Genomic DNA, 57,671 nt, shown 5'->3' with positions numbered 1-57,671 from the left:
TCCCGCCTGGGTCGGAATATCGTAAAGCCGGGTTTCTTTCAGCGCGGGAGCGGTTTGGGCCACCGGCGACGCAAGCACGGGCGTTGGCGTTTCTTCGACCCCGTAGAACGGGTTGGGATTCGGACCGGACGCTTCGTTCAATACCAGTCCGTTGCCGCCCTTCAGGGTCTGGGGAACCCGCACGCGGAGGTTACCCCCCAGGTTCGAGCGAATTTCGACCTTCGTTAGTTTGCCGTCTTTCCACTGCATACTGACCACCTCAAAACCGCCGATGGCCCGCAATCCGCTGATACGCCCCGCAGGCCATACGTCCGGCAGAGCGGGCAGCAAATGAAGGGCACCGTCGGCACTTTGCATCAGCATTTCCGTGATGCCCGACGTACAGCCAAAATTGCCATCGATCTGAAACGGCGGGTGCGCATCGAAGAGGTTGTTGTAGGTACCTCCGCCCTCCGGGTTGGCTCCCAGGGGCGAAAGTTGATTCTGGATCAGCGAATACGCGTGATTGCCGTCCTGCAACCGCGCCCACCAGTTGACTTTCCAGCCCATGCTCCAGCCGGTCGACACGTCTCCGCGATGCATCAGAGTGGTGCGGGAGGCCCGGAACAGTTCGGGGGTCCGATACGCCGAAATCTGCGTAGACGGAAATAACCCGTAGAGGTGCGACACGTGCCGGTGGTGGTCGTTGGGGTCGTCTACGTCGTCCAGCCATTCCTGCAACTGACCGAATTTCCCGACGTGCATGGGCGCCAGCCGGCTCCGTTTCTGTTTCAGCGTATCCACAAAAGCCGCATCTTTTTTCAGCAGTTCGGCGGCCCGAATGGCCGTGCTGAAGGCGTCGAAAACAATCTGATTATCCATCGTGGTGCCCGCATCCAGCGAAGAACCGGCGTGGGCTTTCGGTGCGTTTTCGGGCGAACTGCCCGGATTGACCACCAGCCAGTGATACGTCGGATGCTCGATCAGGAAATCAGCGTAAAACTGCGCGGCTCCTTTCAGGACGGGATAAATCGAGGCCAGATACGTTTGATCGCCACTGTACAGATAATGCTCCCAGAGGTGCTGGCTGAGCCAGCCGCCCCCGCCCGTCCACATGCCCCAGAAGGCCCCGTCGATGGCCCCGGTAGCCCGCCAGATGTCGGTGTTGTGGTGGGCCATCCAGCCCCGGGCGCCGTACATGACCCGGGCGGTTTCCTGCCCGGTTTCCGACAACTCCCGCACCATGTTCAGGAAAGGCTCGTGCAGTTCGGCCAGGTTGGTTTTTTCGGCCGGCCAGTAATTCATCTGGGCGTTGATGTTGATGGTGTATTTGCTGTCCCAGGGTGGCCGCATTTTATGGTTCCAGATGCCCTGCAAGTTCGCCGGTTGCCCCGCTATCGCACCGGCGAACCGGCCGTCGCGGCCGGGTTGGGAAGACGAAATCAGCAAATAGCGTCCGAACTGGTAATACAGTACGACAAACTGAGGGTCGTTGGCCGTCCGAAAGTTTTTAAGCCGCTCATCGGTCGGGAGCTGGGTGGCTTCGGTTGCCCCCAGATCGAACGTTACCCGGTTGAAATACTTTTGGTAAGCTGCGATGTGCGCGTTCAGAATGGCCGCATACGATTTGGCATACGCTTTGGTCAGGTAGGCCGACGCGCGGGCGTTTTCGTCCCCGCTCAGGTCTTTGTAGCTATTGAAATTGGTGGCGATGGAAACGTAAATCGTTGCGGTCGTGGCCCCTTTTACGGTGAGGGTGCTGTCGTTGGCGGAAAGACTGCCGCCCTGGGTTTTAAGGCGCACCACCCCTTTGAATTTCACCATTCCTTTCACGCCTTCGTGGTCGGAGGTGGTTCCGGCCAGGGTCAGGTCTTTCGCTGCGGTGGTTTTGATGGTCGATTGGGTCTGGGGCGTCGAGAAGGAGGCCGTAAAGGAAAGCCGCCCCGGTTTGCTCGCGGTCAGGTGCATGACGATCACCCGATCCGGGAAGGAAGCGATGATTTCGCGGGTATACCGCACGCCATCCACGTGGTAAGTCGTTTTGGCAACGGCCTTTTCAATATCCAGCTCCCGGTAGTAATCGGTGTAATTTTGGTGCCCCTGGAATGTAAGGTGGAGGTTGCCCACGGGTTGAAACATCTGCCCGTGCGACTTTTTGGTGATGATGGTTTTGTTGGCCAGTCGCTCGGCGTCTTTTTGCTTTCCCCCGAAGATGAGCTGCCGGATTTCGGGCAGCGAAGCCAGGGCTTCCGGGTTGTCGTTCCGGTTGGGGCCACCCGACCAAACCGTATGCTCATTGAGCTGAACGGTTTCCTTTTCCACATTGCCGTACACCATCGCTCCCAATTGGCCATTTCCAATCGGCAGGGCATTTTCCCAGGTTTGGTCGGCGGGTTTGGTATACCAAAGTTTTAATACCGGCTTTTGCTGCGAAAAGCCGGGGATTGAACTAGCCATAAAAACCAGAAAGAGAAATCGTCGCATCCGTTGTGGGTATTTAAATCAAAAAAATGTAAGGGGACCATGGTCTATGCCCCTTACATTTTGCACTACTATTTCACCTATTAATAACCCGGATTCTGCGGAAACTTCGGCCCTTCCACCACCCGGTCGATTTGCGACTGGGGAATGGGCCGCAGCATGTGAAAATCCTGAATATTGGCAGCCGCTTCCGGATTCCAGGCTTTCACGCGTCGCACCAGCGAACGGGTCCGGACCAGATCATGCCACCGTTGCCACTCGCCAAAGAGTTCGCGGGTGCGTTCGTCCAGAATAAAATCAACCGTTACCTCAGCCGGTGCAATGGTCATGGCCGTTACGGCAGACGCATTTTGAGCCGCCGTATTGGTTTTCCGGAAAGCCGCCCGTTGCCGAACCGTATTCAGCATTGCAGCCGCCTTTGTGGCATCGCCCGCTTTCAGGTAGGCTTCAGCGCCTGTTAGATACACATCGGCAAAGCGGTACAGCACACAGGGGCGGGTCGACGGGTCGTTGAAGTTGGCCCCCCGGCTGGGGTCCATGAATTTCTTCAACGCCGGAAAAATGCCGTTGTCCCACAAGCTCGGTGGTACAACCAGCCCTTTGAAAGGCCGTGTTCCGACGAACTGGGGAGCACCTTCCACCTCGAAGTCGGGCAGCCAAACGGCCGTATCCGCTCCCACGACGGTGGTGTAGCCAATGCCCCGTTTGTTGTTGGCGGCTGTTGCGGTGTTCGTAACGGCGGTATTGGAAATGTACACCGTATAGAACGAATTGATAAACCGTGAATCGACCGTCCGGTTCGTAAACGCCTGATCCAGAAAGTAGTTCTTCCCGGCATTGGGGCCTGAAGGCCATTTGTAGCTATTGGGGCGCATCCGGGTATACGGACGTCCATACTGCGAATCCCGGATCATCAGCGAGGTCCCGCTGTTGACGTAGGCGCCCGCAGCACTTTTGAAGGAGTTGATACCGCTGTTGTTGGGGTAATTCCAGTTGGTAAACCAGGGCGTCAGGTTTTGAGCAGCCCCACCACCGGCCGCACCACCCACCTGATAATAGCCGTATTTTGGGTCGAGCATGTGATCGCTGACAAACATGGTTTCTTTGCCGTAGTCGTTGGCCGGCACAAACGCATCGCCGTAATCCTGCCACAGATCCAGACCGTACGTTGCTTTATTGGCAACAATGTCGGCACAGAGGGTGGCTGCCTGTGTGAAATCGGCGGTCGTATTGTTGAGCCAGCCCCGGGTCAGATATGCCTTCGCCAGCAGCAGTTGCGCCACCGGTTTGGTTGCGGCTTTTCCCAGAAACGGGGCGGTCGGCTGGTTGGGCAAATCGGCGGCTGCTTCGGTCAGGTCCTTGATAATCAATTCATACACCTGAGCGACCGGCTGGCGGGAGGCTGCCTGGGAGGGCACGGTAATAAATTCGGTGCTGAGCGGAACATCGCCCCAGGTCTGTACCAGATAAAAGTACCAGAATGCCCGCAAAAACTTCGCCTGGGCCAGATACTGCTTCCGGGTTGCCTCCGGCAAATCGGTCGTCTGACCGTATTTGAGAACGCCGTTCAGCGTGTTGATGTCCTGAAAAGCGACGCCCCAAGCTGAGCCGAAGTTGCTGCTGTTCAGGCCATTGTAGGTATAGGGTGGGACGCCCCCGCTGCTGGCTCCCTGCAAAAACTCATCGGTTCCGGCCTGCATTTCGACCGTAAACCCTTCGGTGCCCCACTGGCCCCGGATGTCGTTGTAGACCCCGGCAATACCGCCCAATACGCCGGACGGACTATTGAAATAGGAAGGGACAATCTGGGATTGGGGGTTCTCCTCCAGTATTTTTTCGCAGCCCGTGTTGAGCAACGCGGTCAGGCCAATGATGGACCAGATTTTTAGTGTTTTCATGGTTCGATCCAGGATTAGAATTTAAAATTTACCCCCAGCGTGAATTGCCGTACGGGCGGGTTGTTCAGATTGACAGAGATCTGACGTTCCGGCGTTCCGCGTTCGCTGGCTCCCTGCGGGTTCAGGGTCGACTGACCACTGGCGTAGCTGTTTCCTTCCGGATCGACGGCCAGGTTGTCTCTCACCAGGGGCGAATACAGGATCAGCGGGTTAGTGGCGTTGAAGTAAATCCGGGCGGAGTTCATCCCGATTTTCCGGATCAACTGACTGGAAAAGGTATAGCCCAGGTTGATGCTTCGAACTTTAATGAACGAACCGTCGTAGTAGCCCAGCGTAGAGCCAAAATAGGCGACGGCACTACCGGCATCCGGTGCCGGAAACGCATTCGTCGGGTTGGTTTCGGTCCAGTAATCGGTTTTTACCTGATTGACCCGGCCCTGGTTGAAGAACGCAAACCCGCCCGACCCCGTGGAATTACCCGTCAGATAGGGCACGATCACCTTCATGCCCATCCGGGCGTAGGTCACAACCGACAAATCAAAGTTTTTGAAGCTGAACCGGTTGGTGATGCCGCCTTCCCAGGTGGGCTGAAAATTGCCCAGAATCTGCCGGTCAGCCGCATCAATCTTCCCATCGCCATTCAAATCTTCCACCCGGATCTGGCCCGGAAACTGCGTGGGGGAGGTCTGTTTGGCGAGCGTGCCGTTTTCTTTATCCGCTGTTTGCCAGATACCGATTTTTTTGTAGTCGAATATGACCGAAAGCGGTTGGCCTACAAACCACCCTGCTCCTAAATTGGCGAGTTCGGTCGGCGTCGTCAGCTGCGTGATTTTCTCCCGGTTGAAGAAATACGTCACATCGGCGCTCCAGTTGAAGCCTTTCGGGTTCCTGAAAATCTCGAACGTCAGTGCGGTTTCCAATCCCTTCCCTTCCGTGCGTCCCAGGTTTTTCAGGGTCGACCCGGCTCCGTTGCTCGGTGGCAGCGGAACGGACAGTAGAATATTTTTCGTTTGCTGGTGATACCAATCCACCGAACCCGTGATGCGGTTATTCAGGAAGCCAAAATCAATCCCGAGATCCACCTGCGAGGTCGATTGCCAACCCAGACCCGTTGCCGGCAGACTGGTAACCGTGTAGGCCAACTGCTGCCCCGCCGTGCCCGTTCCGAAATTGTAATACCCCGCCGACAAAGCCCCCAGGGTTGCATAGGCTCCCACGTTTCGATTTCCGGACAAACCCCAGCTTCCCCGCAGTTTCAGGTTCGAAATGAATGGGGCGCCTTTCATAAAGCCTTCCTCGATGATATTCCAGCCAGCGCCAATGGCCGGGTAATTAAAGTACTGGTTTCCCGGCGACAACGTGGACGAACCGTCGCGTCTCAGCGTCAGGGTCAACAGATAGCGATCGTTGTAGCTGTAATTGACCCGACCCATGTAGGAAAGCAGACCCGTTTCGGAAAACGAGTTGCCAAAGTCCGAGTTGGCAACGGGCGTGCCGGACGCCAGCGAGAAATTAGACGTCTTGATGTAATCGGCCGGAACGCCGGTGATCGTGAACCGACTGCCCAGCGAATGGTTTTTCGTAATTTCATACAGCCCGGTAACGCCGATTTTATGCTTGCCAAACGTCTTGTCATAATACAGCAGGTGCTGGAGGTTGATGTCCCAGTACTCGGTATTGCTGATTTCGGCATTGGACGACGACTGAACCGTGGCACTGTTAAAATAGGTCAGTGGGCCATTGTAGCCGTTGTAGTTCGACTGGCTGAAGTTCAACCCGGCATTCATCCGGTACCGCAGGCCGGGTAAAATAGCCACCTCCGCGTATAGGCTATTAAACGTTCGCAAGGCCCGCGTGCGGCCCAGGTACGAATCTTTTTTGGTCAGAATCGTTAACGGGCTAACCCCGGCGGCATCGATGGAGCCTTCGGCCGGGAACAGGTTGACCGAACCGTCGGCATTGTACGGCGCGGCCAGGGGCGTTTGCCGCACCAAACCGCCGGGAATACCGCCACCACCCGGTGTGTTGGTGTAGGTCAGCGTATTCAGGGTGTTCAACCCAATCTTGATCCGCTTGCCAATGCGCTGGTCGACCGTCGCCCGGATGGTGTAGCGTTCAAACTTTTGGCTGGGAATAATCCCGGTTTCATTGAAATAACCCAGACCCAGCGAATACTGCGTGTTTTCAACCCCGCCGACCATGCTCAACTGGTGGTTGGTGTTGAAACCGGGCTTATAAATTAAATCCTGCCAGTCGGTAGACACACCGGCCGCCAGGGCATCTTTTTCCTTCTGGGTAAGCGGATAAGCGGTTGTGCCGGGGCTGGTGCGGTTGTATTTGGTCGCATCGTCTTTAAACCGGGCATATTCCGTTCCATTCATGACGTTGAACTTGCCCATGATGTTGGTCACCCCATGATAGCCATCGTAGCTGAATACCGGTTTTCCGACCTTACCCCGTTTGGTGGTAATCAGAATGACACCCCCTGATCCTCTTGAACCGTAAATGGCCGTTGCCGAAGCATCTTTCAGAATTTCGAGACTGGCGATGTCATCGGGGTTGATGTCATTGAGTCCGCCAAAGGGGATTCCATCGACCACCACCAGCGGGCCATCGAGCCCGTCGCTCGACCCCGAACTCGTCGTCAGGGTCCGGTTGCCCCGAATCCGGATTTGCCCCTGAGCACCCGGCGTAGAACCGTTGCTAATGATGGAAACCCCGGCAGCCCGGCCTTTCAACTGGTTCACCAGGTTGGGAGCCGGAACCTCTTTCAGCGTGGTTTCATTGACCGAAACCACCGAACCGGTCACGTCGCGTTTCCGCTGAACCCCATAGCCCACCACCACCACCTCATCCAGCGTTTTATTATCCGTCGCCAAAACAACATTCACAACCGTCTGACTCCCCACAGTTACCTCCCTGGTAGTATAGCCGATATAGGAAAAAACAAGCACAGTTCCTGTGGCCGATGGCACCGAAAGCCGGTAATCGCCATTGCCGTCGGTGGTGGTTCCCCGGGTCGCCGACTTGATCTGAATCGTTACGCCCGGCAGCCCTTCCCCGTTTTCGGCCGTGACCTTCCCCGTGATCTGCACATCCTGTGATTGTTCCGTCATCACCTCGCCGGACAGCTTATTCGGGAGAAGGGTAGCCGCATTTCGTTTGATGACAATCTGCTGATTGACCACTTCATAGTTTAAATTCAGTGGCGTTAAGATCTGCTCCAGAACGGTTTGAAGCGGCTCGTTCTTCGCCTGATAAGTAACTTTTCGCTTGGATTGAATAATTTCCCGGCTGAACAAAAACTGAACTTTAGCCTGTTCTTCAATCTGTTTGATCGTGGTCTCCACGTCCTGATTTTGAATCGAAAGACTGATGCGCCGGTTCAGAAGCTCCTGGGCTTTGCTATCAACAGCAAAACTGATGTTGATCAGGGTGAGCGCCAGCAAGATCTGCAGGCTTGAGATTTTCATCATCCTGATCCAAACGCTGCGATTGGTTAAAAAGTAAGGCATCGATGTATGCGTTTTTAACGTGTTTAAAAAATAAGGGCAAAATGATTCCTGAACCCTCCTGTTGAGGGAGAATGGGTGGCTTGACACAAAGGGTCGTAAAAACGTGAAGCGGGGGTAATCCCCTTTTAGGGTAGGAGAGAGCGAGTTGTTTTGATCATAAGAATAGGGTGGTTAAGAATAGAAACGCGATTAATCACAGCTTCGACTATGGATGATTACCTGATTATCAACCAGTTCGTAGGTAGACTCGATGGTTAGGCAGATCAACCGGACTTTTTCAAGAAAAGGGACGTCGTTCAGTTGACCGGTGAACGTGCAATTCTTAAGTAGGTTCCGTTCATACTGGATCGGCATATGATAGCCCGCTTCCAATTGATCAAAAATTTCGGTTACCGGTTTATAATTGAAAACATAGTGCTGCGTGACGGGAGCGAATGGCTGTTCGTCTACCAGCAGGCTTTTCTGCTTCACCAATGGACTGGACGGGGCACCGACCTGAAGTTCTTCATTCACCGTCAGCACAACCGATTTCTCCGGCGATTGAACGGTCGAAACCGTTACTTTGCCCGTTTTTACTTTAACAAACGCCGTGGTTTCCTGGTCGAAAGAACGGATTTGGAAGCTGGTTCCCAGTACTTTCGTGGTCAGGTTGTGGGTGTAGACGATGAAAGGCCGGGTCGGATTTTTGGTTACCTCAAAAAAGCCTTCGCCCTCCAGATAAACCTCCCGGGATCCAGCCTTCATCTGTTTCCGAAACCGCACCTGGCTACCCGACGACAGCAACACCGACGAATGATCCGGCAGGAGCACGACCCGACTCTGGTTGGTGGTGTTCTTTACCAATTTCCAGCTTTCTGCACGAACTGCCTGCTCTTCGGAATTTCTGGTAACGTTTGCGGATTGCAAAACGGGTTTGCCGAGTTGCCACCAGACCAGCAGACCAACGACGGCTGCGGCCGACAGCCATTGCGCCCACTGCCTGCGAAACAGGAACGGATGCCCTGAAGCATCGGGCAACTGATCCAGAATGGCTTCGGATTTTTCTTTTACCGCTTCCTTCGTAATCGTTGCGGTTTTTCCCTGGAGAACCAGAAAGGTAGCCACAGCCTCCTCATAGAGTTCTCTTTTTTCGGGATGCAGCGCCAGCCAGGTCTGCCACAGCGCTTGATCCTCCGGCCGTTTTTCGGTAATCCAGGTCCGGAAAGCGTCATTTCCTAAGAAATCTTCAACGCTCGAAAGATCGTCATGTGGCAGGCCCATTGGTACTTTTCGCTTATTTTCATTGATAGTATGAAGATAGAGCCGAACGATACCCTTCTGAAAGGAAATTTTTTTAAAAAATAATACAAATCAGGTAGGAGAGGGGAGCCAGCCACCGACTGCGCAATTTACTGAGCGCTTTTTGCAGGAAATTAGAAACGGATTGCCGGTTGACGTGCATTGTCTCGGCAATCTCCGGAATGGATAAATTCTCGTAATAGCGGAGGTATAAGGCTTCCCGTTCACGAGCGGGCAGAGAAGCCAACTGGGCCTGTATGGCTTTGGTCAGGCTGGCGAAGGATTCCTGATGAATCAGTAGCGTTTCAGAATCAGCTTCGTCCGGGATGGACGTGTCCCAATCCAGTTCCTCAAAGGCCAGCCGTTTCTGTAGCCGTACCGATTGCAGAATGTGGTGCCGCAGGGCTTTTAATAAATAATGTTTAACCGATTCGGTTTCATTGATCTGCAGGCGGTTTTGCCAGAGTTGCAGGAACAACTCCTGAATGGCGTCTTCCACCACGGCTTCATCCACCCTAAATTTTAATCCATAGTGCTTCAGCACGCGGTAGTAGCGCTCAACCAATTGACCTAATGCCTTTTTTTCGCCTTCACGAAAGGATCGCCATAACGCCTGGTCCTGGAAAGTCATAGAGCTTGCTGGATGGAATATGGATAAAAGCACGATACAAATTGTGGTACGGTTCACCTCCTGATTAAGCCAACCAGGAGGTGAGCCGGAACCCGCTAACCGATCAGATGTACTGATTGATGAGACTCTCCAACCATTCCTGCTTTCCGCTCCGGGCTTGCGGCTCACCCTTCTCGACGGTGTAGCTGCGCAAGTCTTCCAGCGTCAGTTTTCCTTCCCGGAAGGCTTTGCCCTGCCCTTCGTCAAAGGAAGCATACCGCTCCGTCCGGAATTTGAGGTAGTCGGAATCGCGCAGCAGGTTATCGGCTACGATGAAAGCCCGTGCAAAAGCGTCCATGCCGCTGATGTGGGCAATGAACAGATCGTCCAGGTCCGTGGAAGGCCGGCGAACTTTGGCGTCAAAATTGATACCGCCCGGTTTGATGCCACCGGCCTGCTGAATGACCAAAGCCGCTTCCACCAATTCATAGAGATTGATCGGGAACTGGTCGGTATCCCAGCCGTTCTGGTTATCACCGCGGTTGGCATCGATGCTGCCCAGCATACCGGCATCGGCTGCGACCTGCAATTCGTGGTCGAACGTGTGACCCGCCAACGTGGCGTGGTTCACTTCGATGTTTAACTGAAAATCCTTGTCCAAACCGTATTGCCGCAGAAAACCGATCACCGTTGCCGCATCAAAGTCGTATTGGTGTTTGGTCGGTTCCATCGGTTTCGGTTCGATGAAGAACGTCCCTTTGAAGCCCTGCTTCCGGGCGTAGTCCCGCGCCATGGTCAGGAATTGCGCCAGGTTTTCGATTTCCCGCTTCATGTTGGTGTTCAGCAGGGACATATAGCCTTCCCGACCACCCCAGAAGACGTAATTTTCACCACCCAGCGTAATGGTGGCATCGATGGCATTTTTGACCTGCGTTCCGGCGTAGGCAAGCACCGCGAAATCCGGATTCGTAGCCGCTCCGTTCATGTAGCGCGGGTTCGAGAAAACGTTCGCCGTGCCCCAGAGGAGTTTCACGCCGGTTTCGTTCTGTTTCTGTTGGGCGTATTCGACAATGTTCTGCAAGCGTTTTTCGTATTCCTGCACGCTGGAACCTTCATCGACCAGATCAATATCGTGAAAGCAGTAGTAGGGAACGCCCAGCTTGGTGATGAATTCAAATGCCGCATCCATCCGCATCCGGGCCCGTACGTTGGCATCGGCGTGTTGATCCCAGGCAAAAACGCGCGTTCCGGGGCCGAAGGGGTCACCGCCCGCTCCGGTGAAAGTGTGCCAGTAGCTAACCGCATAGCGTAGCTGTTCCCGCAGGGTTTTGCCACCAATGAGCTGATCGGGATTATACCATTTGAACGACAGCGGATTCTTCGATTTGGGGCCTTCGTAGGCGATGGCTTCAATTCCTTTGAAATACGTCTTTTCTCCTAATGCAATGGTTGTCATGCGTTGTAGGTTGGTTAAATAATGGTCAATTCAGGGGTTCTAATGGAGGATTTTAGGCCGAACGGGTTAAAAAGCGTTTTCGCTGGATCGGGTTGAACGCCAAAGGGACCAAACGCCAGTCCGCAGCGTCAGCAAAACCGGCATCGTTTACTTGTGTCATTCTGACACTTTATAATAATTGTAAAGTTGACGCTTATTTTTTAATTGTCAATAAGACAACTAAAAAATTTTTCGACAAAATTTTCTTATCCTTGAGAAGAATAGGATTATGCCGGGAAGTGTTCGCGGAAATAGGTAATTAATTGGGGATAAAGTTCAAAAACGAATCGGAGACGAGGTGGTACTTCTCGGCGTCGACCGTGTAGTAGAAGGCACCACGTTTCGAGAATCCTTTCTGTTTTTCCGTCAATTTGATCAGCAAGTTGGTCGACAGAATTTTGCGGCTGAAATTTCGTTTGTCGAACTCAGTATTGTAGATGGCGTCGTAGAGTTTCTTGAGTTGGGGAATCGTAAATTTATCGTTCAGGAGTTCAAAACCGATCGGGTGCTGGGCGGCTTTGTAGCGCAGCCGCTTGATGGCCAGGTCGACCATATCGCCGTGGTCGAAGAGCAAGGGGGGCAAATCATAGATCGAAAACCACTGGGCCTGGAAGGCCCCCGAGATTTTCGACTCGTAATCAGTAATCTTAACGAGCGAAAAGTAGGCCACCGAAACCGTCCGAACGATCGGGTCACGATCCGGATTCCCAAAGGCGTGAAGTTGCTCCAGATACACGTTCGTGAGGCCCGTCAGGTCAAATAAAATCCGGCTAGCTGCCTGCTCCAGACTTTCTTCGGGTTGCAACCAGCCGCCCATCAGCGACCAGGTTTTTTCTTCCAGTCCCCGTTTTACCAGTAACACTTTCAGGCTTTCGCCATCGAACCCGAAAATAATGGAATCCAGCGCCACCAGGTACGGTTGCTGCTGTTTGTATTGATCTAACATAAACTAACGGGAAGGTACCCCAGGCCAATTCGGTTTCGCGAATGTACTAATAAAGCCCCATGATTGACCTGCCATGGCGTCACACAATTCGTGGAAGGGTGGTTTGGAGGTGGTGTGTAGGTTGTACTGACTTGTACTCTGTATCCTAAAGTCCCCGGTGGGAAGCAGGAAGTCGCCGGTTTTGCAAAACCGTACGGGTCGGTTTGTGGTTAAAGCAACATGACGCCGACGCTACTCAACATGGGCTATGCCTGTATTAATCTGACCCTTCAAGCCCGCCAGATCACGACCAATCGGGGCATGATCAAAAAGACCTTTGTCCAAAAAGGCCTGGCGTATGCTTCCGAACTGGCACTGAAAAACGTACAGGATTTGTTAGCGATCGTTGACTGGAATATCGAGCACGGTTTCAGGCTGTTTCGCATTTCGTCGGACCTGTTTCCGTGGGCGTCCGAGTACCGCATCGCCGATCTGCCGGACTTCACCGAAATTCGGGCCACCTTGGAAGAAATCGGCCGTCGGCCCATTCGCCTGACCACGCACCCGGGCCCCTTCAATCAGTTGGCCGGCCAGGGCAGCGTGCTGGCCAATACCCTCAAAGATCTGGAGTATCAGTCGGAGATGTTCGACCTCATGGGACTCAAACCCTCCCACTGGAACAAGATCAACATTCACGTGGGCGGGACATACGGTGATAAAACCGCCACGCTGGCGCGGTTTGCGCAGAATTTTAGCTTGCTTTCGGCCAACTTGCGCGCCCGGCTGACGGTAGAAAATGACGACCGGACCAGCCTGTATACGGTGGCTGATCTGGTGCCGATTTACGAAGCCATCGGCATTCCGGTTGTCTTCGATTATTTTCACCATTCGCTGAATCCCGGCTACCAGACCGAAGAAGAAGCATTCCTGACCGCATACGCCACCTGGGATGTCCGACCGGTTTTCCACTACTCAGATTCGCGTCAGGATCGGGAGGATTCCCACGCCCGACGTGAAGCCCATGCCGACTGGCTCTATTCGCCGGTTCATACATATGGGAAAGAAGTGGATATTGTCTTCGAATCGAAAATGAAGGAACTGGCCGTATTGCGGCTGCGGGGTGAAGACCCCGACCTGCCGCCCGCTATTCAAAAGTTGATGCAGCAGCAGAATGATGAACTGTCTACCTTTTAAACCTCGCTTAGGTGGCCCGATGAACAGATAGAAAATGCCTATAAAGCAAAAAAACGCCCCTTTCGAGGGCGGTTAACTAACTCTGAAAACATCAAGTGCTCCCGAAGCTGGGCTCGAACCAGCGACCCTCTGATTAACAGTCAGAAATTTTTGTTTTTCATTACTTCGTCCTCGTTTCGTAATAAGACTAATAAACAGGTAATTAAGTAATTATTAATGATATTTTTTCGTCTTCCCACTTGTTTTTATGAGCTATTTGTATGCAAATTTGTATGCAAATGGTTTAACCTTCTGATTATCGGTAACTCAGCCGATCTCAAGTTGACAAACCATCAAGAAGCTTTTATGAGTGGGATTGTCAGCCTATACCTAGATACCCGGCGCCAGAAGAATGACGGTACTTATCCGGTCAAATTACGGGTCACTTTCAAACGGAAGCAACAGTACTACACGACCAACATCAACTTAACGGAATCACAGTGGGAAAAAGTTGGCAAACCAAAACCTCGCGAAGATTTCATCAAGGATACTAAGGCTTTACTCGAAACTGCATGCAAGCGGGCCGAAAAGGTTATTCGCGATTTACCAGTATTTACGTTTGAAGAATTTGAGACTCGTTATGCAGGTACAGTAGAAGCTCCATCCAACAGTGTATTTGCAGGATTCGATCGTTACATTGAGCAGCTTACCAACGAAGGTCGAGCGGGAACGGGAAGTAGTTACAGATGTGCTCTAAACGCTATACAAAATTACCACCAAAGCAAAGCTCTGCTATCTTATCGTGATGTTACCCCTCAATGGTTACAAGGATTTGAAAAATGGATGTTAAGTATTGGCAATTCTATTACTACTGTTGGTATTTATTTGCGATCACTACGGACAATTTATAACAGAGCGATCGAAGACGGGGGCATTGACCGGGAAAATTATCCGTTTACAAAGCGCCGGTACCAAATCCCTACAGGTCGAAATGTAAAGAAGGCACTTACCCTTGCTGATATCGAGAAGATATTCCACTACCAGGCTGAGCCAATGAGTGCGGAAGATCGAGCTCGAGATCTATGGCTTTTCTCTTACCTCTGCAATGGGATGAACCCAAAGGATATGTGCCGATTGACATATCAGCAAATTGGATCAAAACAAATTCGATTTGTTCGGGCAAAAACTGAGCGGACCAAACGAGAAGTAAAGCCGATCGTGGTAGCTATTACGGACGATGTTTGGCGAATTATCACTAAATGGGGACAAAAACCTGCTACACCGCATAGGTACGTTTTTGGTATTCTAGAACCTGGTATGAGCGCCGAACGGGAATTAGCAGCCGTGCAGCAATTTGTCAAGACCATTAATAAATATATCGGCCGGATCGCTGAGGCCTTGGGTATCAACAAAGAAATAACGACTTACACCGCTCGACATTCGTTCAGTACGGTTTTAAAGCGATCCGGAGCGCCTATTGAATTCATCAGTGAGAGTTTGGGGCATCAGGATATTCGAACGACGGAAAATTATCTTGACAGCTTTGAGGATGAGGTGAAACTTCAGTATGCCAGTTTATTAACATCGTTTCTTGAACAGAAAAAATAATCTTCAATCTAATGGAGCAGCAACAAAAATTAAAAAAGGTTGAATTGGAAATTAATTTGCTAGAAAGAATAACTATTACCAAGGGTGAACGAATCAAAAAAATTGACTTCTCGATATCTGCGATCGAATTGATCGCAGATATCGAAATAGATAATTTGATTGCTTCTATTGAAGCAGAATTATCTATAATGCTCTATCCTGAAAAACAGGCAGTACCTTACCTTGAGAGTCGATACCACGATTACTGTGATATTTTTCGCAACTTCCGACGATGGCAAGAGGTAAGAACTCAAAGTCGTTCACAAATAATTGAAAATTTAGCTCAAAACTGGGCAAATTCTTTTAATGATAAAGGTGATATAATAAAGGATGACCGAGAAGAAAATGATAATTATTACAATGATTTTAAAGGCGATAGTGAGGTAGAGCCCAAAACCCTTATAGGGCAAATTAGCTGTTATGGCAATGCATTTGCCTGGTCTGGGTTTTTAAATTGGCTACAAAACAGAATTAGGTTTTATGGTGTGATAAATAAAAATGAAAATGTAGTGCTTACTGAAAATGACCATCCCATAGCATTAAATATCACTGAGAAAGCAATAGAAGGACTTTTGAAGGCTTTAACTGGAATTTGTGAGAATATTTCTGAAGAATTGGAAGCTCTTCTACGTGGTGAAGTAAGTGGGAGTCCTTCTTACTTCGCTGTTCGTGCCCAGCAAAATAGTCTTGGATATTTATTCAGGCAAGCACTGGAATTAGGTGAGATTAGAAATCAAGCAACTGAGGTACGCGATTGGCTTTGTTTCTGGTTTCGGCTTGTTGACAAGCGTGGGGTTGTCAAAGAACTAAACTCACGAACCGTGTATGAAGATTTAACTAAAAATCGCAAACCCGCAAAAAATAGCCAGCTTCCTTTTAAATTATAAAAAACAATACCTTATAAGTACCTCAAAGCGTACCCTAGGTATTGTCTTGAGGTATTTTTTTCTTTCTTCTTTACGTCGGTTTTAAAATTTACCGACGATGGTAGTAGACTTCCAAAAACTTCAAAATGATGTCTGCAACATTAAAGAGATGTTGCAGACCCTCCTAACTGATAAGACAAATCAAGAATTAAACAATCATGGTCTGATTGTCAATGAATTACTTACAGTTGGGGAGGCTGCTGATCTGTTGAGCCTTACTTCGCAGACAATCTATGGCCTAGTTTATGAGCGAAAAATACCTTTCAGCAAACAGGGTAAACGCCTTTATTTTATCCGCCAAGATCTTTTGGACTGGGTTAAATCTGGACGTCAAAAAACAGCAAACGAACTTGATGAACAAGCTCGGCAAATCATTGCTGTTCGGCAAAATCGACGACTAACGTCAAAAGAACGCAAGGGAGGGCGTAGAGCTGCATGAATGCTCTCTGGAACTTAAGCTTGCTTGAATGGGAGAAACTGAAGAAAGAACATCCAGACATATCTCCCGATCTCATTTCTTGGCCCGATTTTTCAGATTCCACTCCCATCAAACTTGCTGAATGTATTGCCGCCTGCGTAATAATACATGGTGGAGGTGCTGAATGCAGACACCGGCCAGCTGAAAAACTAAATTATTATACCGGCTATAGAAAGGCCCCTAAGGTAAGGCCTTATTTCGATTTGCGAATTCACTTCAAGGAGAAAGAATATACCGTCAAAGTAATGCAGGGAAATTATGTCGATCCCTGGCGAAAAGGGATCACAGAGACAATTATCAAAGTCAGCAATTTTGAGGAGTTCTGGAAATGGTTTCAGCCACTTCTAAAACAGTAGCCTGCCAATTTAAAGGATCCACATCAATTGCCATGAACGATAAAAAAACTAAGCCTCTGGTTCTGGAGGCTTTGATAAGCCAGTATGAAAGTCAGTACTTCCCCACCAAAGGGAGGCCAATGCCCGATATTACCGTTGAGGACTTCCTTTGGCATATCAGCCGGGATACGTTCAAAAAACAAACCGAGTTCGTTCAGCAGGGTAAAACTAAGGAGGAACGGAAAAAGCTGAAAAACAACGGGCCCAATAAAATCGGACTGTATGGTGTCACAGTTTCGGGAACATTCGCGCAAAAAACGAATGATGGTTTGAAGGCACCGTCCGGATTGATCGGCATTGACCTCGACGATCTAAACGACGAGCTGGAGGATGTCCGTCGGCAGATGATCATTGATCCGTACACCTTCGCCGTTTTTAAATCGATTTCCGGTACCGGGTTGTGTGTGCTGGTCAAAATTGATCCGGCCCGGTTTGCCGATGCGTTTTTAGCCCTGGAGAACTACTATCTGGAGAAATACGGTCGGAAGATCGACGCGGCCTGCAAAAACATTTCACGGCTGCGCTACGGCTCTCATGACCCGGGTGTCTTCTGTTTCCGAGATACGGATGAGGAACGAACGCCGATTCCTTATAATCCGAAGGCGCTGCTCTGGAAGAGCTACCTCAGCAAAGCGGAGCAGAAACGATCGACCATCGGTTCGTTCATTCATACGAAGGACGACCTCGATTTCGTGGTAAAACAGGTCATCGACGAGCGGGTCGATATTACGCCAGATTACCACCAGCGGCTGCGGGTTTGCTTCGCTTTGATATCGGAACTCGGGGAAAGTGCCAGGGCAATCTTTCACGAGATTTGTAAAAATCAGATTGCCTCCCCGTACGATTTTGAGAAGGTAGACAAGATGTTTACCTACGCCCTGGGGTATGGATCGCGTGAAATAAAAATTGCGACGTTCTACTACCTGGCCAAAGAAGCCGGTTTGCAGATCATGACGCCGAAAACGAAAGAGATCGTTTCGGTAGCATCGATGTACAAAAAGCAGCACGGCACGGTGGAGGGTGCGGTCGATCACCTAAAAAAGTTGGAGATCCCGGAAGAGGAAAGCCGGGATATCGTCAAACAGGTTTTCGCAACTCGGGAGGAAATCAAATCGGATGAGACGCTTTACGACCAACTGGAGCTATTCCTGCGAAGTAACCATCCAATGCGTTTTAATGAAATTACCCGCTATTATGAAGATGAGCAGGGTATTGTTCAAGATCAACGTCGGTTAAATAAAATCTTTGTGGCCGCCAATAAGCTGCTCCCCAAGGTCACCTATCCGATGTTCGATATTTTGATCAAGTCGGATTTCACACCTTCGTATAACCCACTACGTAATTTCTTCCGAGATAATGAGGATCGCAAGCCAACGGGAATTATAGCCGCACTTGCGGCTACGATCGAAACGGATACCGGTTTCGGACCTGGCCAATTCTTTCCGGACTATAAGGAGTTCTTTATTCGAAAATGGCTCATCGGAGTTATCTCATCTGTCTATGATCAGCCCTGCCCGATCGTTCTCGTTTTAACCGGCGCGGCCAACACTGGAAAAACCTCATGGTTCCGACGGCTATTTCCAGAAGAGTTACGGCCATATTTTGCAGAATCAAAATGGATTGATAACCGGGATAACGAAATGGCAATGTGCTCCAATTTGATATCGTTTAACGATGAGTTTGGAAAGAACGGACTTCGTGATCACGAACACTTTAAGAGTCTGGCTTCGAAGGATTTCTTCACGCTGAGGGAACCGTATGGCCGAGGCCTCATTAAACTTCGACGATTGGCCGTCATGTGTGGTACGAGCAACCCCAGAGAGGTAATTCCTGATCCGCACAATAATAGACGTGTAATTCCGATCAACGTCATATCTATTGATTTTAGGGGATATAATGCCATCAATAAAACTGATCTTTTACTCGAGGCTTATCATTTATTTAAAGCTGGAGAGCGTCACGATCTTACGCAAAATGACGTGCAGCGCCTTCAGGAAGTGACAGGAGGTTATTACGATGTTCCGACCGAACGCGACCTGATCGAAAAGTATTTCACGATTCCTAAGCTGGCAGATAAGAAAAACGCCATGCTATGGAGCCAAGGCGAAATTTTGGAATATCTGACTGGGGTTACAACCATTAAAAATCTGAAAGGGAAAATCATTTCCCAAGAAATGAAAGCGATGGGATTCCCTTATTCAGACAAGGAGTACTACGCTCCCGAAGGTAAAGGTAAACGGGGCTTTTACCTTTACCTTCGATCTGTTGGACCTAAACCTAACTCAGCGCTCAGTTTTTGAAGTGGGCGAAGTGGGTCATAAATGGGAGAGAAGTGGGATATTGATTAAAATATTGATTTACAATCATTAAGTCTTCTTATTATTCTATTCTATCCCACTTCTCCCAGATAAATAAGGAATAAAGATATGAGAGTGAAAAACAGTGACAATACATAAAGCAGTTGGAGGAGTGAAAAATAATTCCATATGTTATAGACAAAAGTTAATTAAAAGAGTGGGAGAAGTGGGATACTTTGTAAGCATTTAAAAGTCAATGCATTGTCGAAAAATCCTTAAAATAATTTTTCTCCCACTTTTCAATTTTAATCACACAATGGGGAAAAACAAACTACTCAATATTATCCACTGCACGGTTTATATAAAAGTTATTTTAGGCCACAATTCTATATCATTCGGTCATTGGAACAATATCAGTCGATTGTAAATGAAATTCGAGAACTTGCTGAAATTGATTCACCACTTTAAACTTTCAAAATCTTATGCCAAAGTCAGATCAAAAAGTTCTCAGCATTACTACAGTTCCAGTTTCTGGTCTGTGGTTAGTCGGCCGCTACACTGATAGCGAAGAAGGAGAGCAATTCAAAGAGAAGGTTCATCTTTTACATACTATCCTATGGGAGGGAGAAAACGGTGACCTTCCCCATGTCACTTATCGATTAGTAACTCTTTCTGACATTCAGGATGATGGTTATTCAGAACTTGACAGCTCTTATGATTCGTCGAGGTATATTGGGGTAATTGATGAAAATGAAAACTTCATTAATCTCGATAAGAGCGAAAATTTACCGGTTTCTTAAAATTTCAATCTATATCCACACCATGGAAAATCAATCACAACGAGGAACGCCCACTAAGTACAAACCGGAGTACGCTGCCATTGCTCGCCAATACTGCCTAATGGGAGCTACGGACATCGATTTAGGTAAACAATTTGGTGTTTCTGAAAAGACTATTAATAACTGGAAGAAACAGTATCCCGATTTTTTACAGTCAGTCAAGGAAGGAAAATTAATCGCTGATATGAATGTGGCGGAAGCTTTCTACAAACGCTGCATTGGCTTTGAACATCACGAAGTTACACGTGAAGGAAATGCGCCGTTCAATCCCAGTACTGGCGGTTACGATAAGGCGCTCCTCAGCGTGACCAAAGTCGTGACCAAATACATTCCTCCGGATGCCGGGGCCGCACTCAATTGGTTGAAAAACCGACAACCGGAACACTGGCGGGATAAGGTTCATATTGATCTGGCGGCTGAGATTGATTTAACAATGAATTTAGGGGATTCCGAAGGCTAGGAAGAGGAAAATTGATTTCTAAACACAATTCACACTAAAAAGGATCTGGCTCGGGAAGTTAAAATCTACCAATGGATCATGGCTGGTAGAAAAGCAACAAACGATCCGATCGATGCCTATAACCACGCCATCGATGCCGTCCGAGGTGCGGTGTTCACCAAATACAACAAACCGAAAATGGGGCCTGCCAAGGTTCGTCGTACTTGGATTCTGGGTCTTAAAATGATTTAAAAAATTACGAATCCACCCATTTTATCATGGCAACAGAAAAAGCAAATGAATCTCTCGTTGAGATGAAATTAACCAAGGCAGCTACTGAAAAGCGGATCTTCGATCTGAACCAGCTGATCAAAGATTTGGGAAACCAACGCGAAGTAATCTGGAATTCACTTATGCAAAACATGATTACTGGCGGGGAGCACAATGTCTACTATGTGGAGATCGAACAACAATGGCAACAACATCTTGCGGATATGGACCAACAAAAACAGAAACTGAGATCGATTCGTTGGGCCCTAAGTTTTACCGATCGCTCAAGATTATAGTTGCTTTAACGTACTATCAACAATTCATATAAGCTGTTTCATGGAAAATGGAATTTACTTTTTCGGGCAAGCGGGGTGGCAATGGGTCGCCGAGGTCGATTACGCAATCAATTACCAGGCGAATGATTTAACCTCTCCTGACTCGCTGGAATTGAGTTACACGAATCAATTCAATTTACCGAATACGCTGGCAATTCAGAAAATCCTGGAACATGCTGAACAATTGGACGCCGGTGGCCAGCATCCCTATAAACTCATTCCTGCCCGGATCATTGAAGATGAGGAGACTATCTTCGATGGCCGGGCGGAACTAAAAGGATTTCAAGGGATCTGGAAAGTCGTCATTTACGAAAATCACCGTGGGCTGTTCGATAGCCTGGGGGAAAAATCCATTCGGGATCTGGATCTTTCCCGGCTGGATCATCCCTGGACACTGGACGAGATCAACGCGCGCGCCGGGGCTACGGAAGGCGTCTGCTACCCAATTTTAGATTATGGAACCGTCAGCGAGGGTATTGTGCCCCAGGATGCCATATTTCCAAGCGTCTTTGTCCGCGACGTCGTCGCACAATCTTTGCAGGAAGAGGGCTATAAACCGGTGGGTGCCTGGCTGGAAGATCCGCTATTTAAGGCAATGGTGTTGCCCTTCTGCGAAGCCGAGCCGGTCAGCCGGGATCAAAACTGGGTAGATGCCCGACGGGCGCGGGTAACACTTGCTGATGCCTCAACGATTGATTTAGTCAATAGGGGGTTAAATCGGATACAGCCGTTCTCTATTGACAACCGCGACCCGTTCTTCTACGACGGCAAGACGGATAATTATAACCCGACACTTTTCCAGTATAAAGCCGATACAGCCATGAGGTTGCGGGTTGTTGCATTCCAGGAGTTTGTTGCCCACGTTCATTTAGGAGCTCCTGAGGTTATGCTAATCATTGAGGTAAATGGGTCTAATGTCCACCAGGGATACTGGAGTAAAACCCTTTATAATACATCTATACTCGTCGAAAAACGGGATCGAATCGAAGTGGATACTTCCGTCCTGCTGAAAAAAGATGACGTTGTAAAAATTAGGTTGACGGTCAGAAAACGAACTAATATTGCTCAATACCAGGTTAAAATTTTCCAAACCAGTGAATACGCCTACGCCAGCTTTGAGCCAGATCCGATCGTTTACACGGGCGATAAGTGGTTGGTTGCCCGAAACCTCCCCGATCTGAAATGCTCTCTGCTTCTAAAGGCCATTGCGTTCCAGATGTCGGGGTGGTTTAATATTGACAATCAGCGCAAAACGGTAGAGTTAATCAAGTTGACCGATCTGACCAACAACCGGGTAAATGCAGTTGACTGGTCGGCAAAGGTTGAGGAAAGTGAAGCGCCGGAAGTTCAGTTCCGGATCGAGCCGTATGCCCAGAAAAACTATGTGAAATACAAAGAGCAGGACGGCGTTGACAAAGGGTATGGAGATGGGGTTATTCGTTGTGAAAACACGGCACAGTCAACCGAAACGGCCCTTTTTGAGTTGCCCTTTTCGGCGACTATGCCCTCAACCCGGCAGGTAGGTGATTTTGGTTCACCGTTACTGATTGAAACGCGCACGATCATTGGCAAGGGAGATACCATCCAGATCAATAAAAACTCCACCAGTCCACGTATTATTCTGGTGGAACCAACGAAAACGTTCGAGGTAGCTACGCAGATTCTCGATATCAACGGTAACATCAAGCCAGCCACGGTAACGCTGACCGGTTGTTGGTTTGCCCGGCGCGAAAATTCCATTGTAACCAATGAGAATAACTTCTCGCTGGCTTTTAGCCCGGTGCCTGGCCAAGTCAGTGAAGTGCCTTTGATCGGACGGTACTTCGGCGGTTTAAAGCGGGTCCTTCGGCGCCCTAGGGTATTTATTCCTTCCCTGTATTTGCGCCCGGTCGATATGGCCACGCTTAATCCAAATCTTCCAATCCGTCTCAAAAACGTTCGAATTGGGGACATCGAAATAGCGGGTGGGTATTTTTATCTGAATCGGGTGAACAATTATCAATCGGGTAAGACGTGTACTGGGGTACTGATCGCGTTTTAGAGTGATTGTCCAAATTGTATAGAAAAACAGCCTGTTTACTCTTTGGCCAAGCTGTTTTTCCAAAGACTTAACTATAGGCTACAGCCTTAATAAGCTTCAGACCATTTAGGGCCGTAATCTCGATAACGTTCTCTGGTGGAATAATTCCCTGGCTGATCCAACTTGAAATCGTGGATGTATTGCCTATGTTAAACAGGTTGGCGTATTTGGCAATGGTGACCCAGGCGTTCAAATTGTAATTAATACCGTTGTCATTGAGGTGTTGTAGAATCTCCTGGGTGGAGGCATTCATTTCATCGATGAACTCCCGGATTGTTTGTTTATTTCCTGCGGCCATAGCAATGTGTTTTTGGAGCTGAAACAGTACAATTTAATCAAAAGTCACGTGATTCTGGCTGAATTTTCAGGTTTAATTGTAAACCGTTCTACGGTTTGACTATTATTTGGTGATACCCGAATTAATGAAAAAAATCACCATATTTAGGTCAAACAAATCGCTATAATTAGTCAAATAAACGGCAAGAATTATTGGATGAGTTCTAAAAGCAAACGATCGGGCAAAGGGTATCCGCTTCGGGTTTCAACGGAACGGTTTGAAAAAATGAAGGAGAAGTGTCAGGAGAGTGGAATCCCGTTAAACCGCTACTTAAACTCATTGATCGCTGCTGATCTAGAAAGAAGAACTGTAGAAAATGGCACTAGATAGCCGTTTGCTCAAAGCCTTGACCGTTGGTTTAGTTTATTAACTACATCTTCAACCAGAGATATACATTCGCTTTAAACTTAAACAGACTATGTCAGAAATTAAAAATGAGGTCGGCCAACTTATTAAACAGGCAAGGTTAAGTGTAGGATTGACTCAAAAAGAACTAGGTGAAAAAATTGAGGTTGCTGAATCAACATTTAGCAGATTTGAAAATGGGAATCAGAATTTAACAATTGATACACTTCAGAAAATAGCGACAGCGCTTAACAAACGGCTTATCATCAAATTAGAGTAACAAATTTTTTCTTATAATACTTGTATTATAATACAAGTATTTGTATTGTTGCAATAACAAATGGCGTAAATCAGAAAAGGCGAAACAGAATTAGTGGGATGATCATCCACTTAGTTGCTCGCTGAATTGTACGAGGAAGTTGCCAGGTTAATCAAATAGAAACCCCAACGCTGTAAATCTTGGCGGATCGAGCGAAGGGGTTTGAGAACCCAAAACAGTTACTGTTATGAGTCAGGAGCAAAACTACATTCCTGTAGCATTCGGCGCAAGTGCGCCCCCACAAACTTCACGAACGGTTAGCGAGGTACTTAGTTTCTTTCCTTCGCTGGATAGTCTGAGCTTGCTGCCACAATTCAGAATCGAGTATGTCTATCCTGAAAACTATGTTCCAATCAGCATTGAGACGCCCGCGGATGCTTTGATGCTTTTCCGAGCCTTCTGGGAGCGGGAAGAGAATAAAGATCCGGACAAAGTTTATGTTCTATTGCTACAGAAGAACCGAATTCTAAGCCTTCAACCGTTAGGCAAATCGGCTACGTTAAGCCGTTTCCTGCGGATCTCCAAGGTAGCAAGGTTGGCTTACCTCGCTGGTGCAGACAATATCATCCTGTTATCAACGCATCGTGAATCGGAAGTCGAGGACTTTGAGCAAAGTGAGCAGGATTTTTTACTGTCATTGCCGGAAGAATTTGAATCATTTGATTTGGCATTGACCGATTGCATTCGGATTGGTGAAGACCTGGAGTACTCATTGTTTACGGCTGGATATTCAGAGTATGCAGGTTTTACGCCACCGGATTATTACACCTGGCATCGGAATTATAATTTATAAGCACATACGGTACCAGAAATCAACAACACATTAATGAAACAAACCAAGTCCGGTATATTGAATGTTGGACTTTCATCGAAATCAAGTATGGACAAAACATTCGAAAATGAAATGCGATCGATGATGGCTGACCTGAAAGAGCTCACCAAGCTAGGCACAATCCGGTCCAAGGCGCTCTACAGCGTTGAAGATGTTGCATTTTTAACGGGTTTTTCAACGCTTACAGTCTATGGCTGGATTCACAATGGTCGTTCTTTCAATAGCGGCAAAAAGACTGTATTTTTGAAACCGGCTGACGGCCTGGCTGAACGCGGGTTTCGGATTTTCCCTGACGAACTAGATCATTTTCTCTCACACTTTCCTCCAGCCAAGGCAATTTGAAATACAACCATAAATACTATTACAATGAATACTCCAAGGCTAAAATCAAGATTAGAGCTTCTTCACAACCAAAAAGTAAGTATTGGCCAGAAAGCATTTAGTAAGGGGAAATATGCAATAAATGATTTGATAATGGCAATTAATCAGGCATCTGTTTTAGTAGAAGGACTTGAGCTACCTGATGACTTAGAAGAAACAAAGGCAACGGCAGTTTTTGCCATTAGCCGAACACTAAAAAATATAAGTCAAGAATATGAAGGGATGCATTTAAAACCTTATGGTTATGACAATATTAGCGAAAATATGAAACGGCAAGTAGTTGAATTAAATTATGCAATAAGAGATTTTGATACTAAGGTATTATCCTGGATCAACCAGAATAATAAGGTTTTGTAATGAAATTCTATTAATCTGGCGGTTTGTAGGAAATCCATGATAACTACCGGTCATTAGTGGAAAAAATGTGTCTCTGAAACCTGGTGAAGTCTGGCTGAACGAGAGTTTCAGATCTTCTCGGATGGGTTGGACCATTTCCTTTCACATTTTCCACCTGCGCGTGCCTTATCAGGTTTGAATAGATTTTCCTATCCCTTATAGTGAGCTTTTTTGAAGCCCTCAATATCGCTGATAAACTCAGAGCGGTGAATCATCCTGTGGCAATTTGAACAAAGCAAAGCAAAATCTTTTGAAGGACTTAACTTTAATCTTTGACCCTTTAAACCTGATAAAGGTGTTAAATGATGAGCTTCAATATAATTCTTGCCAATCTCTCCGTAGTGTTTAAAAAAGTCAAATCCACAAACTTGACAAATTGGTTTATATAATGCTTTAGCCGCTAGCGCTAAATTTGTATTTCGTTCAATCCTTTTATGTAAACGTATTTTTGTTAAATCTTCAAAATATAGCTCTTCATCCTCTTCAACTGTAGTTCCACCAAAGACAGAATCATTTTCCACTAAATATGAGTAAAGAGATAAAAACCTGCTTAAGACCTTAAATAAGATATCTGTACTTGGGATTTCATTTATAGGATAGTATACGGAACATATAGAGCCAGCCTCATAATCAGCACCTAATGTAGAGCTACTGGTTGTTGATAAATCAATAGGACCATGGTTTAACCCAGAGGCTTTCTCACCTAATCTGGCTAAATAGTCATTAGCCTTAATACGTAATGCTTTTTTTGTATCCGACTTGTATTCTAAGCGAATAGTTGTAACGCCCTGATTTAAAGATAAGTACAAACCAGAATAATCTTCTTTGAATAAGTATACAATGTAGAACCCCTTTTGAGCAGACTCAGTTATTAGCCTATCAAAAATCGCAACCCATGGACAGCGGGCCCAAGCTCCTTGGCCTGTGCTTCCTCTTACCAAGTATCTTGAATTGAGATCAACACCAGTGGTAATGAGCTCAACTATTTTCGTTCTAACAAATTTGGCTAGTGGGTGTCTATTGAATGGTTGCCTCACTGCTTGCGGATACTCCGACAAAACTATTTCGAACGCTTCATTAAGGATCATTTGTTATAAGTCAAATTAATTGTGATTTGTCATAAGATAGTAGCTTTTATTTATACTTGATTAGATTGTATTGAAAACATTCAACATTTTAAAGCACTCGATCTCATCACCACTCCCCTGTAACCACTTTAAGACTTTTTTTGAGTTTCGTCCGTATTCGGCATTTAAATCTCAATAACCCGCATACGGTTACTGATTCGTTGTGGATTGTACTGGGCAATACATCTGAAGATGAAAGGCCGTCTATTATAGCAGAACTTAAGTAACTTACAAATCAGGGCACAATTCGATCGTAAATCCTCTATACAGTAGAGGATGTGGCATTTCTCACGGGCTTCTCTATGGCTGGATTCATAATGGTCGGCCATTCAATGGCGGAAAGAAAAGAATCTTCCTAAAACCGGCTGACGGCATAGCTGAAAGAGGATTCAGGATCTCCCCTGATGAACTAGATCATTTTCTCTCATACTTTCCTCCAGCTAAAGTATGATGAATTCAAATCTATATACTTGAACTGTAGCGTTTCATAGGACAAGTTTACCAGGCTACTGGCAATTAGGTTAGCCTTAAACAATCCATTACCCCTTCCTCTCATTAATTCATACAGTTCACCAGTACCAATTGTTTTAAGGTTTATCGACATCAATATAGTAGTAACATTTACAAATAATTATTGATAAGTTATAACTTATCTCTGCATTACTTTTTTAATGAAACCGCAAACTTTATCACTAATAAATTTATCTAAATCATCAATCATTGAAATATATTTAAGTGATGGCTTATACTCTTCTAAATACCTTTTTGTGTTTTTGATGCCATTATTTCCATACTTGTCCCCTTGAGTAAAAAACTCAAAAATATTATCTATCGATGTTTTAAAATAAAGTTTGTTATGGTAATAATATTGGGATTTTAATAATAATTCTTTGTAGTTTTTAGTTTGACATATAACTAAAAAAATATCGTAGGAATCTCTAATTCTCTTAGGAACATCAAGTGATCGCCCTTTTGCACCTATAAATCCTATTTCACTTGCAAAATTTATTCGTACTGATTCGGTAGTATTGTCAGGAAGATCAAATGATATTTCTCTTGCATTTCTTTCATTATCCAAGAAAATAATATCAGTTCCTGGTCCAGAAATTGACATTGCTGAGTTCCAATTAATGAAAATTCCCTGCTCTTGGTCTGGAGCATATCTCCTATGTAGAAAGTCAACATGGAATAAGATCTGATCATCCAATATATTTAGAGCTTTATGTAATTGAAATTTGTTTTTAGCCGAAAATAAATACCCATTCTCTTTAAACATTCGAACAGCTGTTTGCATTTTCTCTACAGACGTTGTTTTATCATTCAATAATAGATCGACATCAAAAGAGCCTGGATGAGGATAAATAGATGAATAAAAGAGCAATGGAATCCATCCGCCGATAATTACATAATCTATATCGCATTGAGAAATGATTTTTACGGCTTCACCTAGTAAGCCTTTTGCCCCCTCTTGTTCTGTGGCGTATACTCTCATATGTAGTCTATTGTCCATTGATCCAGAAATAAGTTTCTATATTTAGTTATGCTGCCGTACTAATTTATAACCTTTTCAAAAGTCAGACAATAACCTTTTATACTCTGGGTTTTTCCAACATATGTAGCTGGAGATAAGCAACTCAGCACTTTTGTTCCAGTCTTCTATTGACGAAACGCAAAGACGATCTGTTCTTCAGGGAATTTGACGGTAGGCCGATGCCTTCTTTCTCAGAAACGATTAATTGGTTATTTACACTACTGAAAAAAGCAGTGGTTCTCTACTCTATAAATGTCCACATCTTAGCAAGAAGGTCACCTGCAGTTTATCTAGCCACACAGAGTAGTTTGCTATTATTATGGGAAGTACAGAAGAAAAGTCGTTCAGTTAAATACCTTAACATCAGCGCCGTCAACTAGATAATTGAAACGTTTCGCTAGCAATTCTAAAATAGCTTCGACGTTCGGTGTATCAGAGTGAGATTCTAAACCGAAAGACTGCAAAACACTCAATGTTGTTGATGTCTTTAAAATCATTTCAATTTTCTCCGCTGTCAGTATCAATTCGGGGATAGGTATGTACCACTCTTTTTCAGGTTTGCGGTAGAAGTCAAACGCTCTAGCTTTCATTACCGCTGGATCGTAAATGGGAGAAGTTTTTTGAATCTTATAATTAACAATGATGTTGCCTATGGCTACAGCGATCTGCCAATCAAGCCAACCCTTGTCTCGCAAGACTTGAACGACTTGCTTAAAACTGCTCGACTGTTTGAGCTTGGGTAGCGTTACTTCATACGGATACATAAATGACATCCTATTCTGGATAGCCTGTAAAGCAACCGATTGATCGTATTTAGGTGCTACAGTTTCATTCCAAGGAAGCTTAGGATTGCTCCGTGACTCTAATTGACTAAACTGCATCCCATCATCAAAATGCTGACGAGCAGACTCATTAAATTCGATTTTAGAGACAAACTCTTCATATAAGACCTGGTAAGTGGCAACAAATAACAATCGACCAACTAGACCTTGTTCGTCGAACTTGGTGTGAATAATCGCCATTAACTCATCAATTGGCAGCAACGAAATTTCCTGTAAAATTGAAATAACTAAAGCAGAGTAAAAAACTTGTGAATTATGTAAGAGATCCTCGCTTGGCTGAGCTGGGAAATTTACTCGCCAATGAATTTCTTCATTCGATGAAAAGGTATACTGTTCTGGCATACTTATGTCATCCCTTATGTCAAAATCAATGTAAATTGTTGATCGTAAAAGGTACAGCTCAGTATCATGCAACTCAACCATTAAAATTTGAATAATGGCTACTAATTGCTCTGCAGCTGCATTTGTATTGAAATCATTTTCAAAGGTTATCATCCATCTACTGCCGTATGTCTCAAAGCTTACCGTTCGTTTCAACCCGAAATCATTATACACACGATCATTGAGTTGACCTTGTAGAGATCTATATAACTCTTGATCCGTTTGTTGATTGTAGCGAGCTTTTATTTCATCAAGCATTTGGTCGATTTCTTCGCTAATATATCCCCATCGCTTAAAACGGTAAGTGAATAGGTATTGACTACCCAGATTAAATCGCTTAGCGATATACAGAATCATTGCGGGGTGAAAGATAATACCAACATGTTGTTTGCTTTCATCATATACTTCGAAATCCTTAGTTGCTACTCTATGAGATAGTATACACAAATCCAATGTATCGACGTAACTCAGCCAGGCCCCTGATCTGTAACAAGCCTCCGCAGCGATAATAAGTGCTTTTGGTAAATATTTTTGCAAATCTACGTCCTCAGATCTGACTATAACTTGAGCAGCAGCAAAGGCGTAATACCGACTGGCATAATCCATACGCAACTCCTTGTAGCATTCCGCAATGAAAATAGAAGCTAAGATGGTCCATTTAGGAGAACTGGCGCTAACCCATTTGTACTTTAACTGATGAAAAGCATTTAGTGCTTCCAAATAGCGTTTTTTTTGAAAATATTTAACGGCTCGTTGCTTTAGCTGTTCGCTCGCTTCTAGTTGGCCATATCGCTTTCCAACTTCTTCATCAACCAATCGAGCAATAGATTCTAACTCACCGACTACCGGATCATTAATGTCGAGTTCAAGTAAAACCTCGATTATATGATTTAGTGAATTAGACAATTCACGGAATGGATAAAAGACTGCACCTTCGAAGTAAGGAACAGCTTCTTGCAAGCCCGCGGCTAAAGTTGACAGCGCTTTTATAGGATTATTTCCCTTGGCAATCAAGAATTGGAATTGTGCCATAATGACAGCAAGCCAAACCTTTCTCCCGTTGTTTTCGGTGGGTACCGCATATTCCTGCTCTAAAACTGACCACAATTGTTCTTTCCATACAGCGATTTCATCAATATCAATGAGATGCCCAGTTCTATGCTTTGAATTAATAATGAATGATAGCAAAATTGTCGCATCCTCTAACAAAGCGGGAGTTCGATACTCAGTAAAATCAGTGTAATAATCCCGTATTAATTCTTCTTGATTGGTTGTATCATTCTGACCGATAAGCTTGGCTACAAATTGCTCATAGATCGCTTTACGCTTCAATGAGCGAAAAATACCTTCTTGTAAATAGATTGATAGTTTATCAAACCAGAAGGGTAGATCTATTTTCAGGCTAGTGTCTTTGTATATGCGGCGTAAGGCTGACTTGATTTCCGAAAATTCCTCGAAGGTTGGGGGGGAATCTTGATTTGGACGCCGTTCAAATTCGGCTTTTAAATCATTATACCAAGTAGGTCCCGCTGGTAAAACGTAATATTCGCTAGGTACATCTAAATAGCGGTTGGCTACCCAAAATAGGTCAGAATCCGAAAGGTGCTCGGCTAGTGATTGGGCATCCATAACTTCAATAGGAACGCCAGTACTCTTGCGAATTCTTTCTTGAACTTTATGGCGCTTCGACACGGGAATATCCTGTCCACTAAAGAAATAAATACGTTCTACAGGAACGCCTGATTTAAGAATAGTGGCTACATCCCTTTCTATTTTTCCATTTTTCTTAGCCGGATCTTGTTCAAGTGAACAGGCAAATGCCACCGGCTCCTTCGAGAATAAACCAACGGAAGACGTTGAAGCAATAGAACATTGTGCCATATAGCTGTGAAACGTCTCAAAGTCACGTCCTTGATCTCCACCAGCTTGCACAGGTCCAGTAGCTGGAAGAATATTGATGTGAATTCGGCTACGAGCATAAAACCGGCATATGTGCTCAAAATCCATTTGACCATTGCGGGCTGAAAGTTGATTTATACCAAATCTTATTTGAGCGATGATTTCTGTTTTCGTTTTAGCCATTGTGCCAATAATTAGTACAAAATTTGCACACCGATGCTTCTAGCAAATTAAATATCCGTTCTGGAATCTCACATAGTATAAATCAAGGTATATAATTTTATTGATAATAGGGTTCAGAACGAACAGCCGGAACCGTGATTTGACGCACGCGATACTTTCCGCTTTGCCGTTGTCGCCGATACCGCCTTTGCCATAGGTCCCGGCAATAAAATACGCTTCGTTACCCTCTTCGATCTGCTAGCGGGGGAGCCTTCCAGTTCGTTCCAGCTATTGCGATTCAGGCGGGGAGCCTGAGGTGCGATGTTCGTCGGCATGATGAAGGTTGACTCATATTCTCTGCGGTACCATCACAGTCGCCGGATGGGCAGAGGTAGCCACGGTCAAATCAATATTTAGGTAATAATTGTGTCTGACCTGATAACAGCCCGACGGTAAGGAATGATCAGGAATGAAACTACCTCTGTACCGGATCGCTATTCCCTGTCAGGCCGTCGAGGAATGCCAGCCGACCCAGTTGGCCATGCAGCTGCTGCGGTTGTGACTCAGCGAATAAGCAGTCCGGCTGATTAGGTAGTTATTGTCACTAGCGTCTGCGTTGCTTGGATTCTCGTACCTGCACAACCAGCTTTTTATCGACCAGAAAGACAAATAATTTCCCATTCGCTGTTTCTTCTCTTATAGAGGAAGAATTAGAGGAATAATAGCCAGACCTTCCCTGACCTAATCACTAATTTTTCATTATAGGCTATTATAATTGGTGATTTATTCTTTGTGAGTATACGGGGCGAAAGATCAGTGAAAATAATAAATTATAGTTAAATACCTGAAAATAAACTACTTATAAATTGCTATAAAATTTTTTAAGAAAATTGTTGTGTTGACTTTATTTAATTTATTATATTTGTATACATCAAAACACAATCGACATGTTATGTTAAACACACTCGCAACCAACATTACCCGCTTTAGGCAGCAAAAGGGAATGACAATGGAGGAGCTAGCGACTGAGGTGGGGGTTACTAAGCAGGCGATTAGCCATTATGAAAACGGTGTTCGCACTCCTGATAGTATTACGCTGTTGGCTATTGCCAAAGCATTTGGCTACAGTATCGATCGTTTAGTAACTGCCCATAAAGTATCATTCAAGCTAAATTATGTAAACTACCGTGAAGGAATGTCCTTATCAATGGACCAGCGAACTACCGTTGAAGAATTGGCAAGTAATGCTCTGGCGAATTACATGGAACTCGAAGCCATTGCTAAAGAGAACAGGCCTTTCGATAATCCTTTGAAGGATAATGACCCGATTAGAACGGAGCATGATGCTGAAAAGGCCGCCATCCAACTTCGCAAACGCTGGAAGCTCGGTGATGGTCCATTGCATAATCTGGTGGATGTACTGGAGAAGAAGGGTATTCGGATTATCAAAGTAAAATTTGGTTATGCGTACACACATGAAGGACTTTCAGGATGGGTGGACCAAAGGAAATTTCCTGTTATCATTCTTAATGATCGACCACAAGACATTTGCCGGATACGTTTTACACTGTTACATGAGCTGGGTCATTTGCTCTTAATAATGGCAGATGATCTCACAATAGACGTGGTTGAAAAACTTTGCAATGCTTTTGCTGGGGCCATTATGCTCCCCACAGATATTCTGGTTGCAGAGTTTGGCAGAAACCGCACGGCGATATCAATGCCTGAGCTACAGCGCATCAAACAGCTTTACGGAATATCGGTTTACGCCATTATGGTTCGCGCCCGGAGAGCCAATCTCATAACCATTGACGCTTATCAGAAGTGGAAGACAAATGATTTTGAGGATTATACATTCGGCCACTACCTTGGCGAAGAGGAGCCGCAGCGTTTCCTGCAAATGTTATATCGCTGTCTGAGCGAAAATAAAATTGGGCTTGACAAAGCTGCACAGTTGGCTGGGCGCAGTGAAGCCGACTTCCGTAACATTCTACTTTCAAAAATTTCAATGAGATGAAGAATTTGGTCGTGACAGAAGTGAACTTGCCCGTTAGGTTGCAGCGTTTTGGCATTCTTCATTATTTAGAAGATGAAGACGTACAGTTTTACATCCCGGATTTGTGCTATTATGAACAACTAGCAACGGGGGATCTCTCAATGCCCGACATAGCTCTTTCAAAATTGTTGATCAGCCAAGGAAAATTGAAGGTGGTTTCATTAAGTGGAAGCCAAATCACTCACGTTATTAGCCTTCTTAACGGCTGCTGTTCTATGTTTCTCGCCAGAACTGTAGCCGCTATGGTTTACGCCAGAATTATGGGGTACACGCTCGTCAGCGAAAATCATCCGCTCCGAGTGATTTCATATCAGCAGCTTGGTATATCGATTTCTAAATACGAAAGCGTGTCAGTGGGACTGTTGCAAGATATTATTAGCCGAGGCATTAACCTTGAAATCGGAATGCTCCATGAGTTAATATAAAAAAACCAGGCAGAGACTACCTGGCTTGTGAATTCTAGTAAAGGAAAGCAAAAGCCTGCTAAGCTTTTGGGTAATGATGTTTTCGCACTTCAAAGTTACCTCCTCTCCTTCAATTCTGCAAGTTATCAAGTGGTTTTAAACCAGACGGGATAATACTATCTCCGAATGGGCCTGCATTTTCAATTCAAATCATAGAAACCAGCATCAGGGATTTAAGAACGCTCTGGCTTCGAGCCTATGCACTGGCTACTGATCTAATCAGTAAGCCACAGAAAATGTAAGTCTAAATTTAAAATCATTACAAACATGTCTTTCGAATTAAATTTTAGTAACCCCGGTGGGGACAAGAATAAAGTTTTGGATTTTGTCATAGAGGGCAAAACTTACCAAAGTAGTGCTCAGTACAAAACTGGCTTAGAATTAAAAGAACTTGCCGGAATTCCACCAGATACTGAATTGTACCTTTCAGTAGCAAAGCCGTGGGTGGATGAGCTTATACTGAACGACGCCCGCGTGAATCTGGCCCGGCCCGAGATCGAATACTTCTACGTTCGCAAAAAGCTTGATTTGTCTATAAACGGAGTAGATCACGTCTGGTTTAAACAGTATATCTCGCTCGAAGAGATTAAGGAACTGGGCCAGATTGATGATGAGGATGAGGTTTATCTAAAAATAGATCCGCCTTTTGAGGACGAATTAATCCGACCCGGCATTATTGTGAATTTGGCTCGCCCCAGTAAAGAGCACTTCGTCTCTAAAGCAAAAGCAGAATACACGCTGATTGTAAACGCAACGCCTACGAGCTGGATGCAGAAAACGATCTCCTATGAACAAGTTGTAGTGCTGGCGTTTGGACAGTATGTCAATAATGGGCAGATGGAATACACGGTGGCTTACTCGAAAGGGCCGAAGCAAAACCCCAAAGGGACAATGGACGTCGGAAGTGTTGTAAAGGTCAAAAACGAGATGCAATTCAATGCAACAGCCACTGATAAATCGTAGCCCGGACCTGAAGCGTCTGCGCGACGAAGGGTATGAGATAGAACTCAAGGGGCCATACCTGCTTGTGCATCATATTCCCTACCTGAACACTAGCCGGGAGCTTTGTTTCGGAATCCTGGTCACGTCACTCGACACTAGTGGCCAAACGACCACACGACCCAGCTATCACGTTATTCACTTTACGGGCGAGTATCCACACAGGTCCGATGGTAGACGTATTACAGGCATCGAGCATCAGAATTGCACTCAGGAGTTATATCCGGGTGTGATCGTGCAGTTTGCTTTCTCGAATAAACCGCCAGAGGGGTATGCCGACTATTACCACAAGGTAACGCGATACGCCGAAATAATTTCGGCTCCAGCAAAGACGCTATACCCGGACACTACGGAGAAAACGTTTAAGGTTGTACCGATGGAAGATGATGCCGCGCCCTTCCAGTATCTGGACACTAACTCGGGTCGGGCCAACATTTACCAGTTAAATGCTAGGCTTGAAGGGCAAAAGATAGCGATTGTGGGACTGGGTGGGACAGGGGCGTACATTTTAGATTTGGTGGCTAAAACACCCGTTTGGGAGATTCACCAATTTGATGGCGACGTCCTGCATACGCACAATGCATTCCGTTCGCCGGGAGCCGCATCCCTTGAGGAATTAGATTCGGAGCCACTAAAAGTGGAGTATTACCGAAATAAATATTCGAATATGCACAAGGGAATTGTAGCTCATCCGTATTACGTTACTGCCGCCAACCTTTCATTGCTCGACATGATGAACTTTGTTTTTATAAGTTTGGATCGTAATGAGGCAAGAGGGCTAATCGCGAGCTATCTGCGGTCACGAGGCATAGCGTTTATCGATGTAGGTTTGGGTGTAAATCTGGTAGGGGACCGGTTGACAGGTATGATTCGCATAACGACCTCTACAGAGACACAAAATGCTCATTTACATAAACGCCTACCTGTTGGCGAACAGGGTAATAATGACTACGATGCAAACATTCAAATTGCGGAGTTAAATGCGCTTAACGCTAATCTTGCGGTCATCAAGTGGAAAAAGCTAAATAACTTCTACCACGATCTGGAGGGTGAGCATAATAGTCTGTACGCGATAAACAATTCGGAATTGTACAATGAAGATCAAGTCCTTACAGCACAGCTTCGTTAAATTCATTCCGAAAACGCTGGACGAGGGAGTACTTTACGTCTCCATCGAATATTGCACAGCCGCACACAATTGTGTGTGCGGCTGTGGCAATAGAGTTGTTACGCCTATTTCACCCACTGACTGGCGGTTATTGTTCGACGGCGAGACGGTTTCACTAAGTCCCTCAATTGGTAACTGGGGTTTTGAATGCCAATCGCATTACTGGATAAAACAAAGTAAGATTGAATGGGCTGGGAAGTGGAAAAAAGAGCAAATTAACGCAGGACGGAATAAGGACTTTCAAGACAAAAAGGAATATTTCAAGCAAAAAGACGCTGAAATCCTAGGACAGGAAATAGAAAGCAAAGTAGAAAGTACTATTAAATCGAATCAGAAAAAAGGTTTTTGGGAGAGACTTTTAAACAAGCTCGGCTTATAATATAAGTCAGGCTGTATGCAAATCTGTATGCAAACAAAAAAGCCACTCACAAATTTTAGTTCGTAAGTGGCTGATATTCAAAGCTCCCGAAGCTGGAGTTGCTGTTGAGTTATTAAGTGACTGTATTTCAGTTTGTTATACTGAGTTGTCATGGTTTATATATTATAAAACAATCGAAATTACTGTAATAAAGATTTTAATTTCTTTTAATATTCTAACAATGAGATACTTATATGTATTCTTGGTGGAGTAGTGTATATATTTTTGATTTAAAATCATAATATAAAAATATGTTAATTTTATTTATGATACTCCGAAACTTAAACCGTTAAGTAAATTTAATCTCTAAACTGAAAAAAATATTTAACTGTTAATTTGCTGATAATCAGATCTTTGTCTCTTCAGAAAGGAAGCTCCTACATGGAAAGCCTTCTGGCCGTTTGTGTGGTAAAATAATAATTATTATTTTACCACACAAACGGCCAGAAGGCTTTCCACTACGTCTCCAATCGCTGCCTTTTCATTTTATGTTTATAACTTTGTTCTTTTCTACAAAAGAACAAAGTTACAAATGTTCGATCAGCCCTACGATTTTCATTTTGTACAGAGAAATACAAATAAGAAAAATAGCATCCAAAGACAATTAGATCCTGAGCTGGACTACCAGTATGAGTACATCTATAAATTTTTTGTTTCGAATGCGTTTTGCAGAAGAAAAATTATTGTTCAGATAAAGCAATACAATGACACAGTCTTTAAGGTAGATTTTTATGCTACTACCTCCAACAAAGAACGCAAAGTAAGGAACGAAAATCTGAGTGCTTATCGTTATCTTACTAAGGTAGGAAGAGCAAACAGGGTAGCTGGAACAATCTTTGCTATTATCGGGACCTTGAGGCGACATTGCCCCGACATGTCTTTTGGATTTCAAGCTGCTACACTGTTAAACGAAGCAAATGATAACAATAATCGTCGTTATCAGGTTTATTTGACTATGATGCAACTTGTTACGGGGTCTTCGAATAATCCTTGGAAGGCATTTGGATATTCTGAAAACAGTTATATTTTTGTGATTCAAAAACGTTTTCTTCAACAGAAACCTCAAATTATAGAAGAATATGGGCGCATCTTTGGTAAAGTCTTTGAAAACTGAGACTCGTAAGAAGGCCTTGGAAAGGACTGAAGAGCCTAAAGTTAGGCGGGTTGATCTACAAACTTTTTTAGCTGGGGTTAAGGAAATTGAGCCTATCCCAGTTAGAGGGTATGTCTGTTTATTTTAAGTAGATTTATCTTCTAATGTAAATAGACCCCAGTCTCTCTAGGCTGGGGTCTATTTATTTAATAATTAAGGACTCTTACTATTTTAGTGTAAAATCCTGAAAGTGAGAGACGTAGCTTCGTAGTGGTAGAGTCACTAATTGTGTGAACTTAAAATACATTATTGTAAGTAGACTTTCTATTTACCGGTTACATTGTTTTCATAAAATGTCTATATATTTTGACGTATTTGCCTATATGTGTTTAAATTTCTCATTTTTATGACATTATCGGCACCAGAACCATTAGAAATAGCCATTTCCTTAGTTAAGGAGCTAGGCAAATTTCGACAAATCCCACAACTTTTTTTCGTAGATGAAATCCGTTTTGAAAGCCTATTTAAGTTAAGGGAAACAGTTCTGGATTTCAAAGAGCACCATTCTGACATATCTGAGATTGATTTTATTATCAATTCTCCTGGTGGAGGCCCTGATGAAGCATATAAAATGGTGAGAACTTTGAGGAACAATTTTGAGACGGTCAATGTGATTGTTCCATTTTGGGCGAAAAGTGCTGCAACTCTTTTAGCTCTCGGAGGGTCATGTATAATAATGGATGAATTTGCAGAATTTGGCCCGATTGATGTACAATTGGTCAAGGAGAGGGATGACAGTCCTTTTTTTGAGCGAGAAAGTGCACTAAATGACGAATATTCACTTAAGCTTATTGAAGACCATTCTCAATTGCTATTTGAGAAGATGTTTACAAATTTTTATCAGAACCAGCGTATCCCTGTCAACAAAAATGACTTATCAAGTCAGGTCTTTGAATATCTTGCTAAATTTTATGATCCCCTTTTGAGCCAGATAAATCCGTATAAGTTAGGGGACAAAAAGAGAAAGCTTGAAATTGGCGAACAGTATGCGGCTAAAATACTGGAACTTTATCAAAAAGATGTTGCCTTGAAAGAAAGAGTATACCTCACTGATTTCCTGGTAAATGGTTGTCCAGATCATGGCTATGTAATTGATTATTACGATATATCTACTTACATGCCTTCTGTTGTTAAATTATCTTCTAAATTTGGCCTTGATTTTAAGAAAGCATTATCTAATTTATCAGGCTTTCTTATGTCTCTTGAAAAAGATATTCGTTATACCGGCTTTGTAGATTTTCAAGTAAATACGGCTGCACAGGACAGTCCTCCCCATGAAAATGGCTCAGAAGGACAGCTTAACCATGGTAATGTACAAGTGTTAAGTAACATATCGTCTAATCATCATGACAATGAACACTAAAAATCCATCAACTAGAACAACTTCTCAAAGCTCGCTAAGTGCTTCTCGAGTAAGATTAGATCACTATGCGAAACAAGCAGAAGAAAGTAGAAGGCAATCTTTAGTTAAGAAAGCAAGTGCCTCTCAAAAAGTTTAGTATTGATTATTTCTTCTGAAAAGCCCCTGTTGGGGCTTTTTTTATGGGAGTTCTTACCAATTTATTTAGTTACTACCTTTTACATTGGCTACTTCTATACTAAATCTCAGCGTATCAATCACTTTCTCAAGCGTTTGTATATGACGGTCTAATTTTTCAATATCTTTTTCTTTACTTTTTAATAAGCTATCTTTTTCCTTTATCTTTTCAGTCAAATCTTTAATTTTCGCTTTCTGTCCTTTCAATTCATTGTTTTTTCTTCCCCAATCTTCCACACCCTCTTCTTCTAGTTCTGTAACTCTTTTCTTTAGCGATTCAACCTGCTTTTCAAGCTTTCTTGAGTGAGCTATATAATATTCAACATCTTCACTTGTCGGTTGTGTCCCTCCTTCATAGCTCAATATTGCGGTGGCTGACATTTCAAACACTTCTGCCAGTTGGTCAAGTCGTTCTATTGTAATTTGGGTTAGTCCCTTTTCTACTCTTGCATAGTTGCTCTGTTTCATCCCCAATTTCTTGGAAATATCGTCTTGTGTTAGCCCTTTAGCTGTTCTAATGGCTTTAATATTCTCATATATCTTATTCATAATTTGTCTATAATGGTTCTAAATTATATAAATATTGTCTAAAATATTTTAGACAATATTTATATATATCAAAAATAGGTCTATGTTTGTGGCAGATACTTACACTTAAACAGATTAAAGCAATGGCATTAACACCAATTAAAGAACTAATCAATGATGCTCTCCCAGCGAACTTGCAATTTAAGCCGACTAGGGAATTTTACAAGAGCGTGGGTATCAATAAACATCGTTTTTCTAAAATTCTTAAAGGTGATTTAGAGCCACAACGTAATGAATTACAGGCAATTGCTTGTCATTTTAATATCCCTGTAAGCAAACTTCTGTAAATAAATAGCCCGATACCGTCTGCCAACGGTATCGGGCTTCACTTTTCAATTAACGTCTTCAACATTAATCTACTATGGCAAAGGTAAAACATTTACCTGATTCTAATCAAAACGTCCGAATAAAGCGTCTGACGGTTCAACTGTACCAAAGGGGTACTGCTATTTATGTAAAGTTACATTACAATAGCCGAAGTCAGTCTTTTAGCTCCGGTCTAAAATGTAGCCCCCGACAACTCGATGTTAAGTCATTTACTGTGATTAACGACGAATCGGCCACAGCCTATTTACAGGGCTTAAGATCTGATTTTCAACGCGCTTTCACTGATTATCTTCTAACTAAACGAACTCCCGATTTACGGGAAATAAAGAAGCTAGTTATTGACAAATCAGGTATTGAGCCAGATAAACCAACACTTATCGAATGCCTGGACAAATTCTACAAAGATGAATTTGAATCTCTGTCAGGTATTGATTTTGAGCGTAAAACCGTAGAAAAGAAGCGGTATTTGGTTGAACGAATCAAGCAGTATATTCTAACCTACCGGCAAAACCCGTATTTGAAGCTTTCTGATCTAAAGGCGATTGATGCACAGCAAGTAGTAACATTCTGCAAAAAGACGTACGGTCACGGCCACAATCACGCTGTTTTACACGCCGAGTTTTTGAAAAGAACGCTCAATTATGCTATTGCAAATGAATGGCTAGAGAAAAACCCGTTTGCCTTTTTTCGTCCGAAAAGAGAACGGAAAGCCGTAATTGCCTTAAAGGAAAAGGATATTCACCTTTTACAGGAAACGGTTTTCCATAGCCGGGAATACAACTATGTACGGGATGTTTTTCTATTCTGTTGCTATACCGGATTGGCTTATGTGGATGTGAGTAGACTTAATTCCTCGCACCTACTCTCTTTACAAAACGGCGAACAACTAATCAAGATTAAACGGGGGAAAAATGACAATGACTGTATTATTCCGGTAGTGCCGCAAGCCCTACAGATTTTGGATAAATACACTGATAATCAAGAATGTATCCTTCGTAAAAGATTATTACCCGTTTATGCAAATCAGGTAATGAATCGTATTCTAAAGGAGATACAAGCTGCTTGTAATATTACCGTTCGATTAACTACCCATGTAGCCCGTAAAACTTGCGCTTCTTACTATATCGCGAACGGTGTTCCGCTAACCAGCGTAGCCACCATGTTAGGCCACAAAAAAACCAGTACGACCGAGCTATACTACACTGAACGGAGTGAAGAAGCAGTTATTCGGCACATTCGGGAATATCAGATACGCAAGGATAATGAAGCTCCGAATCAACAAGCGGTATAACAAAAAAGCCACCTCCTAAAAGGAAGTGGCTTTTCAGAATATTTTTTCAATAGAACAAATGTATGGAAACAAATTCAAACAGCAAGCAAAAGGCTGAAAGTCAGCCTATAAGTTACAGAATTCGACATTACTTATTTGCAGACTTTGATTACCGCGTAGATGTAGTTTCGAATCAATTAGAACGAAAGGCAAAAAAATCAACTGAGTGGGAGTTAGTGAATATATATGATGTTGAATTAGAGCTTTATGATTATGGCCTGAAAGGGTTCAAAGATGCGCTTAAAGCCCTTTTCTGTTCAAAAACGATTCCAAGATATGACCCCTTCACAGCCTATTTTCAAAACTTACCCAAATGGGACGCTAGCCAGCCGGATTATATTGACCACTTAGCAAATTTCGTAAAAACAGAAGATAGCGTGTGGTGGAAAGCAATGTTCAAAAAGTGGATGGTTCGATGTGTGGGACAAGCAATTGGCGCAGGTTCATTTAACAAGCAATGTTTAACCCTGGTTGGTAAGCAGAATGATGGAAAGACTACTTTTTTAGACTTTCTAATTCCTTTTCCTTTAAAAAATAATGCCAAGAAAGGATTCGATTTTGGTTCGAAAGATGGCAAGATTTCGTTGGTGCAAAATTTTATGATCAATCTCGATGAACTAGCTTCATTCGACAAAAAAGAATTAAATAATGAGTTTAAGACGATTCTATCTGAAGGGATAGTTAAATACCGTCCCTTATTCCAAAATGTAGAAATAGCCTATCCTCGAAAAGCAAGTTTCGTAGCTAGTACAAACCAGTTTGAATTTCTAACGGATGAAACCGGTAACGTACGTTGGTTACCGTTCATTGTCAAAGAGATACTGCATGACAATGGTGGCTCAAATGGATATAAGGCTCAGGTCGATATGAATAAAGTATGGTCGCAAGCCTATGCCTTATTAAACGATCCTTCTTTTGGGCCGGACATGACCAATGAAGAAATTAAAACCTTGGAACTGTATAACCGGAAATTCTTACGGACAACAACCGAAATGGAAATTATCAGTAAGTATTTCGAGCCAGCAGAAAAAGGTGATCAGGGGGCGGAATTCTATACAGCAGCAGACATTGAGCAATATCTACGGACAAAAGTAAGTCTCAAGCTTTACCGGAATCAAATTGGTAAAGCACTTCAAATAATGGGATTTCCGCAGGTTTCAAGTTACAATACCCATAAGAAGTACACAGAAAAAGGGTATTACATTCTTCAAAAACAAAATAATACCTACTCGATTACTCGATAGTAGCTAAAGTACTTATTATCAACCAATAATATCTATTATTAAAGAGTAAGTAATACTCCACTCGCTATTACTCAATACTCGTAAAAAAGCATAATTACGAGTAATGAAGAAAATAGGATTACTCGATATTTCAGCATTAATGAGCTAATAATGAAGGCAGTAATGAGGTGAGTAGTCGAGTAAGTAAAATTTAAGCCGCTAAAAGAAAAAAAAATGATTGATAAAAGCATTATCGAAGAATTGAAAAATATCCCAATCACTGATTACCTAAATCAAATTGGTTGTCAGCCTGTAAGAAAGCAGGGTAAGGAGTTAGTTTATTATTCGCCCCGTTATCAGGAAAATTCTCCATCCTTCATGGTTGAACCGGTTAAAAACGTTTTCCACGATTTTAGCGGAATGGGAGAAAAAGGCGATATAATCCGTTTAGTACAATACCTTCAAAACTGCTCATTTGGTAAAGCTGTTCAAATCCTAAAAGAATTTGCAGGATCAAGTAATGCCATTCCTTTTTCTTTTAGCGGCCAAAATCTAAATCAAGTTAGTAGCAATTCAAGTCTTGAGATAATAAGCGTCCTGTCGATACAAAACAGGGCTTTAATGGCATATATAAAGAGCCGGAAGATTTCAAATGAAGTGGCTAGCCAATATTTAAAGGAAATCCACTACAGAGTGAATAAAAAGCATTTTTACGCGATTGGATTTCCAAATGACAAAGGAGGATTTGAATTACGTAGCCTATACTTCAAAGGAGGAACATCACCGAAATATTTTACAACCATTTCGGGTAAACCGAACGGAGCTATAAACGTGTTTGAAGGATTCTTTGATTTTCTCACTTGTTGTCAACATCATAATACCATCCACTTAAAAAATCCTACCATTGTACTGAATACACTTTCCTTGCTTCAAGGTACATTACCCATTCTCAGGCAATACCAATTAGTAAATACTTTCTTTGATAATGACAAGGCGGGAAAGAGGGCAAATGAAAAGCTTAGAGCTGAAGATTTGCAGGTTAATGATTGTTCATCTCAGTATGCTTCATTCAAGGATTATAATGAATACTACGTACAGAATCACAATTAAAGCACTTTTAGACCGCTTTTCAGGCGCTTTTAGACCGCTTTACAAGCACTTTTCAAGTGTATTTGAAGGTTGCAACACATCACTTAGAAACCATTAACGAACCATTAACAAGTTTATAACGCGTACTAAAATGAAAAAAGAGAACATCATCCAAGACAAAAATGGTTTACGAAATTATGGATTCAAAAAAGTCCAGAAGAATAAACGAATCCATAACTACGACCCGGATTATGGAACAAGCTCTTATACCATTAAGGGGATGTTCTATAGAAAAAAATGCCTTTACTGCGAAAGAGATTTTGAAGCAAGGCGAGTTGATACGTCTTTTTGTTGCCAAGGTTGCCAGAAGGCACATTTAAGAAATAGAAAACGATTAATTAATAATACTAATATCTAAATTCCAGTAATCCCTAGCATTGAAAAGAAAGCTCTATGTCTCATATTGGCATCTTCAAGTAGTTGTTCATAGTTCATCACTTCAATGAATAGATTTAATCCTTCTTCATATTTAAATAATGTGCCCTTTGGCGTTCTTTTATATCCCTCCAAATCTAATTCATTATAAATATCATTGTTATAGTCACAAATGATATATCCAAATTTTGGAGTGTCTTTATTTATATTTGCAATTCTCCCTCTATAATCAAGTGCTTTTCCTAGCATTAAATCTTTAATATACTTTTTTATTTGATTACCTACATTTTTTTCTTCTTGTGTGTAATAAGATCGCATTGGTCTTTTAAATTCAAATATGACGATAGATGAGTTCCCTTCACCGTAGACAAATTTATTATCATAAATAAGTAGATCTGGTTTTTTATCACTTTCAGAATAGAGAAAATCTGTTTCTTTTAAACGTTTGTCTGACGCTATATATTTAGTATAAGCGACTCTTTCATCTAGAATCCATAAATTATGCTTGTTGAAGGCAATTTGATCATTAGTTTTATCTCTTAAAAAAATAATATCATGAATTTCAGCTTCAAATTTAAATTCCCCATCCTCTTGTATTTCAATGAATTTACCAAGTACTTTTAGAACTGTTTTTCTATGAAGCATATAGTTTATTAACTTCGATTCTCCTATTTTATTTTCATCTTTTATTATATCCTTTAGTAACTCTTTATATTCTTCTGAGTTTTTTATATCCTTGATATTGAGAAATTGATCTACTTTAATTCGTTGTTTATGTTCTAAGTCAAAATTCAGCTTATGAAGCTCAAGGTCTTTCTCTTTGTCGGTGTTTCCTGGTCTAAGAGTATCTAAAATGGATTCATCTTGTAATAAATGCCTATATTCTAAGCCCTGTTCAAAAATATAGTTTCTATACTTTTCTCTATGAATATTGGTTAAATCATCAATTTCATCACTAAACTGTTGCTTTACTTTTTTACTTATTTCTTCTCCAATTTCAGGAAATGAAACTAAATTAAATGCATCTTTATCTTTTTCAGATTTTGGGATTATAAACTCATCTCTTAATGGAGTTAAGTTTCGATCTAAATATGGACTGTTTACATAAACAGAAATAAAATAATTCCCGTTTTGATCTGATATTTTCTTCTCAAGAACAGGTATATACCTAGATAAACCTTCGGTATCTACCTCCCTACTATCTCCACAATAATGAATTTTATGTGCGCTTCCAACCTTAATATAGTTTTTTACATAATTTATCCTAAATGTTTCATTCTTAATTTTTACATTTTCTTCATTGTCTTCAATTTTGAAGGAATCATAAAACAATGAATTTAATTCAATAAGCTCATTAACAGATTCATCTATTATGCTAATAAATGGTTGGTTTCCACTAATAAAATAAATTAAACAATGATGTAATAAATTATTTGCAATAGTACTTGCATGGGTGGTTTTCTTAAATTGATCTCTTATACCTATCAACTTAACTAATGTTTTATATTCACGATCTTTTGTATCAATAACATTTTCTTTATGAATTTTATTTATCGCATCGAAATGAAAGCTTCTTCGTTGGAAATGCAGTATGTTGGGCCCTAAATATGTGCTATCAACTTCAATTCTGTTAAACATTGCTAAAGAAAGGAACCTGCCAATTCCTTTACAACCAAGTTTTGCTTTATGTCCAGTATAGGCAATACCAAATGAATTTCGATTTTCTTCATTGAAGCCAACACCATTATCTATAACCTCAAATCCAATAATTTCACCTAAAGAATCATCGCTGCCAATAATAGTCAACTGATTAATTAATTTGCGCCTGATAAAAATGTCAATGCGACCTTCATTAGTATTTCTTTCATGTATTGCTTGGATTGCATTTATTACAACCTCATATAATGGAAATAGAAACTGGCTTTCCTTTAGTTTGATGGATCGAATCCAGTTTTCTAAATCTACTTGGATAAAGTTGCTCATGGTTTAGGAGGATTATACTCAAATAGAGGGAATCATATAATCAATTACAAGAATAGAGACAAAATAATATACATGGATAATAAAAAAAGCCCCAAATCTCGCGATTTGAGGCTTTTTGCTCCCGAAGCTGGGCTCGAACCAGCGACCCTCTGATTAACAGTCAGATGCTCTAACCGACTGAGCTATTCGGGAGTGTTTTGTGGGTGCAAAAGTAAGTGTCCGGAAGAACTCTTGCAAACATTTTCTGCAAAAATCCACAAGAACTTTCGCTTTAGACCGCCGAAGAGCCCAACGTAGGCACCCGCGTCAGAATTAACTCCTTGATCTGGCGGGCGTCACCCCGCGTGAAATTCTTGATGATAATTTCGGGCCGAGCCCGCGGAATGATCCGGATCGTGGAAAAAAACAGCCCGTTGTCGATCTCTACGCCCGAAATGTCGCCGTAAAAAACAAAACTGTCGGTGCCGCCAATCAACTTGTTGACGCGGAATGTCACCCCCTTGTCGTTGAATTCAACAACGTCGCGGTTGATGGGATCTTTGAAACCGCTGGATTTGAAAACTTCTGCCATAGCCTTTGCGTCGGGAACGCCCCAACTGTTGAACGATTATTTGGGTAGATAAATGACCTTCTTGGTTTCGAAAAACGGTTCGTCAAAATACGTGGATAATTCGTAAATCCGGTGTTTCTCCTTTACTTCCGCCAGCTCTTCGCTGACGTCCCCGCCTTTCAGGTACAAAACCCCATTCCGAAGTTTATTGTTGCCGGTTTTCAGAATCTTGTAGCGCACCCAGCCCAGAAACGGTTGCAGGCGCGTTACCGCCCGGCTGACCACAAAATCGTAGGTGGATTCCAGATGCTCCACCCGGGCCTGCTCCGCCTTCACGTTGGTCAGCCCCAGCGCCGAACTGATTTCCGTCACCACCTTGATTTTTTTGCCAATGCTGTCGACCAGATGGAAATCGACGAGCGGAAACAGAATCGCCAGCGGAATCCCCGGAAAACCGCCCCCGGTGCCAACGTCCAGAATTTCGGTGCCGGGCACAAACTGAATGACTTTGGCAATGCCGAGCGAATGCAGCACGTGTTTCTCGTACAGCGAGTCGATGTCCTGCCGCGAGATGACGTTGATCTGAGCGTTCCAGTGCCGGTACAAGTCATCCAAAGCCGCAAACTGCTCCAGTTGCCGCGCGGTTAAGTCGGGAAAGTATTTTTTAATCAGGTCCAAAAGTAGGTATGAATTATGAACGATGAACGATGAATGATGAATGATGAATGGCTGGCACAACTGATTTTAGTCGTCCACCGTTCATCATCCATCGTTCATCATTCATCATTCTATTTCCACTTCATAATGCGGTTTTTACGCCGTGGTCGCAGGGTGACAACGCCCATGATGCCGTAATAAATTCCCATCGTCAGATCCAGAACCGGTATGGCCATCCAGTCGACGGTGTGGCCCAGCCGGTAGCTGATCCGCCCGACAATGGCCCAGAAGGCCAGCAGCCGGAACCCAAACAACCCGCTGGCGATCAGCAACAGTTGGCCGTCGGGTTGGCTCAGCATACCGGACAAACCGGTATTCAAAACCGTCATCAAGGTGATCAAACCAATGATGGGGCCCGTGAGCCAGGTCAGCACGTGGGAGAGGGACAAAAGCCCCAGCAGGAATTTGTTGCGGGTTTTGTAATGCTTGCCCACCGACAAATGCCGCTGTTTCTGGTGCCACCACTCGGCAAAGGTTTCCTTCGGCTTCGAATACGTAAAGGTAGCCGGATGCACACTAATTGCAACGTTTCGGGCGGTGGCTACTTCGTTGATAAACAAATCGTCGTCGCCCCCCAACACCCGGATGTGGGAATAAAAACCCTTGTTTTCCAGAAATAATTGCCGCCGGTACATCAGATTTCGACCCACGCCCATATACGGCAGACCCGCCAGCGCCATCGACAGGTACTGAACCGCCGTAAACAGGGTTTCGTAGCGGATCAGCCGGTTGATCCAGCCGTGCTTTTTCCGGCGTTTGTAGGGACCAAAACCCAGCACAATTTCTTTGTTCGGCCGGTCCAGTTGCGTCACCATGCCCGCCAGCCAATAGTCGCCCGCGGGTTGACAGTCGGCGTCGGTCAGCAGAATGAGGTCGTGGGCGGCACTGCGAATGCCGGTGGTCAGGGCGTATTTTTTGGGCGTCACGTGATCGTGTTCCCGGTCGATCCGGATAACGCGGACGTGTTCGAAGCGGTCGGCGGATTTTTCCAGAAACTCTTTCGTGCCGTCACTCGACCGGTCGTCCATCACCAGCACTTCAAAATCCGGATAGATCTGGTCGTCGAGCAGGGGCAGCAACGTCCGCAGGTTTTCCAGTTCATTCCAGGCACACACGATGATGCTCACCGGCGGATCGACGGCGGGGGAGCTGGCCAGCAGTCTGAGCGAAGCCGCACCGTCCGGCGACCCGCTTTCGTCCGGGTCGGAATAGAAAGCCAGTCGGGAAAAAATGCCAAGAATATACAGAAGTTGTATGCCTACGGATAATAAACACACAACCAGCACGATAAAGACCACGAAACGACGGAAATAAAGGGCTGCAAGGCCAAATTGGAATACGGTGGCAAATATACATATTTTGATTTTGGTCGCCGGACTTTCCACCTTTGCAGGCAAAAGATCGTAAAGCGACCCATCATGCAATTTACCTTACAGGCAACCGACCCCCACTCAAAGGCGCGAACGGGACTCATCACCACCGACCACGGGTTGATCGAGACGCCCATTTTTATGCCCGTTGGAACGGCTGGAACGGTGAAAGCGGTTCACCAGCGCGAATTGGTAGCGGACGTCAAAGCAGAAATTATTCTGGGAAACACCTACCATTTGTATTTGCGCCCCGGCCTCGACATTCTGGAGAAAGCCGGTGGACTACACCGGTTCAACGGCTGGGAGCGCCCGATTCTGACCGACAGCGGAGGGTATCAGGTGTATTCGTTGTCCAATACCCGGAAAATAAAAGAAGAGGGGGTCACGTTTAAGTCGCACATTGACGGCTCCAAACATGTGTTTACGCCGGAGGGTGTCATGGATATTCAACGAATCATCGGGGCCGACATCATCATGGCGTTCGACGAATGCACACCGTATCCGTGTGAGTATGGCTACGCCCGGGCGTCGATGGAAATGACGCACCGCTGGCTGACCCGCTGCATCGACCGGTTTGACGCCACGGAAGGGAAATACGGCTATCGGCAAACCTTATTTCCTATCGTTCAGGGCAGTACGTACAAGGACCTCCGGCAGCAGTCGGCCGAATTTGTGGCCGAACAGCAGCGGGACGGAAACGCCATCGGCGGGCTGGCAGTGGGCGAACCGGCGGAGGAAATGTATACGACCATCGAGCAGGTCAATGCCATTCTGCCGTCTGATAAACCCCGGTATCTGATGGGGGTCGGAACGCCCGAAAACATCCTCGAAGCCATCGCCCTGGGCATCGATATGTTCGACTGCGTGATGCCCACACGCAATGCCCGGCACGGGGTTCTGTATACCACCCAGGGGATCATTACTATTAAGAATGAACGGTGGAAAGATGATTTTAGTCCGATCGACGCCGAACTGGGCGGTTATGCCGGAACATGTTACTCTAAGGCGTATTTAAGGCACTTAATCAAGTCCGAAGAAATTTTAGGGGCACAAATTGCGAGTCTTCAAAACCTTACCTTTTATTTATGGTTAGTGAAAGAGGCCCGGCGGGAGATCAATACCGGAAATTTCGTTAAATGGAAGGCCAGTATGACAAAAAAACTGATGCAACGCCTTTGATGGTAGCCAAATCCTGTTTTTCTTGTGCCGGTAAAACGAAACCCTATGAATTGAACAAAGCGGACGGTAACTTGTTTGTAAACTACCAGTGTCTTGTTTGTAAACTAAGCGAAAATCTATAGTTTTGCGGCAAAGCGTTGAAAGTTGCATAAAACGACCGGCTAAAGTAACCGACACAAGTTGTTTCACCACACTCAATGGTTTATTAACTGTCAAACAATAACCTGATAAGTATGAAAAAAGTATCCCTGTTCGTAAGGGCAATGGGACTGGCTCTTCTGGCAGCGACAGGTGCCAGTGCCCAGTATAACCCGAAAGCCTCGTATGAAGGTCCTGCAAAACTGAACACCTGGTCAGTTTCTGTCATGGGCGGACCCACTCAATTCTTTGGAGACCTGAGGGAATATGACTTCTATCCGGTTTCGAAAACCGGATTTGACAGCTACAACGAACGCAAGTCGGCGTTTTTTGGGGTAGCCGTCGGGAAGCAATTATCTCATCTGTTTGGCCTCCAGCTCGATGGGCAGTTCGGTAATCTGGTCGGTATGAAGCGCCGGCTGTATTATTCTTATTTTCGATCAAACTTCATCCAAACCGACTTGACGGGAAGTGTTAACCTGAAAAGTCTGCTGTTTGGTATTAATAAAATGAAGCGTTGGAAGGTTGATGCTTACACGGGTTTGGGTGTGATGTTCTTCAAATCAACCGCCTACGAATTAGGAACCGGCCGCGTCCGTCGCTGGACCAAAACCAACAATGGCGATGGTATTCTGCGTGAGGCCAAATACGAAAAAGACTGGGTGATCCCCGTTGGTCTGGCCGTTAACTACGAAGTGAGCTCCCGGTTCGATGTGGGTCTGGACTTCCGGTTTTCAAACGTCAACACCGACCGGATCGATGCCACCGTCGGTGGAAACAGTTCAAGTTATTTCGACGGATTCGGCACCCGCGGACAATTTGACAACGCTTTCGAACGCAAAGGAGAGTCTAACCTGGACAAGTGGGGCTACGCAGCTGTATCGGTTACCTACAAGCTAGGCAAGAACGCGATCAAGGTTCAGAAAGTGAACGGCAAGTACGAATACGATACGACCAAAGGGACGTACCACCTTCGCTGGACCGATCCTCGTAACCTGATCAAACCGCCGGTCATCCTGACGCTGGAACAAATCGACTCGGTCGCCAAAGCCAATCGGCCTAAGGACATCGACCCCCGTTTGTTGATGGATACGGATAACGACGGTGTTTCGGATTACTTCGACCGTCAACCCAACACACCGGCTGGTAGCATTGTTTCCGGTGCGGGTGAAGCCATCGACTTCGATAAGTACGTAAGTGCTGCTCTGCCGGGTATTGCCTGTGCCGAAATCCTGACCAATGTGGCTTTCGATACTGACAAAAACATCATCAAGCCGCAGTACTACGACATGCTGAACAAGGTGGTTGAATTGCTGAACAAAACGCAATGCCGTCTGCAACTGTCGGGTCATGCTGACCGCCGTGCTTCTGACCGGTACAACATCGCGCTGTCGCGCCGTCGTGTTGAAGCCGTTAAGAACTACCTGGTGAAACAAGGTCTGAATGATGCCAACCGCATTATCATCGACTACTTCGGATCGTTCAAACCCATCGGTGACAACTCCCGCGCTGGTTTGACGAAAAACCGCCGGGTTGAATTGCGCCTGGTTCCGTAAGGATTCGTTCAAAAATAAAAGAATAAAAAAAGCCCCGAAGGTGTATCCTTTCGGGGCTTTTTGCGTCTCAATAGTGTCGGTTATCAAAGGTAGGCCTGGGCGAGAACGGATCCGGAGAAAGACCGGCTGTCTTTCCGTCAGTATCTTATTTATAATGAGGTATTTAGTTTCTACCTGCCGAATTTAATCTTCGCCTTTTTTCTTTGGTGCAGTATTTCAGTCATTCAATTATTCACAACGTGCATTTAATCGGTACGAAGAAACGTAGCGTATTGGGCCAGACGATGGGCCTGTTCATTTTATTTCAGTTATTCACCAGTACAACGCCAGCCTTTGCGCAAAAGGTAAGCGAATTGACGGATGAGCAGGTTCGCCAGTTTGTCGGGCAAGCGAAGAGCAGCGGTTTATCTGAAACCCAGATTGAGCAATTAGCCGCGTCACGTGGCTACACACCGACGGATGTAAGAAAAATGCGGGAGCGCATCAATGCACTGGAGCGAACACCGGCACCGACTCAATTAACGCCTGCTCAGGTTGGGCGCGAACAACTCGATAAAACGTCTCTTAGCACGGCTTCTGTTTCGCGTGAAGACACCGGCAGGCACAACCCACCGGTTTTCGGAACCAGCCTGTTTTCGTCCGCTAATTTGACTTTTGAACCCAATCTGCGGATTCCTACGCCGAGGAACTACCAAATTGGCCCGGAAGATGAGCTGATTATCGACGTATATGGGAACGCACAGCAAAATTACCGGCTCAAAGTCAGTCCGGAGGGGGCCATCAAGTTAGAAAATTTAAGTCCGGTTTATGTCAACGGATTGACCATTGAGCAAGCTGAACAACGGATTGTCGGACGGCTGCGTCAGGTGTATGCCGGTTTGAATGCCAAAGGAAGTGGCGTTTTTGCGACCATCAGCCTGGGAAGTATTCGAAGCATTAAAGTCACGCTGCTCGGACAGGTTGTGCAACCCGGAACGTATACCTTGTCTTCGCTGGCGACGGTATTCAACGCGCTTTACGTAGCCGGAGGTCCCGATCCTGATCGGGGTTCGTTTCGTGACATTCGCGTGTATCGGGGAAACCGGCTGATTCGCACGCTGGATGTATACGACTTTTTACTTCGCGCCGATCAGAAAGATAACATCAGGCTGCAGGACCAGGACATCGTTTTCGTAAACCACTACGATACGCGGATCGAGCTGACGGGTGAAGTGAAACAACCGGCTATTTACGAAGTTCGGAGCGGAGAATTACTGAAGAATGTGCTGGCTTTCGCGGGCGGTTTGACGGATAAAGCGTACACGGCGTCATTAACGTTGCACCGGAATACGGCCAAAGAACGGCAAATCGTGACGATTTCCTCCGCTGACATACCGTCTTTTGTGCCGCAGCGCGGTGATGTCTATTCCGTGGGGGCTATTATCAATCGCTACGAAAACCGGGTGACGATCAGCGGGGCCGTATTTCGGCCCGGGGTTTACGCGTTACAGAGCAGTTCTACCGTGCGGCAATTGATTGCCACTGCCGAAGGATTGCGGGAAGATGCGTTTCTGAACCGGGCAACGATCCGGCGGCTGCGGAATAATCTGGACCCTGAACTCATCGCGGTTGATCTGGGTAAACTGATGCGCGGAGAAACCAATGACATCAGCCTGCAGCGGGAAGACGTTGTTTCGGTGGCCTCTTACGGCGAATTAAGGGAACGCCGAACCGTGCGTATTCATGGCGCTGTCAATAAACCCGACGTGTTCGATTATGCCGACAGCATGAGCGTCGCCAACCTGATTATTCTGGCGGGTGGTTTTTCCGATGGAGCAACCGCCACCCGAATCGAAATTGCCCGACGGGTCCGGAAAGACACTACCGACCTGCCCGGCAACCAAAGTATCCGGCTTTTTCAGTTTGAACTGAACGATCAACTCAAACTTACCGAAGCGGACGCCCGGTTTGTTCTTTTTCCGTTCGATGAGGTGTTTGTACGAACATTTTCCCGGTATGAATCACAGAAATCCGTCGTCATTACCGGCGAAGTTCCTTATCCGGGTCAGTATCCGATTCGGGACAAATCCGAACGCATTACGGAATTGATTGCCCGTGCCGGGGGGCTTCGTCCGGAAGCGTATCTGAAAGCAACCCGGTTTGTTCGCAACGGAGAACTTCTATCAGTTGATATTCAGGAGATTATTAAAAAGCCCTCTGACACGGGAAACCTCCTGTTGCTAAAAGGAGATTCTATTCACATTCCCAGAAAAACAGAATTGGTGCGAATTCGGGGCGAAGTGCTTAATCCGGCCGTTATTGATTTCAACCAGTCCAAGTCGATAAAATCCTACATCAGCGGCTCAGGAGGATTTACGTCCAAAGCGTTCCGCAAAAAGGTGTACGTCGTTTATGCGAATGGAAAAGTGAAACGAACCAAAGAGTTTCTGGGCTTGCGGTTTTACCCGGATCCAGAGCCTGGAATGGACATCATGGTGCCGGTTCGACCGCCCCGGTCGGAGAGCAAACTGTCGGCTCCCGAGCGGGTGGCTGTGATGACGGGCATTACATCACTGGCAGCGGTGGTGCTAACCATTATCCGGCTATTTTAATGAAAAAGTATATAACTTTGCTGCCGATCGAGGCTCGGAATATCCGGCAACCTTCACACCTGGATCCCGAGTGGGCTTTGGTTGCGGTATGGCATCAGAAAGCCTCTGTCCTGCTCATCGCTTTTTTGTTCGGGGGCATTGGCGTTATCATGGCCCTATTGAGTCCTTTTGAATACACATCGGAGGTGCGGGTGATGCCGGAATTGCAGGCGCGGTCGGCCTTGAATTTAAAGCGGTTTGGGGCATTAGCCGAATTGGCGGGAATCAACCTGGAAGGGGTTAGTAACACGGAAGCCATCCGGCCGGACCTCTATCCGGATGTGCTGAAAAGCACTCCTTTCATTTTATATTTGCTGAATCAGTCCGTCACGACGGTTAAAAAAAGCAAATATACTACCCTGGCGGCTTTCCTGACTCAGGAGTCTTTTTCGTGGACCGATCGGTTTTTGGACCGGAAGTCGTTTCCGGTTCCTCAATTGATTGACGACCGGCAGGCGCTGCGTCTGACGCGGGATCAGGAGCAATTGATCAAGGATACGAAAGAGCGCATTTTATCCGATTTAGATAAACAATCCGGGGTTATTATCATTCGGGTAAAAATGCCGGATGCCGAAGTTGCGGCTCAGGTTAGTCAACGGGCAATCGATTATTTGACCCGCTATGTGATTCATTACCGGACTGAGAAAACCCGTTCCGATCTGAAATTTCTTTCGGAGCGGTTTCGGGAAGCCAAACAACGGTATGATCGGGCGATGGTCAATCTGTCGGCTTACAAGGACCAGCACCGGTATATGGTTACGGAGATTGGAACGATTGAAGAGCGCCGTTTGCAGGCAGAATTTGAATTAGCGCAGGGTTTATACAGTACCATTACCCAGCAATATGAACAAACCCGAATCAAAATACAGGAAGAGACCCCTATTTTGAAAATGCTGGAGCCTGCCCAGGTTCCTACCAAACGGAGCGAACCGCGTCGGACCATCATGGTGTTGGTGGCGGTTTTGATGGGCGGGCTTTTTGGTATAGGGATTGCACTGGTACGACATATAGATTGGCAACCTCTGTCAATAGAAAGATAAGCGAGACTATAAAATCATGGATTCGGTACGCATTGCAATTGTTGGTTTAGGGTACGTGGGTTTACCACTGGCACTGGAGTTTGGAAAGCAATACGACGTCGTCGGGTATGACATCGATGAGCGCAGGATCGACGAATTGCATGGCGGTTACGACCGAACCCGGGAAACGGATGAGACAACCCTTCGGCAAACAAACCGCCTGCGGTTTTCGTCTCATCTGGACGACATTGCCGGTTGTACGGTCTATATTGTTACGGTTCCAACTCCCGTCGATGCCTATAAAAAACCGGATTTACGACCTTTGCTGGGGGCAACACGCGACCTTGGAAAGGTCCTGAAAAAAGGGGATCTGGTTATTTATGAATCGACGGTTTATCCGGGCTGTACGGAGGAAGAATGCGTGCCGGTTCTTGAAAAAGGCTCCGGACTGACCTACAACGTCGATTTTTATTGCGGGTATTCACCGGAACGGATTAATCCGGGCGACAAGGTTCATACGCTAACCACCATTCGGAAAGTCACCTCCGGATCGACGCCGGCAATCGCCCTTGTGGTGGATCAATTATACGCATCGATTATTCAGGCGGGAACCCATAGGGCCACGTCGATCAAAGTGGCCGAAGCCAGCAAAGCCATTGAAAATGCCCAGCGCGATGTCAACATTTCGTTTGTTAATGAACTGGCACTGATGTTCGATCGAATGGGAATCGACACCCTGGAAGTTCTGGAGGCCGCCGGAACGAAATGGAACTTTCTGAAATTCAAACCGGGTCTGGTAGGAGGGCACTGCATTGGAGTGGACCCGTATTACCTGGCTCATAAGGCCGAAAGCCTGGGGTACTACCCGCAGGTAATTTTGTCCGGACGACGCATCAATGACAACATGGGCGTGTTTGTCGCCAGCAAACTGGTAAAACTTATGATTCGGAAAGGGCACACGATCAATGGTTCGCGCGTTTTGTTATTGGGCATTACCTTTAAAGAAAACTGTCCCGACATCCGCAATTCACGGGTCATCGATATTTACCGGGAGTTGGTCGAGTATGGCATTCAGGTCGAAGTACATGATCCGTGGGCCAATGCCGACGAGGTTGAAAAGGAGTACGGTTTTCGGCTGATTAGCCAGCCCGATGGTCGTTACGACGGCATTGTCATGGCGGTGGCACATGAACCCTTCCGGGAACTGGATTACCCGGCTTTGCAAAATGAGAAAACCGTCATTTATGATCTGAAGGGGTTGTTAGAGAAGGATAAAGTGGATAGCCGGTTGTGAGGATGTTCTATCGTTTAAGATCAGTAGCACAGAATTTACTTGCTGACTTGCCTGGTAAACTAATACTGTATTACCTATCATTTGTTCTGGCAAATCAAGGATTGCAATTCTTTATAAGTCAACGGATTGCCTCAACAATGGGTTCTAAAGCAGTGGGCTTACATTACCTGTTATTATCTTACGTTTCAACATTGCTTGTCGTTACAATATTAGGGTCTTCGACAGCAATAATTAAATATATTTCTTCCCTGGAGTATGACCAGAAACTAGCAAGTCTATACATACTAAATGCTTTGCTTCTTAGCTTTTTAATAGCCATTTTAATCTATTTTATTTACCCTTACTTGCCTGATTATTTTACACGATTATTGTTTCCCAATTTCGTATTAAAAAATTTAATCCAACAAGCCAATTTATATTTAGTTTTGCATACAGTTGAAACAATTCTTGTTGCTTCGCTTGTTGCAAATAAATGGTATAAAATACTGGCAATTATAGCCACTATAAGATTAATAATTATTGGTTGTTTTTTGTATGAACACAGAATGGATTTAATACAGCTATGGCAACTAATGTGCTTGGGATCAAGTATTGTTATTCTATTGTGCACCATCTCTTTGTATCCTCTTTTTAAAAATACTTCTCATCGTAACCTCTTTTCCTATTCAATTATAAAAAAAATACTGGCTGATTCTTGGACATATTTATTTGCATCTTTATTAGTTAGTCCTAGTTTGTTTTTTATGAATCGGATTGTGTCTGAAAACTCTGCTGGATTGGCTGCTTTAGGGGTATATACAATTTGTAAGCAATATGCTAATATGAATAGTATGGTA

The 57,671-nt window shown here is 44.8% G+C and carries 48 protein-coding genes, 1 tRNA gene and 1 pseudogene (2 of these 50 running past the window's edge); 32 read left to right on the top strand and 18 right to left on the bottom strand.

Annotated elements, in window-relative coordinates:
- The 7 genes from F0P93_RS20105 to F0P93_RS20075 form a co-directional block, all read right to left on the bottom strand.
- Positions 1-2,463 carry the 5' portion of a glycoside hydrolase family 95 protein gene (locus tag F0P93_RS20105; RefSeq protein WP_150879126.1) on the bottom strand. It extends 27 nt beyond the left edge of the window, so only the first 2,463 of its 2,490 coding nucleotides appear in the window; it begins with the start codon at positions 2,461-2,463; the stop codon falls past the left edge of the window.
- 80 nt (positions 2,464-2,543) lie between these two features.
- On the bottom strand, positions 2,544-4,358 hold the full coding sequence (locus F0P93_RS20100; RefSeq protein WP_150879124.1) for a RagB/SusD family nutrient uptake outer membrane protein: 1,815 nt from the start codon (positions 4,356-4,358) through the stop codon (positions 2,544-2,546).
- Between the two features lie 14 nt (positions 4,359-4,372).
- Positions 4,373-7,831: a TonB-dependent receptor gene (locus tag F0P93_RS20095; protein WP_150879797.1), complete on the bottom strand. Its 3,459-nt coding sequence runs from the start codon at positions 7,829-7,831 to the stop codon at positions 4,373-4,375.
- 231 nt (positions 7,832-8,062) lie between these two features.
- Positions 8,063-9,133: a FecR family protein gene (locus F0P93_RS20090; RefSeq protein ID WP_150879122.1), complete on the bottom strand. Its 1,071-nt coding sequence runs from the start codon at positions 9,131-9,133 to the stop codon at positions 8,063-8,065.
- Between the two features lie 73 nt (positions 9,134-9,206).
- Positions 9,207-9,782, bottom strand: coding sequence for an RNA polymerase sigma factor (locus F0P93_RS20085; RefSeq protein ID WP_150879120.1), 576 nt, complete (start codon positions 9,780-9,782; stop codon positions 9,207-9,209).
- Positions 9,783-9,885: 103 nt separating this feature from the next.
- Positions 9,886-11,217, bottom strand: coding sequence for a xylose isomerase (gene xylA, locus F0P93_RS20080; protein ID WP_150879118.1), 1,332 nt, complete (start codon positions 11,215-11,217; stop codon positions 9,886-9,888).
- Between the two features lie 298 nt (positions 11,218-11,515).
- Positions 11,516-12,202 (bottom strand): NUDIX hydrolase, encoded by a 687-nt coding sequence (locus F0P93_RS20075; protein WP_150879116.1) that lies wholly within the window; start codon positions 12,200-12,202, stop codon positions 11,516-11,518.
- Positions 12,203-12,421: 219 nt separating this feature from the next.
- Here F0P93_RS20075 and uvsE point away from each other — a divergent pair, with 219 nt between their 5' ends.
- From uvsE to F0P93_RS20025, 11 genes are all read left to right on the top strand, one after another.
- Entirely contained in the window at positions 12,422-13,375 is a 954-nt protein-coding gene (gene uvsE / locus F0P93_RS20070; RefSeq protein ID WP_150879115.1) for a UV DNA damage repair endonuclease UvsE, read from the top strand.
- Positions 13,376-13,720: 345 nt separating this feature from the next.
- The gene (locus tag F0P93_RS20065) at positions 13,721-14,962 is read left to right on the top strand and encodes a site-specific integrase (protein ID WP_150879113.1); all 1,242 of its coding nucleotides are present in this window, start codon (positions 13,721-13,723) and stop codon (positions 14,960-14,962) included.
- 11 nt (positions 14,963-14,973) lie between these two features.
- The gene (locus tag F0P93_RS20060) at positions 14,974-15,888 is read left to right on the top strand and encodes a hypothetical protein (RefSeq protein WP_150879111.1); all 915 of its coding nucleotides are present in this window, start codon (positions 14,974-14,976) and stop codon (positions 15,886-15,888) included.
- A gap of 97 nt (positions 15,889-15,985) precedes the next feature.
- Positions 15,986-16,366, top strand: coding sequence for a helix-turn-helix domain-containing protein (locus F0P93_RS20055; protein ID WP_225309568.1), 381 nt, complete (start codon positions 15,986-15,988; stop codon positions 16,364-16,366).
- The gene (locus F0P93_RS20050) at positions 16,363-16,761 is read left to right on the top strand and encodes a hypothetical protein (protein WP_150879109.1); all 399 of its coding nucleotides are present in this window, start codon (positions 16,363-16,365) and stop codon (positions 16,759-16,761) included. Before F0P93_RS20055 ends, F0P93_RS20050 begins: the two co-directional genes overlap by 4 nt.
- A 32-nt stretch (positions 16,762-16,793) precedes the next feature.
- On the top strand, positions 16,794-19,100 hold the full coding sequence (locus F0P93_RS20045; RefSeq protein WP_191908867.1) for a VapE domain-containing protein: 2,307 nt from the start codon (positions 16,794-16,796) through the stop codon (positions 19,098-19,100).
- Between the two features lie 479 nt (positions 19,101-19,579).
- A complete protein-coding gene (locus F0P93_RS20040; RefSeq protein ID WP_150879105.1) occupies positions 19,580-19,897 on the top strand; it encodes a hypothetical protein in 318 nt (105 codons plus the stop codon).
- Positions 19,898-19,919: 22 nt separating this feature from the next.
- Positions 19,920-20,396, top strand: coding sequence for a helix-turn-helix domain-containing protein (locus F0P93_RS20035; protein WP_150879103.1), 477 nt, complete (start codon positions 19,920-19,922; stop codon positions 20,394-20,396).
- Positions 20,397-20,474: 78 nt separating this feature from the next.
- Entirely contained in the window at positions 20,475-20,627 is a 153-nt protein-coding gene (locus tag F0P93_RS31540; protein ID WP_191908866.1) for a hypothetical protein, read from the top strand.
- Between the two features lie 26 nt (positions 20,628-20,653).
- Positions 20,654-20,941: a hypothetical protein gene (locus tag F0P93_RS20030; protein WP_150879101.1), complete on the top strand. Its 288-nt coding sequence runs from the start codon at positions 20,654-20,656 to the stop codon at positions 20,939-20,941.
- Positions 20,942-20,981: 40 nt separating this feature from the next.
- Positions 20,982-23,021, top strand: a complete 2,040-nt coding sequence (locus F0P93_RS20025; RefSeq protein ID WP_150879099.1) for a hypothetical protein — start codon at positions 20,982-20,984, stop codon at positions 23,019-23,021.
- A gap of 67 nt (positions 23,022-23,088) precedes the next feature.
- On the opposite strand, the gene F0P93_RS20020 is transcribed toward F0P93_RS20025, so the two are convergent.
- Entirely contained in the window at positions 23,089-23,358 is a 270-nt protein-coding gene (locus F0P93_RS20020; protein WP_150879097.1) for a hypothetical protein, read from the bottom strand.
- Between the two features lie 457 nt (positions 23,359-23,815).
- Here F0P93_RS20020 and F0P93_RS20015 point away from each other — a divergent pair, with 457 nt between their 5' ends.
- The 4 genes from F0P93_RS20015 (at position 23,816) to F0P93_RS20000 (ending at position 25,631) form a co-directional block, all read left to right on the top strand.
- Positions 23,816-24,022, top strand: coding sequence for a helix-turn-helix domain-containing protein (locus F0P93_RS20015; RefSeq protein ID WP_150879095.1), 207 nt, complete (start codon positions 23,816-23,818; stop codon positions 24,020-24,022).
- A 226-nt stretch (positions 24,023-24,248) separates the two neighbouring features.
- Positions 24,249-24,854 carry a hypothetical protein gene (locus tag F0P93_RS20010; RefSeq protein WP_150879093.1) on the top strand — a complete coding sequence of 202 codons (606 nt, stop codon included), beginning with the start codon at positions 24,249-24,251 and terminating at the stop codon, positions 24,852-24,854.
- Positions 24,855-24,887: 33 nt separating this feature from the next.
- Positions 24,888-25,235, top strand: a complete 348-nt coding sequence (locus F0P93_RS20005; protein ID WP_150879091.1) for a helix-turn-helix domain-containing protein — start codon at positions 24,888-24,890, stop codon at positions 25,233-25,235.
- Positions 25,236-25,259: 24 nt separating this feature from the next.
- Positions 25,260-25,631 (top strand): hypothetical protein, encoded by a 372-nt coding sequence (locus F0P93_RS20000; protein WP_150879089.1) that lies wholly within the window; start codon positions 25,260-25,262, stop codon positions 25,629-25,631.
- Between the two features lie 188 nt (positions 25,632-25,819).
- Here the strand turns inward: F0P93_RS20000 and F0P93_RS19995 are convergent, their stop codons facing one another.
- From F0P93_RS19995 to F0P93_RS32045, 4 genes and pseudogenes are all read right to left on the bottom strand, one after another.
- On the bottom strand, positions 25,820-26,758 hold the full coding sequence (locus F0P93_RS19995) for an MrcB family domain-containing protein (RefSeq protein ID WP_150879087.1): 939 nt from the start codon (positions 26,756-26,758) through the stop codon (positions 25,820-25,822).
- 688 nt (positions 26,759-27,446) lie between these two features.
- Entirely contained in the window at positions 27,447-28,289 is an 843-nt protein-coding gene (locus F0P93_RS19990; RefSeq protein ID WP_191908865.1) for a hypothetical protein, read from the bottom strand.
- A 383-nt stretch (positions 28,290-28,672) separates the two neighbouring features.
- Positions 28,673-31,633, bottom strand: coding sequence for a hypothetical protein (locus F0P93_RS19985; RefSeq protein ID WP_150879083.1), 2,961 nt, complete (start codon positions 31,631-31,633; stop codon positions 28,673-28,675).
- Between the two features lie 113 nt (positions 31,634-31,746).
- Positions 31,747-31,953 (bottom strand): annotated as a pseudogene (locus tag F0P93_RS32045) (hypothetical protein); the annotation flags it as partial.
- Positions 31,954-32,564: 611 nt separating this feature from the next.
- On the opposite strand from F0P93_RS32045, the gene F0P93_RS19975 reads away from it, so the two are divergent.
- From F0P93_RS19975 to F0P93_RS19945, 7 genes are all read left to right on the top strand, one after another.
- Complete coding sequence (locus F0P93_RS19975; protein WP_150879079.1) at positions 32,565-33,629, top strand: helix-turn-helix domain-containing protein; 1,065 nt, start codon at positions 32,565-32,567, stop codon at positions 33,627-33,629.
- Positions 33,626-34,093, top strand: coding sequence for a hypothetical protein (locus F0P93_RS19970; RefSeq protein ID WP_150879077.1), 468 nt, complete (start codon positions 33,626-33,628; stop codon positions 34,091-34,093). Before F0P93_RS19975 ends, F0P93_RS19970 begins: the two co-directional genes overlap by 4 nt.
- Before the next feature lie 306 nt (positions 34,094-34,399).
- Positions 34,400-35,095 (top strand): multiubiquitin domain-containing protein, encoded by a 696-nt coding sequence (locus tag F0P93_RS19965; RefSeq protein ID WP_150879075.1) that lies wholly within the window; start codon positions 34,400-34,402, stop codon positions 35,093-35,095.
- Positions 35,070-36,260 (top strand): ThiF family adenylyltransferase, encoded by a 1,191-nt coding sequence (locus F0P93_RS19960; RefSeq protein WP_150879073.1) that lies wholly within the window; start codon positions 35,070-35,072, stop codon positions 36,258-36,260. Before F0P93_RS19965 ends, F0P93_RS19960 begins: the two co-directional genes overlap by 26 nt.
- Positions 36,226-36,678, top strand: coding sequence for a ubiquitination-like system serine protease family protein (locus tag F0P93_RS19955; RefSeq protein ID WP_150879071.1), 453 nt, complete (start codon positions 36,226-36,228; stop codon positions 36,676-36,678). The genes F0P93_RS19960 and F0P93_RS19955 overlap by 35 nt, the downstream gene beginning before the upstream one ends.
- 571 nt (positions 36,679-37,249) lie before the next feature.
- Positions 37,250-37,831: a hypothetical protein gene (locus tag F0P93_RS19950; RefSeq protein WP_150879069.1), complete on the top strand. Its 582-nt coding sequence runs from the start codon at positions 37,250-37,252 to the stop codon at positions 37,829-37,831.
- Between the two features lie 385 nt (positions 37,832-38,216).
- The gene (locus tag F0P93_RS19945; RefSeq protein ID WP_150879067.1) at positions 38,217-39,233 is read left to right on the top strand and encodes an SDH family Clp fold serine proteinase; all 1,017 of its coding nucleotides are present in this window, start codon (positions 38,217-38,219) and stop codon (positions 39,231-39,233) included.
- 201 nt (positions 39,234-39,434) lie between these two features.
- Here the strand turns inward: F0P93_RS19945 and F0P93_RS19940 are convergent, their stop codons facing one another.
- Positions 39,435-39,956, bottom strand: a complete 522-nt coding sequence (locus tag F0P93_RS19940) for a helix-turn-helix domain-containing protein (protein WP_150879065.1) — start codon at positions 39,954-39,956, stop codon at positions 39,435-39,437.
- 122 nt (positions 39,957-40,078) lie between these two features.
- On the opposite strand from F0P93_RS19940, the gene F0P93_RS19935 reads away from it, so the two are divergent.
- The 4 genes from F0P93_RS19935 to F0P93_RS19920 all read left to right on the top strand — a co-directional run bounded on the left by F0P93_RS19935 (position 40,079) and on the right by F0P93_RS19920 (position 43,985).
- Entirely contained in the window at positions 40,079-40,282 is a 204-nt protein-coding gene (locus F0P93_RS19935; protein WP_150879063.1) for a hypothetical protein, read from the top strand.
- A 74-nt stretch (positions 40,283-40,356) separates the two neighbouring features.
- Positions 40,357-41,613, top strand: coding sequence for a site-specific integrase (locus F0P93_RS19930; RefSeq protein WP_150879061.1), 1,257 nt, complete (start codon positions 40,357-40,359; stop codon positions 41,611-41,613).
- Between the two features lie 62 nt (positions 41,614-41,675).
- Positions 41,676-42,896 carry a VapE domain-containing protein gene (locus F0P93_RS19925; RefSeq protein ID WP_150879059.1) on the top strand — a complete coding sequence of 407 codons (1,221 nt, stop codon included), beginning with the start codon at positions 41,676-41,678 and terminating at the stop codon, positions 42,894-42,896.
- Positions 42,897-43,109: 213 nt separating this feature from the next.
- A complete protein-coding gene (locus tag F0P93_RS19920) occupies positions 43,110-43,985 on the top strand; it encodes a DUF8464 domain-containing protein (protein ID WP_150879057.1) in 876 nt (291 codons plus the stop codon).
- 393 nt (positions 43,986-44,378) lie between these two features.
- On the opposite strand, the gene F0P93_RS19915 is transcribed toward F0P93_RS19920, so the two are convergent.
- From F0P93_RS19915 to F0P93_RS19895, 5 genes are all read right to left on the bottom strand, one after another.
- Positions 44,379-46,382, bottom strand: a complete 2,004-nt coding sequence (locus F0P93_RS19915; RefSeq protein ID WP_150879055.1) for an ATP-binding protein — start codon at positions 46,380-46,382, stop codon at positions 44,379-44,381.
- A 118-nt stretch (positions 46,383-46,500) separates the two neighbouring features.
- Positions 46,501-46,574, bottom strand: a tRNA-Asn gene (locus F0P93_RS19910).
- 79 nt (positions 46,575-46,653) lie between these two features.
- Positions 46,654-46,953: a PH domain-containing protein gene (locus F0P93_RS19905; RefSeq protein WP_114407125.1), complete on the bottom strand. Its 300-nt coding sequence runs from the start codon at positions 46,951-46,953 to the stop codon at positions 46,654-46,656.
- A 36-nt stretch (positions 46,954-46,989) separates the two neighbouring features.
- Positions 46,990-47,610, bottom strand: coding sequence for a 16S rRNA (guanine(527)-N(7))-methyltransferase RsmG (gene rsmG, locus F0P93_RS19900; protein WP_150879053.1), 621 nt, complete (start codon positions 47,608-47,610; stop codon positions 46,990-46,992).
- Positions 47,611-47,720: 110 nt separating this feature from the next.
- Positions 47,721-48,926: a glycosyltransferase gene (locus F0P93_RS19895; RefSeq protein ID WP_225309567.1), complete on the bottom strand. Its 1,206-nt coding sequence runs from the start codon at positions 48,924-48,926 to the stop codon at positions 47,721-47,723.
- 141 nt (positions 48,927-49,067) lie between these two features.
- Here F0P93_RS19895 and tgt point away from each other — a divergent pair, with 141 nt between their 5' ends.
- From tgt to F0P93_RS19865, 6 genes are all read left to right on the top strand, one after another.
- Positions 49,068-50,198, top strand: coding sequence for a tRNA guanosine(34) transglycosylase Tgt (tgt, locus tag F0P93_RS19890; RefSeq protein ID WP_150879051.1), 1,131 nt, complete (start codon positions 49,068-49,070; stop codon positions 50,196-50,198).
- 233 nt (positions 50,199-50,431) lie between these two features.
- Positions 50,432-51,892 carry an OmpA family protein gene (locus F0P93_RS19885; protein ID WP_191908864.1) on the top strand — a complete coding sequence of 487 codons (1,461 nt, stop codon included), beginning with the start codon at positions 50,432-50,434 and terminating at the stop codon, positions 51,890-51,892.
- 239 nt (positions 51,893-52,131) lie between these two features.
- On the top strand, positions 52,132-54,483 hold the full coding sequence (locus F0P93_RS19880; protein ID WP_225309566.1) for an SLBB domain-containing protein: 2,352 nt from the start codon (positions 52,132-52,134) through the stop codon (positions 54,481-54,483).
- Entirely contained in the window at positions 54,483-55,562 is a 1,080-nt protein-coding gene (locus F0P93_RS19875) for a GNVR domain-containing protein (RefSeq protein WP_150879049.1), read from the top strand. The genes F0P93_RS19880 and F0P93_RS19875 overlap by 1 nt, the downstream gene beginning before the upstream one ends.
- 16 nt (positions 55,563-55,578) lie before the next feature.
- Entirely contained in the window at positions 55,579-56,835 is a 1,257-nt protein-coding gene (locus tag F0P93_RS19870) for a nucleotide sugar dehydrogenase (protein WP_150879047.1), read from the top strand.
- A 2-nt stretch (positions 56,836-56,837) separates the two neighbouring features.
- Positions 56,838-57,671: the 5' portion of a lipopolysaccharide biosynthesis protein gene (locus F0P93_RS19865; protein WP_150879045.1), read on the top strand. 465 nt of this gene lie beyond the right edge of the window; the window shows 834 of its 1,299 coding nt (coding positions 1-834); it begins with the start codon at positions 56,838-56,840; its stop codon lies off the right edge, out of view.

The organism is Larkinella humicola (assembly GCF_008727875.1).
Classification (GTDB): Bacteria; Bacteroidota; Bacteroidia; order Cytophagales; family Spirosomataceae; genus Larkinella; species Larkinella humicola.
This window is presented reverse-complemented; position numbering and strand designations above follow the sequence as displayed.

Excerpts from the sequence above, each read along its gene's own strand:
- F0P93_RS20060 (WP_150879111.1), top strand. The coding sequence starts at position 14,974 with ATGGAGCAGCAACAAAAATTAAAAAAGGTTGAATTGGAAATTAATTTG.
- F0P93_RS20090 (WP_150879122.1), bottom strand. The coding sequence starts at position 9,133 with ATGGGCCTGCCACATGACGATCTTTCGAGCGTTGAAGATTTCTTAGGA.
- F0P93_RS19920 (WP_150879057.1), top strand. The coding sequence starts at position 43,110 with ATGATTGATAAAAGCATTATCGAAGAATTGAAAAATATCCCAATCACT.
- F0P93_RS20085 (WP_150879120.1), bottom strand. The coding sequence starts at position 9,782 with ATGACTTTCCAGGACCAGGCGTTATGGCGATCCTTTCGTGAAGGCGAA.
- F0P93_RS19965 (WP_150879075.1), top strand. The coding sequence starts at position 34,400 with ATGTCTTTCGAATTAAATTTTAGTAACCCCGGTGGGGACAAGAATAAA.
- F0P93_RS19955 (WP_150879071.1), top strand. The coding sequence starts at position 36,226 with ATGAAGATCAAGTCCTTACAGCACAGCTTCGTTAAATTCATTCCGAAA.
- F0P93_RS19985 (WP_150879083.1), bottom strand. The coding sequence starts at position 31,633 with ATGGCTAAAACGAAAACAGAAATCATCGCTCAAATAAGATTTGGTATA.
- F0P93_RS20020 (WP_150879097.1), bottom strand. The coding sequence starts at position 23,358 with ATGGCCGCAGGAAATAAACAAACAATCCGGGAGTTCATCGATGAAATG.
- F0P93_RS20065 (WP_150879113.1), top strand. The coding sequence starts at position 13,721 with ATGAGTGGGATTGTCAGCCTATACCTAGATACCCGGCGCCAGAAGAAT.
- F0P93_RS19935 (WP_150879063.1), top strand. The coding sequence starts at position 40,079 with ATGGCATTAACACCAATTAAAGAACTAATCAATGATGCTCTCCCAGCG.
- F0P93_RS20025 (WP_150879099.1), top strand. The coding sequence starts at position 20,982 with ATGGAAAATGGAATTTACTTTTTCGGGCAAGCGGGGTGGCAATGGGTC.
- F0P93_RS19970 (WP_150879077.1), top strand. The coding sequence starts at position 33,626 with ATGAAGAATTTGGTCGTGACAGAAGTGAACTTGCCCGTTAGGTTGCAG.
- F0P93_RS19905 (WP_114407125.1), bottom strand. The coding sequence starts at position 46,953 with ATGGCAGAAGTTTTCAAATCCAGCGGTTTCAAAGATCCCATCAACCGC.
- F0P93_RS19950 (WP_150879069.1), top strand. The coding sequence starts at position 37,250 with ATGTTCGATCAGCCCTACGATTTTCATTTTGTACAGAGAAATACAAAT.
- F0P93_RS20030 (WP_150879101.1), top strand. The coding sequence starts at position 20,654 with ATGGCAACAGAAAAAGCAAATGAATCTCTCGTTGAGATGAAATTAACC.
- F0P93_RS31540 (WP_191908866.1), top strand. The coding sequence starts at position 20,475 with ATGGCTGGTAGAAAAGCAACAAACGATCCGATCGATGCCTATAACCAC.
- F0P93_RS19945 (WP_150879067.1), top strand. The coding sequence starts at position 38,217 with ATGACATTATCGGCACCAGAACCATTAGAAATAGCCATTTCCTTAGTT.
- F0P93_RS20035 (WP_150879103.1), top strand. The coding sequence starts at position 19,920 with ATGGAAAATCAATCACAACGAGGAACGCCCACTAAGTACAAACCGGAG.
- F0P93_RS19875 (WP_150879049.1), top strand. The coding sequence starts at position 54,483 with ATGAAAAAGTATATAACTTTGCTGCCGATCGAGGCTCGGAATATCCGG.
- F0P93_RS19930 (WP_150879061.1), top strand. The coding sequence starts at position 40,357 with ATGGCAAAGGTAAAACATTTACCTGATTCTAATCAAAACGTCCGAATA.
- xylA (WP_150879118.1), bottom strand. The coding sequence starts at position 11,217 with ATGACAACCATTGCATTAGGAGAAAAGACGTATTTCAAAGGAATTGAA.
- F0P93_RS20095 (WP_150879797.1), bottom strand. The coding sequence starts at position 7,831 with ATGAAAATCTCAAGCCTGCAGATCTTGCTGGCGCTCACCCTGATCAAC.
- F0P93_RS19990 (WP_191908865.1), bottom strand. The coding sequence starts at position 28,289 with ATGAGAGTATACGCCACAGAACAAGAGGGGGCAAAAGGCTTACTAGGT.
- F0P93_RS19870 (WP_150879047.1), top strand. The coding sequence starts at position 55,579 with ATGGATTCGGTACGCATTGCAATTGTTGGTTTAGGGTACGTGGGTTTA.
- F0P93_RS19940 (WP_150879065.1), bottom strand. The coding sequence starts at position 39,956 with ATGAATAAGATATATGAGAATATTAAAGCCATTAGAACAGCTAAAGGG.
- F0P93_RS19975 (WP_150879079.1), top strand. The coding sequence starts at position 32,565 with ATGTTAAACACACTCGCAACCAACATTACCCGCTTTAGGCAGCAAAAG.
- F0P93_RS19960 (WP_150879073.1), top strand. The coding sequence starts at position 35,070 with ATGCAACAGCCACTGATAAATCGTAGCCCGGACCTGAAGCGTCTGCGC.
- F0P93_RS20075 (WP_150879116.1), bottom strand. The coding sequence starts at position 12,202 with ATGTTAGATCAATACAAACAGCAGCAACCGTACCTGGTGGCGCTGGAT.
- F0P93_RS20055 (WP_225309568.1), top strand. The coding sequence starts at position 15,986 with ATGGTAGTAGACTTCCAAAAACTTCAAAATGATGTCTGCAACATTAAA.
- F0P93_RS20100 (WP_150879124.1), bottom strand. The coding sequence starts at position 4,358 with ATGAAAACACTAAAAATCTGGTCCATCATTGGCCTGACCGCGTTGCTC.
- F0P93_RS20040 (WP_150879105.1), top strand. The coding sequence starts at position 19,580 with ATGCCAAAGTCAGATCAAAAAGTTCTCAGCATTACTACAGTTCCAGTT.
- F0P93_RS20010 (WP_150879093.1), top strand. The coding sequence starts at position 24,249 with ATGAGTCAGGAGCAAAACTACATTCCTGTAGCATTCGGCGCAAGTGCG.
- uvsE (WP_150879115.1), top strand. The coding sequence starts at position 12,422 with ATGACGCCGACGCTACTCAACATGGGCTATGCCTGTATTAATCTGACC.
- F0P93_RS20015 (WP_150879095.1), top strand. The coding sequence starts at position 23,816 with ATGTCAGAAATTAAAAATGAGGTCGGCCAACTTATTAAACAGGCAAGG.
- F0P93_RS19925 (WP_150879059.1), top strand. The coding sequence starts at position 41,676 with ATGGAAACAAATTCAAACAGCAAGCAAAAGGCTGAAAGTCAGCCTATA.
- F0P93_RS20005 (WP_150879091.1), top strand. The coding sequence starts at position 24,888 with ATGAAACAAACCAAGTCCGGTATATTGAATGTTGGACTTTCATCGAAA.
- F0P93_RS19995 (WP_150879087.1), bottom strand. The coding sequence starts at position 26,758 with ATGATCCTTAATGAAGCGTTCGAAATAGTTTTGTCGGAGTATCCGCAA.
- F0P93_RS20000 (WP_150879089.1), top strand. The coding sequence starts at position 25,260 with ATGAATACTCCAAGGCTAAAATCAAGATTAGAGCTTCTTCACAACCAA.
- F0P93_RS19885 (WP_191908864.1), top strand. The coding sequence starts at position 50,432 with ATGAAAAAAGTATCCCTGTTCGTAAGGGCAATGGGACTGGCTCTTCTG.
- tgt (WP_150879051.1), top strand. The coding sequence starts at position 49,068 with ATGCAATTTACCTTACAGGCAACCGACCCCCACTCAAAGGCGCGAACG.
- F0P93_RS19915 (WP_150879055.1), bottom strand. The coding sequence starts at position 46,382 with ATGAGCAACTTTATCCAAGTAGATTTAGAAAACTGGATTCGATCCATC.
- F0P93_RS20045 (WP_191908867.1), top strand. The coding sequence starts at position 16,794 with ATGAACGATAAAAAAACTAAGCCTCTGGTTCTGGAGGCTTTGATAAGC.
- F0P93_RS20050 (WP_150879109.1), top strand. The coding sequence starts at position 16,363 with ATGAATGCTCTCTGGAACTTAAGCTTGCTTGAATGGGAGAAACTGAAG.